The sequence below is a fragment of the Colwellia sp. BRX10-1 genome (assembly GCF_014077545.1).
Lineage (GTDB): Bacteria > Pseudomonadota > Gammaproteobacteria > Enterobacterales > Alteromonadaceae > Colwellia_A.
In genome coordinates, this window is sequence record NZ_JACGWC010000011.1 from 57,672 (window position 1) to 115,342 (window position 57,671).

General features: G+C 37.9%; 48 protein-coding genes. 20 read left to right on the plus strand and 28 right to left on the minus strand.

The annotated features are described in order from the left end of the window. Nucleotides 1–10: 10 nt before the first annotated feature. The 5 genes from H4J75_RS10945 to H4J75_RS10965 all read right to left on the minus strand — a co-directional run bounded on the left by H4J75_RS10945 (nt 11) and on the right by H4J75_RS10965 (nt 6,898). Complete coding sequence (locus tag H4J75_RS10945) at nt 11–1,342, minus strand: HAMP domain-containing sensor histidine kinase (RefSeq protein ID WP_182222140.1); 1,332 nt, start codon at nt 1,340–1,342, stop codon at nt 11–13. A 47-nt stretch (nt 1,343–1,389) separates the two neighbouring features. After that, the gene (locus H4J75_RS10950; RefSeq protein WP_182222141.1) at nt 1,390–2,058 is read right to left on the minus strand and encodes a response regulator transcription factor; all 669 of its coding nucleotides are present in this window, start codon (nt 2,056–2,058) and stop codon (nt 1,390–1,392) included. After that, a complete protein-coding gene (locus H4J75_RS10955; RefSeq protein WP_182222142.1) occupies nt 2,052–5,111 on the minus strand; it encodes an efflux RND transporter permease subunit in 3,060 nt (1,019 codons plus the stop codon). Before H4J75_RS10955 ends, H4J75_RS10950 begins: the two co-directional genes overlap by 7 nt. A 36-nt stretch (nt 5,112–5,147) precedes the next feature. After that, the gene (locus H4J75_RS10960) at nt 5,148–6,251 is read right to left on the minus strand and encodes an efflux RND transporter periplasmic adaptor subunit (protein ID WP_157471051.1); all 1,104 of its coding nucleotides are present in this window, start codon (nt 6,249–6,251) and stop codon (nt 5,148–5,150) included. Between the two features lie 65 nt (nt 6,252–6,316). Continuing rightward, entirely contained in the window at nt 6,317–6,898 is a 582-nt protein-coding gene (locus tag H4J75_RS10965) for a TetR/AcrR family transcriptional regulator (protein WP_070376693.1), read from the minus strand. Nucleotides 6,899–7,042: 144 nt separating this feature from the next. Between H4J75_RS10965 and H4J75_RS10970 the strand changes: the two genes are divergently transcribed. After that, nucleotides 7,043–8,101 (plus strand): alkene reductase, encoded by a 1,059-nt coding sequence (locus H4J75_RS10970; protein ID WP_182222143.1) that lies wholly within the window; start codon nt 7,043–7,045, stop codon nt 8,099–8,101. A gap of 56 nt (nt 8,102–8,157) precedes the next feature. Here the strand turns inward: H4J75_RS10970 and H4J75_RS10975 are convergent, their stop codons facing one another. Beyond that, nucleotides 8,158–8,451 (minus strand): hypothetical protein, encoded by a 294-nt coding sequence (locus H4J75_RS10975; RefSeq protein WP_182222144.1) that lies wholly within the window; start codon nt 8,449–8,451, stop codon nt 8,158–8,160. 109 nt (nt 8,452–8,560) lie between these two features. On the opposite strand from H4J75_RS10975, the gene H4J75_RS10980 reads away from it, so the two are divergent. Continuing rightward, nucleotides 8,561–9,316 (plus strand): ElyC/SanA/YdcF family protein, encoded by a 756-nt coding sequence (locus tag H4J75_RS10980; RefSeq protein WP_182222145.1) that lies wholly within the window; start codon nt 8,561–8,563, stop codon nt 9,314–9,316. A gap of 502 nt (nt 9,317–9,818) precedes the next feature. On the opposite strand, the gene H4J75_RS10985 is transcribed toward H4J75_RS10980, so the two are convergent. Then, nucleotides 9,819–10,580, minus strand: coding sequence for a Nif3-like dinuclear metal center hexameric protein (locus H4J75_RS10985; protein WP_220465294.1), 762 nt, complete (start codon nt 10,578–10,580; stop codon nt 9,819–9,821). A 31-nt stretch (nt 10,581–10,611) separates the two neighbouring features. Further along, the gene (locus H4J75_RS10990; protein WP_182222146.1) at nt 10,612–11,358 is read right to left on the minus strand and encodes a class I SAM-dependent methyltransferase; all 747 of its coding nucleotides are present in this window, start codon (nt 11,356–11,358) and stop codon (nt 10,612–10,614) included. Between the two features lie 71 nt (nt 11,359–11,429). On the opposite strand from H4J75_RS10990, the gene gloB reads away from it, so the two are divergent. The 4 genes from gloB (at nt 11,430) to H4J75_RS11010 (ending at nt 16,915) form a co-directional block, all read left to right on the plus strand. Next, a complete protein-coding gene (gene gloB, locus H4J75_RS10995) occupies nt 11,430–12,260 on the plus strand; it encodes a hydroxyacylglutathione hydrolase (RefSeq protein WP_310733526.1) in 831 nt (276 codons plus the stop codon). A 92-nt stretch (nt 12,261–12,352) separates the two neighbouring features. Beyond that, entirely contained in the window at nt 12,353–14,071 is a 1,719-nt protein-coding gene (locus H4J75_RS11000; RefSeq protein ID WP_182222147.1) for a LysM peptidoglycan-binding domain-containing protein, read from the plus strand. A 211-nt stretch (nt 14,072–14,282) separates the two neighbouring features. After that, a complete protein-coding gene (gene asnB / locus H4J75_RS11005; protein WP_182222148.1) occupies nt 14,283–15,947 on the plus strand; it encodes an asparagine synthase B in 1,665 nt (554 codons plus the stop codon). A gap of 167 nt (nt 15,948–16,114) precedes the next feature. After that, nucleotides 16,115–16,915 carry a hypothetical protein gene (locus H4J75_RS11010; protein ID WP_182222149.1) on the plus strand — a complete coding sequence of 267 codons (801 nt, stop codon included), beginning with the start codon at nt 16,115–16,117 and terminating at the stop codon, nt 16,913–16,915. Nucleotides 16,916–16,983: 68 nt separating this feature from the next. Here H4J75_RS11010 and H4J75_RS20400 read toward each other — a convergent pair whose 3' ends face one another. The 4 genes from H4J75_RS20400 to H4J75_RS11030 all read right to left on the minus strand — a co-directional run bounded on the left by H4J75_RS20400 (nt 16,984) and on the right by H4J75_RS11030 (nt 26,065). Next, nucleotides 16,984–20,766 carry an AAA family ATPase gene (locus H4J75_RS20400; RefSeq protein WP_182222150.1) on the minus strand — a complete coding sequence of 1,261 codons (3,783 nt, stop codon included), beginning with the start codon at nt 20,764–20,766 and terminating at the stop codon, nt 16,984–16,986. Then, nucleotides 20,763–22,073, minus strand: a complete 1,311-nt coding sequence (gene sbcD / locus H4J75_RS11020; RefSeq protein WP_182214321.1) for an exonuclease subunit SbcD — start codon at nt 22,071–22,073, stop codon at nt 20,763–20,765. The genes H4J75_RS20400 and sbcD overlap by 4 nt, the downstream gene beginning before the upstream one ends. Before the next feature lie 34 nt (nt 22,074–22,107). Then, nucleotides 22,108–22,629, minus strand: a complete 522-nt coding sequence (locus H4J75_RS11025; RefSeq protein WP_182214319.1) for a shikimate kinase — start codon at nt 22,627–22,629, stop codon at nt 22,108–22,110. A gap of 274 nt (nt 22,630–22,903) precedes the next feature. Next, nucleotides 22,904–26,065 (minus strand): TonB-dependent siderophore receptor, encoded by a 3,162-nt coding sequence (locus H4J75_RS11030; RefSeq protein ID WP_182222151.1) that lies wholly within the window; start codon nt 26,063–26,065, stop codon nt 22,904–22,906. Nucleotides 26,066–26,530: 465 nt separating this feature from the next. Here H4J75_RS11030 and H4J75_RS11035 point away from each other — a divergent pair, with 465 nt between their 5' ends. After that, nucleotides 26,531–28,021: a M28 family peptidase gene (locus tag H4J75_RS11035; RefSeq protein WP_182222152.1), complete on the plus strand. Its 1,491-nt coding sequence runs from the start codon at nt 26,531–26,533 to the stop codon at nt 28,019–28,021. A gap of 312 nt (nt 28,022–28,333) precedes the next feature. Beyond that, nucleotides 28,334–28,519 carry a hypothetical protein gene (locus H4J75_RS11040; RefSeq protein ID WP_182222153.1) on the plus strand — a complete coding sequence of 62 codons (186 nt, stop codon included), beginning with the start codon at nt 28,334–28,336 and terminating at the stop codon, nt 28,517–28,519. 68 nt (nt 28,520–28,587) lie between these two features. On the opposite strand, the gene H4J75_RS11045 is transcribed toward H4J75_RS11040, so the two are convergent. The 4 genes from H4J75_RS11045 to H4J75_RS11060 are packed head-to-tail and all read right to left on the minus strand — an operon-like array spanning nt 28,588 to nt 31,587. Further along, nucleotides 28,588–29,061 carry a glycine zipper 2TM domain-containing protein gene (locus H4J75_RS11045; RefSeq protein ID WP_182222154.1) on the minus strand — a complete coding sequence of 158 codons (474 nt, stop codon included), beginning with the start codon at nt 29,059–29,061 and terminating at the stop codon, nt 28,588–28,590. 30 nt (nt 29,062–29,091) lie between these two features. Next, nucleotides 29,092–29,694, minus strand: coding sequence for a penicillin-binding protein activator LpoB (gene lpoB / locus H4J75_RS11050; protein WP_070376678.1), 603 nt, complete (start codon nt 29,692–29,694; stop codon nt 29,092–29,094). 53 nt (nt 29,695–29,747) lie between these two features. Further along, the gene (locus H4J75_RS11055; RefSeq protein ID WP_182203657.1) at nt 29,748–30,185 is read right to left on the minus strand and encodes a YcfL family protein; all 438 of its coding nucleotides are present in this window, start codon (nt 30,183–30,185) and stop codon (nt 29,748–29,750) included. A gap of 10 nt (nt 30,186–30,195) precedes the next feature. Beyond that, nucleotides 30,196–31,587: a COG3014 family protein gene (locus tag H4J75_RS11060; RefSeq protein ID WP_220465295.1), complete on the minus strand. Its 1,392-nt coding sequence runs from the start codon at nt 31,585–31,587 to the stop codon at nt 30,196–30,198. A 319-nt stretch (nt 31,588–31,906) separates the two neighbouring features. Here H4J75_RS11060 and H4J75_RS11065 point away from each other — a divergent pair, with 319 nt between their 5' ends. From H4J75_RS11065 to H4J75_RS11080, 4 genes are all read left to right on the plus strand, one after another. Then, nucleotides 31,907–34,114, plus strand: a complete 2,208-nt coding sequence (locus H4J75_RS11065; protein ID WP_182222155.1) for a marine proteobacterial sortase target protein — start codon at nt 31,907–31,909, stop codon at nt 34,112–34,114. Then, on the plus strand, nt 34,111–34,668 hold the full coding sequence (locus tag H4J75_RS11070; protein ID WP_182222156.1) for a class GN sortase: 558 nt from the start codon (nt 34,111–34,113) through the stop codon (nt 34,666–34,668). Before H4J75_RS11065 ends, H4J75_RS11070 begins: the two co-directional genes overlap by 4 nt. Before the next feature lie 163 nt (nt 34,669–34,831). After that, a complete protein-coding gene (locus H4J75_RS11075) occupies nt 34,832–35,632 on the plus strand; it encodes an ABC transporter substrate-binding protein (protein ID WP_182222157.1) in 801 nt (266 codons plus the stop codon). Between the two features lie 108 nt (nt 35,633–35,740). Then, nucleotides 35,741–36,490, plus strand: coding sequence for an ABC transporter substrate-binding protein (locus tag H4J75_RS11080; protein ID WP_182222158.1), 750 nt, complete (start codon nt 35,741–35,743; stop codon nt 36,488–36,490). A gap of 81 nt (nt 36,491–36,571) precedes the next feature. On the opposite strand, the gene H4J75_RS11085 is transcribed toward H4J75_RS11080, so the two are convergent. Further along, nucleotides 36,572–37,174 carry a DUF938 domain-containing protein gene (locus tag H4J75_RS11085; RefSeq protein WP_182222159.1) on the minus strand — a complete coding sequence of 201 codons (603 nt, stop codon included), beginning with the start codon at nt 37,172–37,174 and terminating at the stop codon, nt 36,572–36,574. An 8-nt stretch (nt 37,175–37,182) separates the two neighbouring features. After that, the gene (locus H4J75_RS11090) at nt 37,183–38,325 is read right to left on the minus strand and encodes a GNAT family N-acetyltransferase (RefSeq protein ID WP_182214300.1); all 1,143 of its coding nucleotides are present in this window, start codon (nt 38,323–38,325) and stop codon (nt 37,183–37,185) included. Nucleotides 38,326–38,629: 304 nt separating this feature from the next. Here H4J75_RS11090 and H4J75_RS11095 point away from each other — a divergent pair, with 304 nt between their 5' ends. The 3 genes from H4J75_RS11095 (at nt 38,630) to yghU (ending at nt 41,095) form a co-directional block, all read left to right on the plus strand. Next, nucleotides 38,630–38,800: a hypothetical protein gene (locus H4J75_RS11095; RefSeq protein ID WP_182214298.1), complete on the plus strand. Its 171-nt coding sequence runs from the start codon at nt 38,630–38,632 to the stop codon at nt 38,798–38,800. A 474-nt stretch (nt 38,801–39,274) separates the two neighbouring features. After that, complete coding sequence (locus H4J75_RS11100) at nt 39,275–40,069, plus strand: ABC transporter substrate-binding protein (protein ID WP_182222160.1); 795 nt, start codon at nt 39,275–39,277, stop codon at nt 40,067–40,069. 153 nt (nt 40,070–40,222) lie between these two features. Further along, nucleotides 40,223–41,095, plus strand: coding sequence for a glutathione-dependent disulfide-bond oxidoreductase (yghU, locus tag H4J75_RS11105; RefSeq protein ID WP_182170274.1), 873 nt, complete (start codon nt 40,223–40,225; stop codon nt 41,093–41,095). Here yghU and H4J75_RS20170 read toward each other — a convergent pair whose 3' ends face one another. The 6 genes from H4J75_RS20170 to purE form a co-directional block, all read right to left on the minus strand. Further along, nucleotides 41,096–41,221, minus strand: coding sequence for a hypothetical protein (locus H4J75_RS20170; RefSeq protein ID WP_259366412.1), 126 nt, complete (start codon nt 41,219–41,221; stop codon nt 41,096–41,098). A gap of 255 nt (nt 41,222–41,476) precedes the next feature. Continuing rightward, nucleotides 41,477–41,947: a phosphate-starvation-inducible PsiE family protein gene (locus H4J75_RS11110; protein ID WP_182170271.1), complete on the minus strand. Its 471-nt coding sequence runs from the start codon at nt 41,945–41,947 to the stop codon at nt 41,477–41,479. A 107-nt stretch (nt 41,948–42,054) separates the two neighbouring features. Next, a complete protein-coding gene (locus tag H4J75_RS11115) occupies nt 42,055–42,498 on the minus strand; it encodes a SirB2 family protein (protein ID WP_182214292.1) in 444 nt (147 codons plus the stop codon). A 174-nt stretch (nt 42,499–42,672) separates the two neighbouring features. After that, nucleotides 42,673–44,295 (minus strand): SulP family inorganic anion transporter, encoded by a 1,623-nt coding sequence (locus H4J75_RS11120; protein WP_220465297.1) that lies wholly within the window; start codon nt 44,293–44,295, stop codon nt 42,673–42,675. 118 nt (nt 44,296–44,413) lie between these two features. Next, a complete protein-coding gene (locus tag H4J75_RS11125; RefSeq protein ID WP_182222162.1) occupies nt 44,414–45,526 on the minus strand; it encodes a 5-(carboxyamino)imidazole ribonucleotide synthase in 1,113 nt (370 codons plus the stop codon). Continuing rightward, complete coding sequence (gene purE, locus H4J75_RS11130; protein WP_182170260.1) at nt 45,526–46,005, minus strand: 5-(carboxyamino)imidazole ribonucleotide mutase; 480 nt, start codon at nt 46,003–46,005, stop codon at nt 45,526–45,528. The genes H4J75_RS11125 and purE overlap by 1 nt, the downstream gene beginning before the upstream one ends. 163 nt (nt 46,006–46,168) lie before the next feature. Between purE and H4J75_RS11135 the strand changes: the two genes are divergently transcribed. The 3 genes from H4J75_RS11135 (at nt 46,169) to H4J75_RS11145 (ending at nt 48,815) form a co-directional block, all read left to right on the plus strand. Continuing rightward, nucleotides 46,169–47,119 carry a LysR family transcriptional regulator gene (locus H4J75_RS11135; protein WP_182214287.1) on the plus strand — a complete coding sequence of 317 codons (951 nt, stop codon included), beginning with the start codon at nt 46,169–46,171 and terminating at the stop codon, nt 47,117–47,119. Between the two features lie 495 nt (nt 47,120–47,614). Next, nucleotides 47,615–48,001 carry a hypothetical protein gene (locus tag H4J75_RS11140; RefSeq protein ID WP_182203676.1) on the plus strand — a complete coding sequence of 129 codons (387 nt, stop codon included), beginning with the start codon at nt 47,615–47,617 and terminating at the stop codon, nt 47,999–48,001. Nucleotides 48,002–48,179: 178 nt separating this feature from the next. Next, nucleotides 48,180–48,815: an HPP family protein gene (locus H4J75_RS11145; RefSeq protein WP_182222163.1), complete on the plus strand. Its 636-nt coding sequence runs from the start codon at nt 48,180–48,182 to the stop codon at nt 48,813–48,815. A gap of 84 nt (nt 48,816–48,899) precedes the next feature. Here H4J75_RS11145 and H4J75_RS11150 read toward each other — a convergent pair whose 3' ends face one another. Both H4J75_RS11150 and H4J75_RS11155 read right to left on the minus strand, forming a co-directional pair. Beyond that, nucleotides 48,900–49,979 (minus strand): site-2 protease family protein, encoded by a 1,080-nt coding sequence (locus tag H4J75_RS11150; protein ID WP_182222164.1) that lies wholly within the window; start codon nt 49,977–49,979, stop codon nt 48,900–48,902. Nucleotides 49,980–50,190: 211 nt separating this feature from the next. Then, nucleotides 50,191–50,688, minus strand: a complete 498-nt coding sequence (locus H4J75_RS11155) for a fasciclin domain-containing protein (protein WP_182214281.1) — start codon at nt 50,686–50,688, stop codon at nt 50,191–50,193. A gap of 368 nt (nt 50,689–51,056) precedes the next feature. Here H4J75_RS11155 and H4J75_RS11160 point away from each other — a divergent pair, with 368 nt between their 5' ends. Next, a complete protein-coding gene (locus H4J75_RS11160) occupies nt 51,057–51,947 on the plus strand; it encodes a dienelactone hydrolase family protein (protein WP_182222165.1) in 891 nt (296 codons plus the stop codon). Nucleotides 51,948–52,027: 80 nt separating this feature from the next. Here H4J75_RS11160 and H4J75_RS11165 read toward each other — a convergent pair whose 3' ends face one another. Then, a complete protein-coding gene (locus H4J75_RS11165; protein WP_182214278.1) occupies nt 52,028–53,662 on the minus strand; it encodes a M28 family metallopeptidase in 1,635 nt (544 codons plus the stop codon). An 820-nt stretch (nt 53,663–54,482) separates the two neighbouring features. Next, complete coding sequence (locus H4J75_RS11170) at nt 54,483–55,943, minus strand: alpha/beta fold hydrolase (protein WP_182222166.1); 1,461 nt, start codon at nt 55,941–55,943, stop codon at nt 54,483–54,485. 166 nt (nt 55,944–56,109) lie between these two features. On the opposite strand from H4J75_RS11170, the gene H4J75_RS11175 reads away from it, so the two are divergent. Next, a complete protein-coding gene (locus tag H4J75_RS11175) occupies nt 56,110–57,645 on the plus strand; it encodes a LytTR family DNA-binding domain-containing protein (protein WP_182222167.1) in 1,536 nt (511 codons plus the stop codon). Nucleotides 57,646–57,671: the final 26 nt, after the last annotated feature.

Genomic DNA, 57,671 nt, shown 5'->3' on the forward strand with positions numbered 1-57,671 from the left:
TGTTAGTTAGTTAAATAGAGGTTCGAAAATCAACAGTCGCTTTACGGCCACCACTTGCATCATTATTTTGATATGACCAATGCATTTTATTGACGATTTTATCAACTAACCTTAAACCTAAACCATAGCCGTAATCAGCACCACTGTGATCAAAGTCACCTTCACTTATATTAATATTTTCAACGATAACTAGGCCTTGGCTACATTGAATAATAACTTCGCCTTCCGCTGTATATTGAAATGCATTGCGAATTAAGTTGTTGAGGATCAAGCGACAAGGTGTTTCAAGTACCTTAATATGAGTAGGCGTCAATTTAAGTGTTATTTTAACTTTTTTACTTTGTAACAAGTACGCGTTATCTTCAACCAAGTTGTTAATCATCAAGTTTAAGTCTATTTCGACTAAAGCCAATGTTTGTTGATTGCTTTGTTCTATAGAGTGTTCCTGGCTGAGCCATAATAGTGTTTCTGTGGTGTGTTGCATATTGAGTGCTGCCCTACTGATTCGGGCTAAAGACTGTTCACCTTTGTCTTTATTATTTTCGCTAGAGAATATTCGGGTTAATAATTCACTGTTACTTTTAACAACCGCTATTGGGGTTCGTAATTCATGACTTGCATGGCGTAAAAAATCTTGTTCTTTACCAAGCATAGCACTGAGCCTTAATAGCGCTTTTTGTTGTTGAACTGCAATCGCTGTTAATTCATAGAATTCAAAGTTTGGTGTGTCTTGCTCAACATTTTCAAGGGTTAAACTTTCAACCCAATCACCAATACGGTAAAAGGGTGTTAACGTTCGTTTAAGCAATAACTGGACAGAAAAATGCATCACTAATAAAAAAATCAATGCGATTGGCCACGTTAGCTGGAACATTTTACTGATACCCATTTGGCTTAAGGCATCATATTGTTTAATATTTATTTTTCGTACTAAATAAAAAATTTTACCATCAAATAAGGGCTGTGCAATAACAAATATAGCCTGCTCTGGCCATGAAATAAAAGTGTCTTCACTGAAAAGTCTAATGTTATCCATCGCCATTTTTTTTACATTTTCAAAGGCAGCAAAATGCTCTCGTATTTCGACGGGAAGACTTTTCCAATCTAAGAAACCTTGGAAGTGAATGTTATTAGGCAATGGATGATCGATGTTTTTTTGATATTGACGTGCAAAATCATTACTTTCTAAATGAAGATCCTGAAAGTTAGCTTCATCAAGCCCATGAATAAAATAAAAGTTAATCACTAAGGTGTAACTAAGCACGATAATTAAGGCAATCATGCTTTGTACTTTTAAGACGTATCGACGAAGGGTTTGTGGTTTTTTCTTAGTTTTACTCATATCAATTATTAACTATAAAGTCGCTATTATAATGTTCATTAATCTCATCATGCACGAAAAACAAAACCTTGTCCCGCCACCGTATGAATAAGCTTACTTTCATTGATGGTATCGACTTGTTGTCTCAATTTAAACAAATGGACTTTCAAACTATCACTGTCTGGTTGTTCATTACCCCAAACAGCTTGTAACAGTTGTCTTTTTGAAACAACCTCAGGTGATTTTCGCATCAATACTTCAAGGATTTTCCAACCTGTTGGTGACAATTGTAACGTACGTTGTTGCCGTTTTAATGTTTTAGCGCCAAAATCAGCGTCAAGACCGAACAGTGATAATCGGTTTGTTTGACCACTGCGGCGATTTGCTAACACCTGAATACGGGCAATCAGCTCTTGCATTTCAAACGGTTTAACCAAGTAATCATCTGATCCTGCCGCAAAGCCAGCCAGTTTATCATCTAAGGTATCTCGAGCGGTCAACATCAAAATCGCTGTACTATTTCCTTGCTCGCGCATTTTTTTGCAGACGGTTAAACCGTCCATGCGCGGCATATTCACATCGAGGATCATCACATCAAAGTGGTGATTACTGAGTAATGCTAAGCCAGCAATACCGTTAGCTGCGTGATCACAGGTTATGCCTTCTAATTCAAGATAATCAATAATTGTTGTCGCTAAATCAAGATCATCTTCAACTAACAGTACATGAACTAGCATCGACTGATCTTAAAGAAACTGGCATATAAAACAGGTACAACCGCTAAGGTTAAAATTGTGCCAACGCCTAAGCCGAATGCTAATACGGTTGCCATACCATAAAACATTGACATTGGGTCTATCAATAACGGTAATAACCCCATAATAGTGGTAACGGTTGTCATCGTTATTGGGCGTAACCGTGTTAAACACGAATTAACAATGGCTTGATAGTCACTTTGCCCTGTGGCTCGTTCAATTTCAATTCGGTCAATTAAGACAATCGCATTATTAATAATAATACCTGCCAAACTATAAATACCTAAGGTGACCATAAATCCAAAAGGCGCATTCATGACTAATAAACCAACAACCGTCCCTATCAGTGATAAGGGAATAGTCAGCACAATAATTGACGCTCGGCGGAATGAATTAAATTGCATAACCAATAAAATTAGCACCAAACCAATAACCATCGGCATACTAGCCCCAAGAGCTTGTTGCGCTTCTTTAGACTGGACAATAACACCGTCGTATTCAATTAAATGGTTAACGGGTAAATCTTTTTTTAATGCTTGAATATCGCCGTCAATAACCCCCTTTAGATCTTCCGCTGTCATTTGGGTATTACTGGCTTCAATCGTGATAGTGGTAAACATGTTCTCACGTTGAATTTTTGCATACTGATTAACTGGAATAAAGTCTGCCACTTGAAATAAGGGCACTGATGATCCAGTTTGATTAGAAAATATTGAAACGGTACGCAGCCTATCTAGATTAAAACGCTCTTCTTCTTCTGCGCGAAACACCACGGGAATAATATCATCGCCATCACGATATTCAGTAACATTAGCGCCGCTAAAGTAGCCTTGTAAGGCGGTAGCTACGTCAGAAGAGGTAACACCGGCTCGACGGGCACGATGTTGATCAATTTTAACTTGCATCTTAACAATACGATTTTCCCAATCGGTACGCACATTTTTAGTATGAGGGACCGCTTGTAAAACGCTCATGATTTCTTTAGCTTTTTCATATAAAATGTCTTTATCAGGACCTTTTACTTGAATACTTATTGTGCTTGAATCTGAAGGGCCCGCAAACATCCGCTTAACGCGTCCAGACACATTGGGGAAGTTTTCAATAATACCGTTATGTAATTTATTAACAAAAGTATTAATTTTTGTCTCATCTTTAACATTAATGACGACAAACCCTTTATTATTAGCGGGATCTTCTGGATTAAGTGTTAATACAAAACGCGGTCCGTTAAAACCAGAATACCCCGAATAGTTACTGATCTCAGGAAAACTCGTCTTATCATCTAACCAAGTAAACACCTCTTGCATTTGACGATTAGTTTCTCTTGCCGAAGTCCCATTAGGTAGGTCAATGTACATCATCACCTGAGTTCGGTCAGAGTCAGGAAAGAATTGTTTTTTTAGTAAGCCAAAGCCACTTAAAGATACGATTAAGGTGACGACCATCAAGGTCATAAAAATGGCTTTATGTGCTAAAACCCAATGAAGAAATTTTTCATATATTTGATAGAATTTCGTTGAATTTTCAGTGGGTTTATCTGTTGTTGCCGACCCCTTATTTTCAGCTTTGATAAAGAAATAACAAAGCGTTGGAGTAACACATAAAGCTAAAACCCAACTGGTCATCAACGTTATCAGTATAACCAGGGAAACTGAGCGGGTGAATTCACCCGCCACATGCTCGGCAAGCATTAAGGGTAAGAAAAATAAAATCGTGGTTACCGATGAACTGAGTAATGGCATGGCAAGTTCTTTACCGCCCTGGCACATGGCATCAAAGCGGTCTATACCTTGTTCAATTCTTCGTTTAAAGTCTTCAGCGATAACAATGCCATTATCAACCAATAAACCCAAGGCAATGATAAGTGTTGCTAAGCTCATTTTCTCTAACGTCATACCAGAGAACTTCATAATAGCTAATGTGGTTAGCATCACAAAAGGTACAATTGAGCCAACAATTAAACCGGTACGTAAACCTAAAAAGTAAATAACAACCAATAATACAATCACCAGTGTTTGTATTACATTGATTGAGACCCCTTCAATAGATTTCTGTACTTGATCCGCTTGATAAGTTGCAATATTGATTTTGTAACCAATCGGTAAAGTATTTTCAATATTGGTGACCATATTTTTAACTCTTGGCGCATATTCCAATAAGTTATATTTTTGCAGCATGGAAACCCCAAACATAATAGCGGGCTCGCCATTAAAGTAGGCAGGTTTATCTGGCGGATCAATAAAGCCTCGGCGCAGGCTAACAATATCTTTTAACGCGATGGTATCGTCAGTCCCGGTGATCCTAATATGAGTATTACCTATTTCTTCCAGTGAAGAAAAATTACCCGTTGGCTCAACCACGATGGAACGTAAACCCGTATCGATTTGTCCACCTGGACTAATAATATTTTGATTTTGTAGTTCACTAATAATGCTACGCGGTGAAATACCCAATTGAGCGAGTTTAGCTGTTTTTACTTCAAGGTATATTCGCTCAGCTTGAACGCCGATAATATCAACCTTTTTAGTACCGGCAACACTGTATAAATTGTCACGAATATGTTTAGAAATATCATACATTTCACCTAAGTCAAAACCGTCAGCGGTTAAGGCTAAAGTGACAACAGATACGTCACCAAATGAGTCATTAACAAAAGGAGGACTAGTCCCTTCTGGCAAATTCAATTGCGCTTGTTTAACTTTATTACGTAAGTCTTGCCAAATATTATCTAAATTAAAATAGCGATCGTAAATTTCAACATGAATGACCGATTGTCCCGTCATTGAGGTCGATGTAAGTTTTTCAACTTCAGGAATTTTTCTAATTTCTTTTTCAATGGCACGCGTGATTAATTGTTCAACACGTTCGGGGGCCATGCCTGGGTATGAAGTGGTAACAATGGCTTTACGTATAGTTATTGTTGGGTTTTCTTGTGCTGGTAAGGTTAAATAAGCAAAAACACCGTTGATCAATAATAAGGCAAGTACCATTAAAATGGACTTTCGGTAGGTAAAAGCAATTTTAGTTAAATTCATAAAAGTCTCTAAATTTCAAGTTATACGGGAACGTGATTAATTAAAACGCTTTACATGCTTATCAAGCAACCGAACCGACTGGCCATCACGTAAAAACGAGACACCGGCAATCGCAATAATTTCTCCTGACGATAAGCCAGCAGAAACCAAGACTTCATTGTTTAAAATACTTTCTGTTTGCACCATACGTTTTTGTAAAATTTGTTGTTCAACGTTATAAACAAATACATACGACTTTTGTCCTTCATCTGCTGCCAGTGCTGCAATAGGGAGACGAAAAGCTTTACCTTGATAACCCGTTCGTCCAATACCTTGAAAGGTAAAGTCAACTTCGGCTGTCATGCCTGCTCGCAAATTTTTTGTTTCAGAATTAATAAGAATAGTCACCGGAAATGCATTAGCTGTAGCGGCGCGCGAACTAATTTCTGCGATTGTGCCTTTACTGTTTAAGCCGGGAAACGCGGGATAATGAATATCAATTTCGCTTCCTTTAGATAAATCTCTGATCATCGTTTCGGGGACCATGACTTGCACCTCTAAACCATCGTCACCTTCAATTTGAAAAATGGCTTGGCCCGGAGAAATTTGCATAGAAGGTTCGCTAAGACGTTTCGTTATTTTACCATTGTAAGGGGCCGTTAATATTGAATCACTTAAATCTTTATTGGCGATATCAAGTTGAGTTTTAGCAATGTTTACGGCACTGCTTGCTGACTCAAAAGCTGCTTTGGCATTATCAAAGCCAGACTTTGACACTAAACCTTTGGCTGATAACTCGGCGTAACGTTTATATTCATTTTCAGTTTCAGATAGTGCGGCATAGCTTTTTTGTAGGTTTGCTTGTGCTGATTGACGACTCAAATTAAAGTTTCGTTGGTCTAAACGCGCTAGGGCATCGCCTCGCTTAACTTCATCACCGAGTTTTACTTTTATCCATTGTATTTTTCCACCAACCTCAAAACTTAAATTAGCTTCTTCAACCGGGTAAATAGTGCCAGACAAACGACGCACTTGGTCAAATGAGGTTTGCTGAACTTCTTGCCATGCAATAGGACGAATAACTTCTTCAAAAGGCTGCTCTTCTTTACCACACCCTGAGAGTACCGTGATAATAGAAAAAGCTAATAAAAATAAACGCATACAAAACTCCATGAAAAAAACTGCAATAATAAGGCTATTATAGCGGCTTTACAGTTAACGACCGGTTAATTATCAATACTGTTAAATAATTGCTCTGCTAACGCTTTTAATGTCTCTGGATCTGGATTTGATTGAGCAAAAGTGCGTAAACCATAAATCCCCATGATTAAAAATTGCGCTAAGTGTTCACTCTTTTTATTTAATGATAATTCTTTCGCTGCTTGTGCTTGCAAAAACTTATCAGCTAGCGCTTGTTGCCATTGTAAAACATTGTCGGCAATAACGGCTTGTACTTCTTGATCTTCTTCTGTTGACTCGTAAAGGGTTTTAATAAATAAGCAGCCTTTCGCGGGATCACCGCTGACACATTCATTGACCATATGGTCTAAATATTTTTTTAATTGTGCAAGAATGGTTTCGTCACTTAAAAAAAACTGTGAAAATTCGGCATTACGGTCAGCTTTATACTGGGCGATAGCGGCTAACAGTAAACCGCGTTTATTCTCAAATGCACAATAAATTGAACCTGGATGTAAACCTGTCACTTTTTTTAAATCAGGCATACTTGTCTTGCTATAGCCTTTTTCCATAAATAAGCTCATCGCTGCTCTTAGCACTTTTTCTCGGTCGAACTCAGCATTTCTCATGATCACCACTTTTCATTTATCTACTAGATAACGACATGATACTTAATTTTGAACAATCATTCAAAAATAATACTTGAATGATTGTTCAAATAACGTTATCTTGAACGAATATTCAAGAAAGAAATCAATTAATAGAGATAATTAATGACTGATAATTTATTCCAACCTTATGCACTAAATGACACCATCACTTTAAATAACCGTATATTAATGGCGCCATTAACCCGCTGTATGGCCGATGATAACTTAGTGCCTACGGTAGCAATGGCCGAATATTATGGCCGCAGAGCAGAAGCCGGTTTAATCATTTCTGAAGCAACGATAATCCGTCCTGATGGTCAAGGTAATCCAAATACACCGGGCTTATTTACCCAAGAACAAGTCAATGCTTGGAAATTTGTCACCAAGACAGTTCACGATAAGGGCGGTAAAATATTTGCTCAACTTTGGCACACCGGCCGAGTTGCTCATCCTCACTTCTTTGAGCACAATAATAATGGCTCTAGTGACGTTTTAGCGCCATCGGCAGTAGGTGTTGAAGGCACAGTACCGAGAATGCGTGATTTAAACTATCAAGTGCCAAGAGCTGTTACTCATCAAGAGATTGAGCAGTTAATAGCAGACTTTGCTCAAGCGGCAAAAAATGCTATCGAAGCAGGTTTTGACGGTGTCGAGATTCATGGTGCTAACGGCTATTTAATTGACCAGTTCCTTCATTACGACAGCAACCGTCGCACCGATGAATACGGCGAAACACCAGAAAACATGACACGTTTTCCGTTAGCGGTTGTTGATGCGGTTATTGCCAGCATTGGTAAAGATAGAACGGCATTAAGAATAAGCCCAGGTGCCTATTTCTTCATGTCTGGGGATGCAAGAGACCGCCAAGTATTTGATCACTTACTGACTGAACTTGAACAGCGTGATCTGGCATTTTTACACTTAGGTATTTTTGATGATTCTATGGTCTTTGATTATTTAGATGGCCAAGCATCAAGTTATATCCGCGCCAACTACACTAAAACATTAGTGGGTGTAGGCAGTTATACTCCAGATACTGCCAGTAATGCCATTGCCGATAATAAGTTTGACTTAGTCGCAATCGGACGACCTTTTATTGCTAATGCTGATTACGTCGCTAAAGTGCGAGTGGGTGAAGATTTGGTTGAATATAATGCCGAAATGTTAACAAGCTTAATTTAAAGAATAGCTAAGCGAAGCATAACTTGCTTCGCTTTTTTTAGTCGCTTACCCTAAATTTAAATCGCTAAAAAATGTCCGTAATAAAGCCGTGCTCCAACCAGTGACTCTAGCTCTGCACTGCTAGGAAAAGTAGCCCACTTTTTAGCATTTTCTTCAACCGCTGCTTCATCTAACCAAACTAATTGCCAACAAATTTCTTCATCATTATCGGTCTTACTTAATATACGATGTGATATTAAGACGGCTCTTTCCTTGTTCATTTCTTCAAACAATAACTGACTTAATTCAATCACTCTTTGTTGATTTTCTTTACTAACAGAAAATACGGCAACCTCATAACAATATGACATGTAAACTCTCACTAGGTGATCAATCAATGACTTCACTTGGTATATCCATCAATGATGATTATAATCTCGAATAATTTTTCAAATATACAACGAGCTAAGATTAATTACTATGGATCTATTTTTACTTAAAAAAATTATTAGCGCGCTGATCATGCCGTTAAGTATCGTCATACTATTATTGGTATTAGCTATTATTTTTTATCAATATAAAAAGAGATTCAGTTATAGCTGCTTAATCTTGGCGACCTTATTATTAACGCTAGGTTCATTAGGTCCGGTTGCTAATCTAGTTATGGCGCCGCTAGAAAGCCAATACTCCGCGTTCACACGTTCAAGTAAACCTGTTGATTATATTATCATTTTAGGCTGCAAGCACACCACAGATGCTCAATTACCAGCGACTAGCGAATTAGGTGTTTGTTCGTTGCAACGACTCGTTGAAGCGATGCGTATCCTGCGTATTCACCCTGAAGCGCACTTAATTACCTCAGGTTATGCCGGCAATGACGAAACAAGTAATGCCGAGAAGGTTAAGCAAGCCGCGATGCTGTTGGGTGTTGCTGAGAGAAAAATAATTGTTGAGGGATTTGCGCAAGATACCGAAGAAGAAGCACAATTAATGGCGCCAAGGGTCAGTGGAAAAAACGTTGTCTTAGTAACTAATTCTGACCACATGCCGCGTGCAATTAAGTACTTCCAACTAGAAGGTATTAACCCCATCGCCGCCCCCGCAGGTAAATGGACCAAAGGAATGAATGACGAAAAATATTGGCAAGATTATATCCCTAAGCCAAAAAATTTAGAACAAACAACTCATGCCTGGTATGAGAGCATAGGCCGCGTGGTTCAGTGGTTAAAGAGCTAGTAGCGGCTTATATTACGCATGACGGTTTCAGTATTTGGGCTTTGTATTCTCGCCGTCATACTGAACTCGTTTCAGTATCTGGTCTTTGTGCTATCAAATACGAGATCCTGAAATAAATTCAGCATGACGGTTTCTGTATCTGCTCTTTGTGCCATGAAATACGAGATCCTGAAATAAATTCAGCATGACGGTTTCTGTATCTGCTCTTTGTGCTATGAAATACGAGATCCTGAAATAAATTCAGGATGACGGATGGGGGCTCATATGACGCTTGAGGTGCATTCAGTATCTGGGCTTTATGTTCTTCGCCCGTCATGCTGAACTCGTTTCAGTATCTGGTCTTTGTATTCTCCGCCGCCATACTGATACTGAAATAAATTCAGGATGACGGAAGGGGGGTCATATGACGGATGGAGAGTCATATGACGTTCGGGGGTTCATATGTCGAATGGGGTGCATTCTGGATGACGTAGGGTTTAATCATTACGGCTGGGTATATTCTCTACGCAGGGTTATCAATATCAATAAAAACTGTCGGTATTGATAATTCTTTTTCAAGATGTTTTGCCAACGCTTTAGCGCCATAACGCTCGGTTGCATGATGGCCAGCAGCAAAAAAATGAATATCCATTTCTGTTGCAACATGGGTCGTTTGCTCTGAAATTTCGCCACTAATAAATGCGTCAATGCCCTGCTCTGCAGCAAGCTCGATATAATTTTGTCCGCCACCACTGCACCAAGCAACTGTTTTTATTTTTTTATTAGACGGTGGTGTAATATGCAAGCAATTTCTCGATAGTTGCTGGGAGATACGTGTACTCAGTTCATCACCTGAAATATGATGTGAGAACTCACCACGTACAGCGACACTTAAAGGATTGCCAACTTCTAGAGGTTGGACATTATTTATTTCAAATAATTGAGCAAGCTGAGCGTTATTTCCTAATACCGGATGAATATCAAGCGGCAAATGGTAGGCAAATAAACTTATATTGTGATCAAGCAGCGCCTTAATTCGTTGATATTTCATGCCACGAATAACATAAGATTCATTTTTCCAAAAAAAACCATGGTGTACCACTAAAGCATCTGCTTTTTCATCAATAGCTCTGGCAATTAACGCTTGTGTTGCGGTTACGCCCGTGACAATTTTATGGATTTGATCACTACCCTGAACTTGTAAACCATTAGGACAAAAGTCTTTAATTTGTTCAGGCTTTAGCAAGGCATTTAGGTGCTGCTCTAAATCATTACGATGGATCATTACTGTATTCTCTTTGTTAGGAACTTAAAAGTTAGTTAATTTTATGTGATGAATTCATACTAGGCACTTCTACCTGTTTAAACTTCGGCCTTATCGCCCATTTAGGCTTAATAGGTGTTAACGGGTGGACACGTTTTTTGGCCACTAAGACATAGATAGACCCTAAGTTAGGTAAGAAGTCACTGGCAATTTTTTGCCAAAGTTGAACAATTTTACCTTGGCTTAAACGTCCCGATAAAGAAGAATAAATAACTTTTTCATCAACTAATATTTCATAGCCCATTAAATGCAGCCAATCTTTCACTCGCATTGCCGAAAAAAAACGTTCGTTCCACGGAGTGTTATGTTTACGATAAGGAATAAATTTATTAAGTCCCGCTAAACTAAAAGGGTTAAAACCAGTAATAACTAAGTAACCATTAGGGATCAATACTCGGTTTGCTTCTCGCACTACATGGTGAGGGTCAAGTGAAAATTCTAAGGCGTGACTAAGTAAACAAACATCAATGCTATGTTCTAAAAAGGGTAAATCATCTACATCAGCAATAATATCGCCGGTTTGTTTTCGCTCGACTAAATTTATTTGATGTTTAATTGTACAGCCTGAGCTGTCAATATGACCACTGAGTGCACCAATTTTTAATAGATGATAACCAAAAAATTTTGGCCACCACGGCGCTAACACTTGTTCAATTTCTTTAACAATGACCTCGCCGTTTGGTAAAGCTTGCCAAGATTTTGGGTAATGGGGTTGTCGATAGCCCAAAGCAGGTTTCATCAGTTAGATACGCCTTTTTAGTTCGTTTACGGGTATACTACTTACTTTACCTTCATTGAGGACGATTTAACGTGCAAAGTCAAACACTAAAGCCAATTTTGATTACGGCAATCCCCGCTTTTACCGACAATTATTTTTGGGCAATAACCTCTCATGAAGTAAACGTGACCGATAATAAAACGCTAAAACCCGTTGCTCTGGTCGATCCCGGAGATGCTAAACCTTGCATTACTTATTTAGAGGAAAATAATTTACAGCTATGCGCTATTTTAATCACCCATCATCATGCTGATCATACCGGTGGTGTTGCTGAGTTAAAGAGCTACTGTAAAAATAAGAACTGGCCACTTACTGTTTACGCGCCTGAAAATGAAAAGATAACCAATGTTGATGTACGGGTAGTCGCTAAGCAAATAATCGAAATTCCTGCGCTTGAAACTTCTTTTGAAGTCATTGATCTCGCTGGGCACACCTTAGATCATATCGGTTATTACACTGGTGATGCTGTTTTTTGTGGTGATACTTTATTCTCAGGCGGCTGTGGGCGGATATTTGAAGGGTCACCAAAACAGATGTTGAGCGCTTTAACCCGTTTAACCGACTTACCCGATCGAACACATGTTTACTGCGCGCACGAATACACTTTAGCCAATTTAAAGTTTGCTTTAGCGGTTGAGCCAAATAACGCTGAACTCGTTCACTATTACAATCAAGTAGTAGAACGACGAGCAAAAAATATTCCCACCATCCCTAGTTCTATTTTACTTGAGAAAAAAATCAATCCGTTTTTACGTTGCCAACAACAAGAAATCATCGAAAGCGCTGTTGATTATAGTGGTAAAAACTCAATAAATACCTTAGCAACTTTCACCGTTATTAGGCAGTGGAAGAATGAATTCTAAGCCGAGAACACTTTGACTAATGTATTAGCCACGCTTGAATAAGCAGGCTAAATAAGTGAAACTAACCTTAAGTAAAATAATATAGTGCCTACATGAAATTTATCTTAAAAACATCAAACAAATCACCTGCTAAAAAATATACTTTTGCAAAAGCTCTACCGCTATCATTTTCTGTTGCTTTCTCTGTCATGCTAATGGGTTGTCAAGCGACGTCAGTGCAAAATAGTGATGGCGCTCAAGCAACAGATATTGACCAACGGATGATCGCTAGCACTGCTGAAATTAATCAGGCGATATTAGCCGATGAAAACATTGACATTATTCATCCGGTTGCGGATGTAGAATTTACCTTAACTGACCCAGAAATTGTTGATGATATTTATGTATCCGATGATATCTGGCAACGTATTCGCACTAAATTTACCTTTGAAATTCCAGAAGATAAACGCCTTACGCAGCAACGCAATTGGTTTGTAAAACATCCTGAATATCTTGACCGCGTAGCAAAACGTGCTGAGCCCTTTATTTTTTATATTGTGCAAGAACTTGAAAAAAATGATATGCCGCTAGAAATAGCGCTTTTACCTATAGTTGAAAGTGCTTTTGATCCCTTTGCATACTCTCATGGTCGTGCTTCAGGTATGTGGCAATTTGTTCCAGGAACCGGCAAGCGATTCAATATGAAGCAGAACTGGTGGTATGACGGACGCCGTGATGTCATTGCATCAACACAAGGTGCGATTCAATATTTAAAATATTTAAACAAATTTTTTGATGGCGACTGGTTATTAGCACTCGCTGCGTATAATTCTGGTGAAGGTCGCGTAAAACGCGCAATGAAGAAAAATGCTCGTAAGAATTTACCAACAGATTTTTGGTCTTTAGATTTACCCAGAGAAACTAGAGCTTACGTACCAAAATTACTTGCGTTGGCCGATGTAATAAAACGTCCTGAAGATTTCAATATTAAACTTTACGAAATTGAAAACAAGAGTCAGATCACCAATATTGATATAGGATCGCAGTTAGATTTAGCAAAAGCGGCTAAGTTAGCTGATTTATCTTTGGCTGAACTACAGCGCTTAAATCCTGGATTTAATCGTTGGGCAACTGACCCTGATGGCCCTCACAGTTTATTGATACCAAACCATAAAGTCGCTAATTTTGTGAAGAAGCTTGCTGAACTTCCCCAAGAAGATCGTTTAGCATGGCAACGTTATAAAATTAAAGAAGGTGATAACTTAGGTGAAATTGCCCATAAATTTAATACTGATATCAAGTTAATTAAACAGGTTAATAATATTAGAGGCACACAAATTCGTGCGGGCAAACATTTATTAATTCCTGTAGCGACGCAGTCGCTCGACAGTTATGTTTTTTCTCAAAAGCAACGGACGGCGACAACTAAAAACCGTCAACGAAGTGGAGAGAAAACAACACACCTTGTCGTAGCAGGCGATACTTTATGGGATATAGGACAAACCTATAAGGTCAGTAGCCGAAGTATTGCAAAATGGAACGGTATGGCGCCACGCGATGTTTTAAAACTTGGCCAGAAACTGGTTATTTGGCAGAAAAGCGCTGTGGTTAAAGACAATTTAGCCAGCACAACGTCTTACCAGCCGCCAGAGCAGGCAATCATGCGAAATATCACCTACAAGGTAAGACGTGGTGATTCTTTCGCACGTATTGCCAATAAATTTAGGGTCTCAATTAGTGATATTGAACGCTGGAACAGTTTAAATCGCAAAAAATATTTACAACCTGGTCAAATGATAAAATTGTCGGTTGATGTGACTAACAATATTTAATCAATAACATTTGATGGTTAATAAAACGCTATTGACTGCAGTCTTTAGCGTTTTTTTACATTAAAAATGGCTATTTATAACCATATATAAGTTATTCAGCAAAATAGCACTTGATAATATTTTTATAGCTGTCACAGTGGCCCTATCGTATAAACGATTAATTTTATACGTACCTCAAAATTTGTTAATAATTTAAAGGAGTAGCGCTTCAATGTGTTCGATCTTTGGTATATTAGATATAAAAACAGGTGCAGACGCTCTTCGTCCGAAAGCCCTAGAATATTCTCGTTTATTACGTCACCGTGGTCCTGATTGGTCCGGTATTTACAGCAGCGAACATGCTATTTTAGTGCATGAACGTTTATCAATTGTTGATACTGAGCATGGTGCTCAACCATTATATAACGAAGACAAAACAAACATTCTCGCTGTAAATGGTGAAATTTATAACCATAAAGCCCTAGCAGGAAACTTAACGGTAGATTACCAATTTCAAACTGGCTCAGATTGTGAAATTATTCTGCCACTATATAAAGAATTTGGCGTCGAATTTATTGATAAACTTCAAGGCATGTTTGCTTTTTGTTTATACAACGAAACTGATAACTCTTACCTTATAGCACGCGATCATATCGGTATTATCCCACTTTACACTGGCTATGATGAAGACGGTAACTTTTATGTTGCCTCTGAAATGAAAGCATTGATGCCTATTTGTAAAACAGTGAGTGAGTTTCCTCCTGGCCATATTCTTGACAGTCGTGTTGGCAAATTACAAAAGTATTATAAACGTAACTGGCAACAATATTCTGCGATTAAAGATAATACCACCAGTAAAACAAAAATTCGTGAAGCGCTAGAAGAGTCGGTTAAAAGTCATTTAATGACTGATGTACCTTATGGTGTTTTATTATCGGGTGGTTTAGATTCATCGCTAATATCGGCTATAACGCAAAAATTTGCCGCTCGCCGTATTGAAGATAATGACTTAGCTGAAGCTTGGTGGCCAAAGGTTCACTCCTTTGCTTGTGGTCTTGAAGGCTCACCAGATTTAATTGCCGCGAAAACAGTAGCAGACAGCATAGGCACTATTCATCACAGCGTGGTGTTTACTGAGCAAGAAGGTATAGATGCCTTACAAGAAGTTATCTATCACTTAGAGACTTATGACGTCACCACTATTCGAGCTTCTACCCCTATGTACTTAATGGCGCGTAAAATTAAAGCCATGGGTATAAAAATGGTACTTTCAGGTGAAGGCGCTGATGAAATTTTTGGTGGTTACTTATATTTCCATAAGGCGCCTAACGCACAAGAGTTTCATGAAGAACTTAACCGCAAGTTAGACAGATTACATAAGTTTGATTGCTTACGTGCCAATAAATCTATGTCAGCTTGGGGTATTGAAGCCCGAGTGCCATTTTTAGATAAAAACTTTATGGATGTTGCCATGCGCATCAACCCAGAAGATAAAATGTGTGGCAATGGAAAAATGGAAAAAGCGATTTTACGTGAGTCGTTTGAAGGTTATTTGCCTAAAGAGATCTTGTGGCGTCAAAAAGAGCAGTTTTCTGATGGCGTTGGTTATTCTTGGATTGACGGCTTAAAAGCGCATGTTGAGTCTCAAGTGACCGATCAGCAACTTGCAACGGCTAACTTTAAATTTCCAGTGAATACACCAGACAGTAAAGAAGCCTACTTTTATCGTACTGTTTTTGAAGATAAGTTTCCACTTTCCTCAGCAGCCGACTGTGTTATTGGTGGTAAATCTGTTGCCTGTAGTACTGAAGAAGCATTAGCATGGGATGAAAGTTTTCAAAATAATGCTGACCCTTCAGGTCGAGCGGTAATGAGTGTTCATAACGATAGTTACTAGCATTTATCCTTAAAATATTATAAAACCGATAAGTCTGACTTATTGGTTTTTTTTTCAATTTTTTATCTCATCAAAATAATAATATTAATTTGAATACATAGAATTATAATTGTGTAGAATAACCAATAAGATAAAAATGATATAAATAGTACTAACAGGAAAATATTTTGACCAAGCAAATCGACCATAACATGCCGAGTATCACGCCTGATAAAGATCAGGTCGAGGCATTCAAAAATACTCGAACTTATTCTCCCGCTTCAGCTAATTCGGTTGATAATACATCACCTCAGCCTAAAATAGTAAAGCCACATAAAACACCTAGTTCACCACCAATAAAAATAGCTAAAGCGGCTATTATTTTTATCTATTTATTTATTGCGGGTGCTGGCTATTGGCTTTATCAAGAAAATATTAAAACAAATGCCATTATAGCTTCAGCAGAGCAACGTATTGCCGACTTAGAGCACCAACTTTCCGCTACAGGCGAAGAAATGGGTGAATCTGCAGTAGAGATGAAAGTACGCATAGAAACACTCGGCAAGACCAGTGATAAACTGTGGGAAGAAATGGACAAGCTCTGGGCTTCTGCTTGGCGAAGAAACCAATCTGAAATTAAGACTTTACAAAAAGACAATAAATTATTGACTGACTTATCGGTAACTCAAGGTAAAACACTTGTGGCAACAAACGCCACAGTAAACGAGGTCAATAATAAGCAAGTAGCTACTGAGTTCTCAATAGACGCGCTAAAAGAAAAGTTGACTGAAAATATTAAAAATTTATCGCTGGAGTTATCCGCTATAGAGTCAAACTCTCAACGTCGTGATAAACAGCAAATAGCCCTGGCGAGCCGTGTTACTCAACTCAGTGAGCAGAATAAAAAATTATTATTAAAAGTTGAAAGTTTAGAAGCACTAAGCAACATACCTGCGAGAACAGCACCTCCTTTCGTTGAAGGTTCTTAGCACCGTAAAAATAAGCAAGAGTAGGTTAATGACTATTTAATAACCTACTCTTACCTACCCCTTGTCGACTAAAATCTAAACTGACTCTCTAGCTCGCTTACACCTAAGCCACTGCATTTTTTAACTTTTATTTGCACAGGAATACGTTCTTTAAGCGTATCTACATGACTTATGACACCAATCATTTTGCCACTAGCATTTAAACTGTCTAACGCATCAAGTGCCACTTCGAGTGTATCGTTATCAAGTGTGCCAAAACCTTCATCAAGAAAAAGAGAGTCGATACTGGTTTTGGCGCTGACCAAATCAGACAAAGCTAACGCCAACGCCAAACTCACTAAAAAACTCTCACCGCCAGAAAGTGTTTTGGTGTCCCGTACGCTATCTGCTTGCCATGTATCAAGGACTTCAAGGGTTAATGCCTCCGATTGTTGGCACTTAAGTTGATAACGAGCATGTAAGCGCTCGAGCTGTTGATTCGCTAAATAAACGAGATGAGCGAGCGTTAATCCTTGAGCAAACTTTCTAAATTTCGCGCCATCTGCCGAACCAATTAAGCCATTTAAATGGGCTAAATCATCGACATCTTTTTGTAAAGCCGTTATTTTTTCAAGTAAACCTTGTTGTTGTTGGCGTTGAATGTCGTCTTGTTTTAATGTTTGCCCTAATTGTCCTAGTTGTATCTGCGCTTGTTTCAATTGCTCTTTACATGCTGCCAATTTTTCCGTGATCGCCAAGGTGCTAAAATCAGTAACACCTGCTTGTTGAATCGCAGCTTGCTCAAAAGTCAATTGTTGAAGTTGTTGCTGATATTGTTCAAGTAGTGTTTGTGAACGCTGTTTTTCAAGGGTAATACTGTCTGACACTTGCTGAAACACATCTTGTTTATCAGGGGGTAATAACGCATTGATAAAATCAACTTCTTGCGAAAAATCACTTTTAGATAAGGCGTTTTGCCACGCTGAAGTCAATAATTCAACTTCTTCATTAAGCTGTGTTAATTGCTGTTCAGCGCTTTTTAAAAGACCTTGTTGGTGTTGGTGCGTTTGCATGCATTGCTGAAAAGTTTGTTGTAATTTATCAAGCTCATCAGCTACCGCATTACGCTTAGTGGTGATATCCGCTCTGACTTGGCTAATGGTTTTTTCTTCAAAAAGAGTAAAGCGTTGCTGTTGAGCTTGTTTAAGTTCACTAATCACTTGCCCGTGAGTTTGACTAACTTGCGCGTGGTCGTCATTGAGGCCATTGTGGTGTATTTGTGCAACAGCCAACTGTTGCTTTAACCCTGTAATGACCTGCAAGAACTGTTCTTGTTGTTGCAACGTCAGTTGATAGTGTTTTACTTGTTCGCTTATTTCAGTAAACCAAGTAGAAAAAATTTCATTACTGGTTAGCGTTTCAGTGTTTTCGTTAAACAACGCTGCAAATGATACGCTACTTTGCTCGGTATTTACCTGCTTGGCGATGGCGGTAATATCGGCTTTAAAAGCAGTAAGCCCTTCGGCCTTAATTTTTTGCTTTTGTGTGAGAAGAACCGTTAATTGTTGCAAACTTATTTGGACATTTTCTTGATTATTTATCAGCAGTAAAGCTTGGTTTTCAAGCGTTGATTTATCTTTTTCAGCAGCGACTAATTGCTGCTGGCACTGCTGTAAATGTTGTTCAGCCTTTTGAAGCCTAACGTTTGTGTTAACAAAATTTTCTAGCTTATTTTCTCGCTCGCCAATAAAAGACTCAATAAAGGCCAAATCTGCTATTGGACAATCTAGATCGAGTGGCTGTGCTTTTGAGTGCCATTGACTGAATAAAACTTGTTGCTCTGTTAATTTTTCTTCTTGTTGTTTATCGGCAACGCCAAGTTCCGCCTTAAGCTGAGCTTGTATTTCTGCTTGAGCCTTGCCTTGCTGCTCTAATTGTTTTAATTGTTGCGTTAACTGATCAAACCTTTGCTGGTACTCAGACGATTCCCCCTCGGCTAATGATGAATATTCGTCAATAGCCGGATGCTCATTTGAACCACATAATGGACACGCTTGCTCGGGCTGAAGATTTTTACGATGTTCATTTAACGATAAAATAGTTTTTTGTTGATCGACAATAAGCATGACATCATCACGCCTTATCTGCACTTGTCGATATTGGTTTCTTAATTCAAGTACTTGTTCAGAAACGCGTTGATATTGCTGTTTTTTTTCTGCGTTATCGGCACTAGCATTAGCGACTTCGTTTGATAAAAAGTTAAAGCGACGAGCGCTTTCAAGGGCAGTTATTTGCTCAGCAATTTGCCCCTGTCGTTGTTGTATCTTGTTTTGTAAAGCTGATCGGTCATTCATCGACACTTGCGCTAGGACGTCGGTTATTTCTTGTTGATATTGTTCAAATCGCTCAATAAGACCATCTTGCACACTTTGCTGTTTATTGATCAAATTTTGCTGGGTTTCTTGTTGAACATTTAATTGTTGACGTTGTAAATGTAAGCTTTTTTGGTCACTCAGGATTTGCTGCACTTCATCTTCAGTGAGCGATAAATATTGATACTGACTTTGCCATAATGGCAGCTTCTCGGGCAAAAGTTTCAATATCTGATTATTGCTAATAAAGCCTTCATTTTTAATAAACTGTACTTGATGTTGTTCTTGCTCGTTAGCTAACTTGTCACAATTATTTTTTGATAATTGTTGAGCACTAGCTAACTCAACTAATTTATTGGCTGATTCTTCTTTTTGTTTAACCCAATGAAAGATTTTGTTATCCAGGGGGATCACTTCTTCAATGATCAGATTTTCAATGCGTTGATCGGCTAAATATTGAATGCCCTGCTCTTTCGTTAAGGCTTCATAGGCTTGCTGAGCGATAGTTGTTTGCTGTTCGATATTTTTACAACTAATTAAAAGTTCATTGTTACTGACCACTAATGATTTTTGTAATTGTATTTTTTGCTGATATTGCTCGAAAACAGGTCGCAATTTCTCAGCCGGCTTAGCTAAAGCCAATAAGCGTAAGTCATCTTCGGCGTCGCGCTCTTTTTGTGCTACACACTCAAGTTGGTTGTTAACCACATTAATACTGTTATGGTTTTCAAGCGACTTTTGTTGCCAAAGATGTGCTTTTTGCCACAAATCATGTTCAGTGGCCACTCGTTGTTCATCATCACCAAGCGTTGCAAGTTGTTGAGTCAACGAGGTTAATTCTTCTGCCGATAATATAACGGTACCTTGACTCTGTGCTTGTAATATTTTTAAGTCGTTACTGGCATTTTTATGGTTCAGATAGACTTGCTGTGAAACCTGCCCATAAATTTCAGTACCGGTTAACTCTTCTAAAAGTTCAGCTCGTTCGTTGCTGGGGGCATTTAAAAAAGCGGCAAACTGTCCCTGTGAAAGCATCATAGATTTGGTAAAACGAGAAAAATCTAAACCGGTTAAACTGGCTATTTCATTGCGCACTTGCGAGACTTTTGTTGCTATTATTTGATCATTCTGTGCTGTCGACATTGAAATCTCGGCAAGTTCCGCAATCGGTTTCTGTAAATTCCCTTCAACACTATTTTTAGCGCGTCGTTGACTCCAAAAAGCTCGATAAGCTTTACCTTTTACTTCAAATTCAACTTCAGCTAAACAACTCGCCGTATGGCGGGTCATTAATTGGTTTTGCTTATCTGAAATATTTAGACGGGGTGTTTGATGGTAAAGCGCCAAGCAAATAGCATCTAATATGGTGGTTTTTCCAGCGCCTGTTGGTCCTGTAATGGCGAACAAGCCACTATTGTCAAAAGGTACTTGGCTAAAATCAATTTTCCACGCACCTTTAAGTGAGTTGATATTTTCAAATCGTAAACTTAATATTCTCACTTAATTTCACCTGCAACTTGAGATTTTTCACTGTGTTTTTCGCCTGTGGTATTTTGCTGTTGCACTTGCTCTAGCGTTTGCGCAAACATTTTTTCAAGTCGATCTTTTTGGCTTATCTCTGTATCTGTTTGCCAATTTTCTTGCTGTAATCGCGTTGAGAACACCTCGGCTAAAGATAATTCATTTAAGGTAATTTTCTTTTGGCTTTCTGGCATCGACTGCCTAGATGTTTTACTGCGTCGCACCAACAAGACCTCTACCGGTAGTTCTTTGACAAGCGCTTCAATGCGAGGGGTTAAATCTTGTAAATATTCAGCACTGTTAATCTCAATATCAAGCCAAATTTTTTGTTCTTTCTCTAATGAGGTCTTCGAACTATTGAGCTCGCTAACCAGCTTATTGATATCATCACTGAGCTGTTCTAATTTACTTTTTACCATCAATAAAGGTTGAAAACAGGGAATATCTTGTTCAATAACCTGACTCAGTTTTGCTTGTTCAAATTCTGCGATTAAGACTTTTTTAGTTTGACTTGCTTCATCAAAGCTTAAGGCTATTGGCGATCCGCAATAACGAATATGCTCAGATTTAGCAACCCGTTGACTGCGATGGATATGGCCAAGCGCTATGTAATCGGCTTGCGGAAAAGCATTGGCAGGGAAAGCTTCCAAGGTGCCAATATAAATATCGCGCACCGACTCACTACTGGTCACACCAACGGTGGTTAGATGCCCAGTGGCAATAACCGGTAATTTTTTTTCATCATTTACTGAAGAAATAACTTCTGCTTGGGTAAATAGTGTTTGATAGTGTTCACTAATCGCTTGCTGCAATGACTGTTGTTTATCTTTAACAGATTGCCCCGCACTGCTGCTAATAATATCGCGCGGGCGGATAAAAGGAATAGCACACAATATCGCCCCTGGTTGACCTTGTTTATTGTTAAGCGTAATGACTTGCTGATTTATCTTATCGCTAACACTGGTGATCACCTGACATGATAGATGTGACAATAACTGCTTCGACTCACCAAGCATGGCAACAGAGTCATGGTTACCGGCCAGAATGATTAATTGGCAGTTTTTTTCATGCATATTAACAATAAAATCAAAATACATTTCTCGGGCATAGCTAGGTGGCGTGCCGGTATCAAAAATATCACCCGCAACAATCACTGCATCAATGTCATGTTCACTAACTTGTGTGAGTAACCAATTTAAAAAATTTTGATGCTCTGCAGCACGACTTTTACCGTAAAAATTTTGGCCTAGATGCCAGTCAGAAGTATGGAGAATACGAAATTTCATAAAGTTATCTTAAGGTTTTAAACCTAGGTGTGAGTTATTTTTCATGGGTTTTTATGGTTTTTTTCTTACCGACAAAGCGAGTATAAAGTTGCTGGTGAGCTAGCTTTGAAAAAGTATCGGTGCGTGTATCATAAGCCTTTATCCAATCGATTAGCATGGCTAAATTATCATCCTGAGCTTGCTTTGATGGATATTTATGCGCTTCCCACGGACGATTTTCAGCATGGGTAATGCATGTATTAATCGTTATATCTAAGTAGATAATTTCGTTAGCAAACGCTTTCTTGTTAACGTTGTCATGGTCTACTGCATTATTATTAATCAGTAGCTCTAGTAAGTCACTGTAGCATCCTTCTATTACCCAATTTTCATGTTGTTGAGTAAATGTGTCAATTGCAATGGCTGAATCTGACAGGCATTTTCTTTGCGGTGGAGATGTTGCCAGCCAGGCGAGCGTATCAAGATCTAAATGTGCTAAGCCTTGTTTTGCCGCTATTTTTTTAGCTAAAGTCGACTTACCTGCTGCAGCATTGCCAAAAATAAGGATTTTTTGCAAGTAGCTCACCTTTTGTCATATTATTATCAAAGGTAGTGTACCTGAACCGATGATAAAAAATTAGCGTTTTAATGCAAAAAAACAAGTTGATAGCGTTTATCCTTACTAACAACTAGCCATGATTTAAATGCGAATAAAGCTTAAGATTATAGGCTTAGGCAATAACAAAGGTTATCTGCTTAACTTGATTCGTAGCAAACAAGTGCCTGAATAAAAAGAGCGGTACTCTCGTATCGCCCTTTATCGACTTGCTTAAATATGACTACTTAAATGACTAAAAGCGATACGAAGCATTTAAGAAAAAGCTACGTCCATATAAATCATATCCCGATGAAGTCACCATGTTGCCACGGTTCGAGCCAGCAGTTAAATCCACTAACTCTGGCGCTTTATCAAAGACATTTTTCATACCTGCTGTCACTAAAAAGTCATCACCGGTATAAGTGACTGATGTATTAACATAAACCGCACTATCGGCAGAACAAACAGGTACCGTTTGCGGCTTACCAACTAAGTCTTCATTTTTAATAAAGACATCACATTTAGCCGTATCTCTGACATCATCAGCTGATTGAGTACCCGACATATAATTTGCCATGATCATCCAGTTCCATTCATCCATTGAAAAATTCAAGGTTGACACTAAACGATGCTCTGGCGTACCAAAATCTTCTAACAAGTCCTCAGATGATTCGCCTTTGAATATAGTGACTTCTCGTTCAGTTTGTAAGGTATATTGGTTGTCCCATGTCATTCTTACATTATCAAAGTTAGTCACGAACCGTGTATTAACATCAACACCTTTCGAGGTCTCTTCACCAATATTAATAAACGAGGTATCAATTAAATTTGGAAAATTAATCACGGGTGCATTACCACTGTTTCTTGAAATACGAGGGCAAAATGAGCTTTCCATATTAGGAGAATCAAAACAACGCTTTAAAATAGTCGCCGCACTAATTGTTCGAATAGTATCTTCAACCACTAAGCTGAAGTAAGTAACCCCAAAGTTAAACTCGTAATCCCCTTCAAACACCGGTGTCCACTTAAATGTTGCCGTAAAATTTTCTGATGTTTCAGGTTTTAGGTCTTTAGCATTACCGCTTGAAGAGGTTGGGATACTGGGTACGCCACTCAAACCAATTTGAGTAAAGTCAGCACCTTGAGCACTACAGTTATCTAAAATTGTTTGTGAGCGATTTTCTTTAGAGGGATCATATTGGCTATTTGTCGTTAAAGATTCAGAGACCATACAAGGATCAGCACTACCACTTACACCTCCAAATTGGTTAGCAAGAAATTGCTCTCGTAAATTTGGTGCTCGAAAAGAGGTACCATACGAGGTGCTAAATAGTAAAGTTTCAGAAGGCTTGTAGGTAACACGTGCACGATTGGTTAATTCACTGCCAAAGTTAGACTCATCGGTATAACGAAGTGCCGCTTCAACTTCAAATAAATTTGCCCAGTTTTGATCGACCGCAATCGGTAATGATATCTCCGCAAAAACATCACTCACATCACGAGAGCCAACGGTTGCTCCTTCTGTTAAAGGATTCTCTGCCGCGACTAACCCTGTTGAACCTAGCATATCACCCGCAGAATCTATGCGATCTTTTCTGTACTCAAGTCCCATGGCAACGGTTGCAGCCGCACCTTTTTCAAAGTCAAAGACGTCACCGGTAACAAAACCTGAGAGCATTGATTGCTGAACAGTTGTTGTATTAATACGCGTACCGATTAAAAAGTCTTTTTCTGCTTGTGTAGCGAATGTACCGCCACCGTAGCTGCCGCCATTAAAGATAGATTCTGCAAAAAAGTCGACAGGAACACATTCATTGGCAGTAATAAAACCAATACCAGCTGGGGCATTAATTCCACAAATAGGGTTACCGGCATTGTCTAGACGCAATGTCCCTAAACTTAATGCTAGGTTAGTTTCATTCATTACGGGTTGAGTTTGATCACCAACACCGCGGTCGTATGAAACAAACACCTCATAACTCCAGCCCTTATTAGATAGCCAGTCACTGGTAAAGTCACCACGTAAACCAGTAACAAAGCGGAAGTGATTTAATTCAACCTCTCGTTTTTGTGGTAAGTCTTCTAAAGTCATGATGTGAGAAACATCATAATCTGGAAATGGGTTTAGTGGGTTATCAACTAAATTTAATGAGCCATCGGGGTTAGTGACTAAATTACCATTAGCATCTTCATGGGGGATATTAGCAGCTATTGTTGGATAAATTTGTTCAGTAGAAGCTAAGCTGGTTAGGTTACGATGGAAATAATAACCTTCGTAAAATATTTCTTCATCACCACCAAAAAAATCAGGTGAGTAGCTACCATTTACCGCCAGAGTAAAACGAGTTACTGGTTGAATTAAATCGGCTTCCATACGGTCAACAGCATCAGAATGTGCCGGTGAGTATATACGGCGGTTAAATTGATCTGAACTGGTAATATCAATGTTAGGATCATTTGGAATGGGTAAACCAAAAGCCGAACTAAAACCCGGAATACCAACATCAGATGAGCCAGGGGTGGTAAAAAAACCAATACCTGATGGATGCGGATAGGTCATCACTGGCGCGTTTGGATCATCAGCATTGTAACCGGTAATATCTAAGATAGAATTATCCCAAAAGCGGCTTGAGCACACCGAGGTTCTTTTGCCGTTGTCGTCTTCAAATATTTTACGAATACAATCGGTACGGTCTTTTACGGCGATGCGATCGCGCTCATAATAAGATGCAGAGAGGGTGAATTTTGATTTTTTACCTTCAAAACCAGTAATAAATGAGAAATCTTTTGTAGCGCCCCCACCGTGTTGCGTATCAGAAATATTTGCTGAAACTTCAAAACCATCAAAACTTTCTTTGAGAATAATATTAATAACACCCGCAACAGCATCGGCGCCGTAGATAGATGAAGCTCCTTCGGTGATCACTTCAATACGCTGCACCATATTAACCGGGATCAAACTTAAATCAGGTTGTGATGGAGCACCTCGCACACCTGATGAGCCCAATCGTCGACCATTAATAAGAATAAGAGTTCGCTCTGGGCCTAAACCACGTAAACCAACATTAGATGAACCGACACCACCACTTGGCGGTGCCTCTGATGCATTAGAGCCACCAGAGTTAGAGTTATATGAACCATCAAATTGTTGACCATTTGCCATTGATGTATTTTGTAATAAATCAGCGACTGTTCTAACGCCAGCTTTCATTGCATCTTCAGCCGTGATGACATGGATAGGTGAAGCATTTGAAAATTCTGCTTTTTTTAAGCGTGAACCCGTAACGGAAATTCGTTCAACTTCTTTTTCTGCGCCAACTTCTTCAGCAAAAACAGGCATTGATAACATTGAAGTAGATACACCAGCAAGCAGTGCGTATTTGATAGCTTTCGCTATTGGGGATGCTTTTGTCATAATATTATCCTTTAGTTAATTATATTTATTTTTATAATTATTCAGCTAATTCCTTAACACTGATCACTCAAGTACAACTTCGTAATATCCTTAACTAAACGTAACTTAAGTTAAACTGAACAAACTAACATTAGCCTAAACGTATAGAATTCATACCAAAAATAGTAAACAAATTTAAAAGGTTTACTTTTTCTGTAAACTTTTAGCAACACATTGATAAATAAAGTCACTCTAAAAATGAGTTGTAATTTAATTGATAGCTTCACCACTGATTTATATTAAAAATTCACGGGTAAAGTTTTAATAAATCATTAAAGAAATTCTTATATCTAACTGATCTCTATCTAGTTACTTTAAGATGTTAACTTTTTATTTTTTCTCTTAATAATATTTTATTGAAAACAAACTTGACTGATTATTCCCCAAGCGTTATGTATAGTTAAAACAATAAAAGAAAATAATATAATGAAAATTATTCCTTTGCTGCTTATGCCAGCTTTTTTAATCAATTGTGCTTACGCGACCTCTATTTTTAATAGCGACATTGAGAACTTAATTGCCACATTAAAGGCGCCCACCCCAGTTATTTCAGACTTGAAGCAACTAACGGATGAAATAGGCGCTCGCTTAACAGGTACTCAGGCAAATAAAAAATCGGTTAACTGGGCGCTGAAAAAATTTCATGAAGCGGGTGTTACCGCTAAAAAAGAAAGTTTTACTATGCCAAGAGCTTGGTCTGAGAAAACGATTAGCGCTAAAGTCTTTAATAGCCAAATAAATTTTTCACCTCGTATTGTTGCTATGCCTTTTACTAAAAAAACCCATTATCGAGGCCTGAGCGCTAAAATCGTCAATCTGAATAAAGGTAGCGTGGCAGATTTTGAAAAAATGAATATTGACAATTACTTAGCAGATAAGTGGCTACTTATTGAAACCGATATTTTGGATGATGAACGCGGCATCTCAGGCCTTTTTCAAGAGTATAACAATGCGGTCATCATCGAAGAACAAGCGTTAGCGGTCAAAGCCACAGGTATTATTTATATGTCTTCTCGGCCAAAAAACCTCTTGTACCGCCACTTACCTAGCTCAGGGGTTGATAATAAATTAGCCATTGTTGTTATGGAAAGGGAAAGTGCCCTTCGCACTCAACGCCTACTGAACTCAGGTGAATCACTAAAATTAACAGCGAAAATAAATATATTAGGTGAAAAGCCTTATCAAGCTAATAATGTTGTTGCTGAAATAAAAGGTGACACCTATCCCGATGAGATTGTCTTAATTGGTGCTCATATTGATTCTTTTGATTTGGGTACTGGCGCTCTTGATAATGGCGCTAATGTTAGTCTAGTGATAGATCTTGCTCGTCAAATCACTAAGCTTGCTATAACACCTAAGCGTACTATTCGCTTTGTACTCTTTAACGGCGAAGAACAAGGTATGTACGGTTCTTGGGGGTACACTCAAACACATAGAGACGAGTTAGATAATCATGTCTTAGCCGCAACCATAGACATTGGCACCGGTGCTATTACTGGTTTTTTTATTAATGGTCGTGAAGAAATTAGAGCAACCATCGACAGTGTTTTGCATCCCGACACTGAATTGGGTTCATTTAGCCAAATAATCGATCCGGTTGTTGGCACTGACAATTATGACTTTATGATGCAAGGTATCGCAAACCTTGTGGCTAACCAAGCAGACGCTAACTATGCATCTAATTATCATGCTCAATCAGATACCTTTGAAAAAGTAGACCAACAACAATTAAAATTGAACGCCGCTATTATGGGGGCAACTATTTTAGGTATTGCTAACCTTGACCAGATCCCTTGGCAACGTCAAACCTCAGAGCAAGTGGTAAAAATGGTTGAGAAATATAACCTTGAACAAGCGATGAAAACCTTTGGTTTACAACAAAGCTGGCAAGAAAACAAACGTGGTATTCAACACTAAAAGCTCGTCAACTTGTTTTAAATACTTTTCGCCGCTCGATAGCAATATCTAGCGGTTTTTTGTTGATAGAGGAAAAAAACTCATTCTACGACAGTAGAAAGCGGCTATATCGATGATATTGTCTCTTATCAAGGAAGGGGATAAATACTCATCTATTTAGTTATTAACTTGATAAGTGGCCAAGTACTTTACTACAAGCTAAAACTTCTTTATCTACTCTAGCGTGCTTTAAGCGCCTTTTTCTAAAATAAAGGTCGTTTTTTTATTAATATTATCTATACTCCATCAAAATGTTATTAATGGAGTAATAATATGAAAAGAATGCCAACTGCTCTGGTAAAAACTTGGTTATTTCTGCTTAAAAGTAAAGACCCCAAACTCGCAAGACAAAAATTCATTGCTTATCAAAAAATCAAAAAATCATTCGGCAGTGCTGACCTAGCACAGTTATATATTGAACAAGATAGGGATAATGACATCGAAGTCGTTATTATTTAAACAAAAAAAATGAGCAGGTGCTAACACCAACTCACTTTTTATCAAGCCTGATATATTTATTTGAATATTTACATTTGTTTATCAAGCCGAACAGAGCCATTTTCCAAATAAATGAGGCGGATAGCGTCATTACGTTGAAAAATCATTCTTGAGTCTAAGTATTGTATGACCATAAACTCCTTACCCTGGTCAGTTTTTATCATTAATTCAACTAAATGAAGCGTCTTACGGTGGTATTGTGGGTTTTTATTATTGGCCATAGAACCGCCTAATAAAGCACCAAGGACAGTAGCAACATCTCGGCCACTACCACTACCAAATTGATTGCCAACCGCACCACCAATAAGCGCACCACCAAAAACTTTCCAGCCTTTGTCTTTATCTTCGATAAGTTCTACTTCAGTAATATTTCTAACCGATTGTACTTTTCCAAAGAGAACTTTTTCGACAGGTACGGCTTTATTTCTGTCATATTGCGCATTCACTACTGGACTTAATAAAATCGTTAATAGGCACAAACAAGAAAATAGCTTTGTTTTCATGATCTCCCCCTAAATATTGAATATCAGCTCTTACCAACCCACTGATGCTTTAACTTTAGTTTTGCGAATTTCAGTTTCGTCAGCCCATTCAACTAAGCCACTTTCTAAATCCATTAAACGTAGTGTAAATTTATAATAGACATCAGACTTGTCTTTGTTAGATTTTACAATACTTGATAAGTTCCCATAAAGCATATACTCAGCGCCAACTTGCTTACCAAATTGCACAGCTTTATTGGTGTCAACCATACCACTGTCTTGTTGAAATTTTATTTGTTCACGAGCCGCTTCTACTCGCGCCATATCAACAAAGCGAAACTTGCCTGAACGTAGTAACTTTGTGGAAATTGAATCAGTAATTGATTCAGTATCAATATGTTCGCTGGTTTTATTTTTTAGGCGCTCAACGAACATGATCGGACGTTTATTTTGCGTTAACGTACCTACAACTGGCGACAATAATAGCGAGTCAGTCATTTCTCCAGCAACTTTTTGTAAGTCAGTAGAGCCAAAGTTAATATCGGTCGTCTCAACCGCTGTCGCATCACCGTAGCGAACAACTGACTTTTGTGCACAACCCGCCACAAGGGTAATAGCTAAACCAACAGTAGTAGCAATCATTAATTTTTTCATAAGTACTTCCTTAATATATAACGTAATAAATTTTAATATTTAATATTTAATATTTAATATCTATAAGCTTTTTCTGGGATTTCTCTCACATAAACAGTGAACGAAGCAACCTGTTCATTCGGTGCGAGTCCACTTAAGCTTGTTGACTGAAAACCATGTAATTCAAGTGGCTTCCAGGGTGTTTTTCGTGATTCAATCACAAATCCTTGCGCATCAAACCAGTTAAAGTGGTATTGCAATTTCAATGACTTTTTATAGGTACTGTTAAGCTGTAGGTTTATTTCTAGTAAACCATTGGTTTTTCTTGATTTTACATCAATAATTTTTAGCTGTTGTGCTAATTTAGGGTTATGGACCTCTAAATGCTTCGAAAACTCATCACCTTGTGTCATCGCACTGGTGCCGATACCCGAGGTTATTGGCGCAGCGCAACCCAGAAAAAATATTGAGCTGAACACGGTAATAGCTGAAATTCTTATAAAATAATGCATATTTTTATCCTTACAAATTTATAGTTTGATAACCGGTAAAGTTACCCAGAGCGGTAAAATTAATGAGCGTTGTTCTATTTTCTGCTACGTCAATGTCAACGATCTGCTGTTTACCAGCATATGAAATCATCAATTTTTTCTGACCTACCACAACATTATCCAACCTCATTATTTGCACATTATCGGGCAAACTTGACCAACTGCGAGTATCGGCTTTTTCTGAAGCAATATTATAAAGGCTGGCTAAAATATTACCGACATCGCCACCCGACTTGCTCAAATTCTGACGTATCTGCTCTTTGGCGACTAAACGTATCGCTTGTCTTGTTACCAAACCCGGCAATTTTTCTTTTAAGTCTTTGCTTGCTAAAGACTGAAGCCTGACAATTTCTTGCGAAAGGTAACTTTTTTCATCAATACTGATACTCAAAGGTATTAATGCCGGTAAGCGCCCTCGATAAACAGGTAAAGCAAAAGTGAAAAATTTAAAATCTGAGCGAGTATTAAAGATAGGTAAATTTAAACTTGCCTCTTCTTTTGCACTAACAATTCCTTGTTCAAAAATAACAACTATTTGACCTGTGTTTATTTTATTTTGCCCTTGATATCGACCAAACCTTTGCTCAAAGCGGGCAAGTTCTTCATTCATATTTAGCTTATTAGCTAATCGCAAGACATCTTGTTGCACAAACGTATTATTGGGATATATTTCTAGTGCTCGCTTATAGTCAATATAGGCATCATCAAACTTTTTAGCTGTTTCATACAATAAACCCGAAAGATAAAAAGTATAAGCATTTTGAAAACTGTTTTTTAGATCGCCAATCAGGTTATCCATTGATGGGAAGTTCTCATATAATTTATTACTGTTGATGCCTTTTTCGGCCATTTCTTCTTCAGCTTTGTAGAGTTCAGCTTGATTAGTTTTTAATGCACGTTCTTGCACTAAATTAGCTCTGCGCACTTCAACCAAAGCGCCCTCTAAACTGCCTTGATATAAATAATTTAGCGCTTGATAAGAATGCAACATACCTTGCTCGTATGAAGGTATTTCATAGCCAATAGCATTGTCATTAGTCACCACCGCACTGACTTTTTTCAAGCCACTGCTTATTTGTATTTTCGCTGCTTGCTCTTCAGCCTGAACTTGTTGGTAGGCTAATTCAAAACTTTTTTGACTCGCCAGCCAATCATGAGAAAGAAACTGTAAACGGGCTTTTTCTAGTTGGCTCAAGGCATAATTATTATGCTGGCGATTAACCGAGATAACTGATGTTGTCGCAACAACGAAATCACCTCTTAACTGAGCTGAACGAGATTCTTGCATCTGTTGACTGTAACCAAAAAACAAATCACTCATGCCTATAGATGTACAGCCAACAAGCGTCGCTACTGAAAACATAAGACAAAATTTTATTAATAACTGTTTACACATAAAATTTTCAAGTAACCCTTAATGATGAAGACATTATAACACTTTACTAGCTAAGCCTGCGCTTGATTCGCTAGATGTAAAATTAATACGAAACAGCCTAATAGGCAATACAATAATTGTGAGTAAATTGTAAGAATTTTGTAATGTTCTGAGAGTGTTAACCGTTAGCAAAGCTTGATTGCCCTATTATTGACATATTTGGTCAGTACTTTGCCCTAATACCGCCCCCGCTAACGCTCAATGCTTTGCTTTAATATCATCTACTACTTACACAAAAGAGCAAGTGATGTTTACTTCTAGAAAAAACCGACAATTTATAGATTACCAAGACTCATACTATTACCGACAACAGAATAAAAAACGTCGAAATAAATGGTTAAAGTTATCACTGCTAGTGTTTCTTATCCTATTGTCTTCTTTGGCTTTAGTGCGTTATGCACAAAGTAGTGAAATGGCTTTGACTGAAAATACTACCAATAACAATACGCTTATTTATGGTCCACAATTATTATTTGATCACCCAAATCCAGCAAAGCAAGCCAATTTACCCCTTGATATTCAGACCAATGTTGAGATTAATGGTTTAATTGCTTATGTAGAAATAAAACAAACCTTCGTTAATCCTCATGCGATTGCTTTAGAAGGAACCTATCAATTTCCCTTACCTGAAGATGCTGCAATAAAACGGTTAATGATAAAGGTTGGCGATAATGAGATAGTTGGCGAGATAATGGCAAAAAACACCGCTAAGGTTGTATATCAACAAGCGAAAAGCCAAGGAAGAAAAGCGAGCTTACTCGAGCAACAACAAGCTAATTTGTTTATCAATAAAATTGCTAATATTCCACCACAAGCAAGCGTTATTGTTACGCTAACTTTTATGATGCCAGTCTCTTTTTCACAGGGTAATTTTGATCTACGATTACCACTAGCAATGACTCAAAGGTACCAACCCAAATTATCCCAGCCATTATCTGAAAATCCACAAGTAGCAAAAGCTTCTGAGCTTACAGAGCAACGAATAGCGTACTCTGCGGATAAATTACCTGCACAGCTGCAAGCATCAACTACAAAATCGCCTAGCCACTTACCTTCAATTGCCAGCAGTCAATCATCTATTAATATTTCCTTAAATTCGGGTATTGCGATTACTGCAATTTCCAGTGCTAGTCATAAAATAGTGATGCGCGCGTTAAACTCCCATCAAAATGCTTACTTTATTACCTTAAATCAGGCCAAAGTGGTCGCTCATAAAAGTTTCGTTCTAAGCTGGCGATTATTAGCCAGTGAGCAAGCTAAAATCAGCAGTTTTACTGAACAAGTAGCAGATGAATATTATACGCTGCTGACCTTTTTCCCGCCAAAGACAGACCTTGCACAAGTGATCGCACGAGATATCATTTTTATCATTGATACCTCAGGTTCTATGCAAGGTTCGGCTATGGAACAAGCAAAAGCGAGTCTCTCGTTAGCTATATTACAACTTAACGATAAAGACAGTTTTAATATTATCGCTTTCAATGACACTATCGAATTACTCTTTTCCGGCACCAAAATGGCTGCAGGTCATCATATTAAAAAAGCGCAACAATTTATTAGTCACTTAATGGCCGATGGTGGCACTGAAATGTACCGTCCCTTGAGTAACGCTTTGATGATGAAAAAAAGTGCTGTGCAAGCAGCGCAGGCTATTCGCCAAATAGTTTTTATTACCGACGGAGCTGTCGCTAACGAATTTGAACTTATGCAACTGCTTGAAAATGCCCAAGGTGATTTTCGTTTATACACCGTTGGCATAGGCGCTGCGCCCAATGGTTACTTTATGAAGAAAGCCGCTCAATTTGGTAGGGGTCGCTATGTTTTTATTCAAAGCCAAAGTGATGTTCAACAAAAGATGAGCGACTTTATGACTAAAATAAGTCAACCCGCAATCACTAATATCGACTTAATCATCGACAGCCGAGTTCATCAACACCTCGAGGTTTATCCTAAAAGCATCCCTGATTTATATTTCGACGAGCCCTTGCAAATAGCGATAAAATCTCAGTTTCCTATCACGAGTTTGCAATTAACAGGTGATACCGTCAGTGCGCCCTGGCACCAAGAATTAATTATTGATAGCGAGCAATCTTCAACCGGTATTTCATCCCTTTGGGCGCGTAGAAAAATAGAAAGCTTACTCGATAGCTTAGTCAGCGGAGCAGATAAAGCTAAGGTGAAGTTTCAGGTTATTACTACCTCACTCAAGCATCAAATCATATCGCCCTATACAAGTTTTATAGCCTTAGAGAAACAGCAAAAAGACGGATTATTACTCGCTAAGAATACCGTTTTTCAAGCCCATGAAAGTTTAATGGTCGCTATGCCTAAAACAGCATTAGGGTGGAAATTACAATTTCTGCTTGGCATGGCACTCTTGTTATTGGTAACTATGAGCGAGGCTATTATATTGCGGGGTTATCAGTGTATTAAATTAAGGGGTGGTCAACCTTGAAAAAATTAATTAAAACATCCTTATTGATCATCGGTAGCTTGCTGTGTTTAGAAGCCAGTTGGTTGCCTACTAAAGCTTGGTTATCTCAGCAATTAATTAATTATAGCTGGCATCAGACACTGGCTTTACAGCAAAGAATAAAACCTTGGCCATGGGCTGATACCTACCCTATTGCCGAGCTTTCATTTAAACGCTTAGCAAAGTCTCTGGTGATACTTAATGGCGGCGACCCAACCACACTCGCTTTTTCAGCCGGGGCTATTGCTCCTTTCAACCAGGTCAGCCGTGCTCAACCTTTTGTGGTTGCTGGCCATAGAGATAGCCACTTTTCATTTTTAGACGAGGTAGATATGAAGGATATTATTTCATTAACTGACCGATATGGTCAAAGCCAGCTTTATCAAGTTGAAGCGATTAACATTGTTGACGCTTCAACAGGTCAAATGCCCCTGCTAGCTGATGACTCATCATTAATATTAATCACTTGCTACCCTTTTAATAACTCGAGCAGTAATAGCAATGAAAGGTATGTGATAACCGCAAAGTTACTTTAAGGGGATAAGTGGTTACGGGTCATTAAGCCAATAACCCTATTATTACGGTATTTAACCTTATAAAATCTATCAAGAAGTACCGACGGCTATTTAAAGTTTATCCCGTTAACATTAATTGCCTGAGGGGGTTGGTAAAATGATTATCTAAGCTATAGTTTAAAATATGATGAATGAAATTATAAAATTTATGAAAGGACTAAAGAAAAATTTAGCTTTTGGCTTAGTATTGTTATTGGTATTTTACTGCGGCCAAGTATCTGCAACTAAGATCAGCATTCTTACTGAACATTTGGCTCCTTTTCAAATTGTCACGACCAATGCAATAGAAGGCTTGTCAACAGAAATAGTCGAAGCGACGTTAGCACAAGCTCAGTATGAATACGCCATCAGTGCTCACCCATGGGCGTTGTCTTATAGAAGAGCACAGCATGGAAAAAACACCTGTATATATTCACTTGCTCGTATCCCAGAGCGTGAGCCTTTGTTTAAGTGGGTTGGACATATTGCTTCAAGTACCATCTCTCTTTATTCCCTTAATAATAGTCAGATAACTATCTCTGCTATAGAAGAAGCTAAAAAATATAACATTGCGGTGATACGTGATGATGTTACCCACCATTTTTTATTATCAAAAAAATTTATTGAAAACCAAAACCTTTATGTGGTTGACAATTATGATGCCTTATTAAAATTATTAGACCTATCTAGTCGCCATATTGATTTAGTTGTTCTCAATGATGATTTACTTAGAAATAGAGTAAAAAACTTGGGAGAAACAACTAAATATAAAAATGTATTTCAGTTCAAGGCGTTAACACTCAACTTTCATTTTGCTTGCAGTTTAAACACAGAGCAAGTCATTGTAGATAACCTTATTAATGCAATGATGCTACTTGAGCAACGTGGTGCATTGTTAACTATCAGGAAGAAGTGGCAAAAAAACATGGTGAGTTTAATTAATTAAATACACATTCCAGTAAAATTGGTGGTTAGCTGTGTGCTATTAACACTATTCTCGTAAAGCGTTTAATCGCAAGTTGAACAGTTATCTTTTCATAATAAGAGAGCCGTAATGAAACAACGTAATAAAAATATGCTAGTAAAATTTATTACCTTGATGACGTTAATAGGCAATGTTTTTCCACTTTCCGGGCAAACACTCCAGATTGAAACAATCAATGTCGCTCCCTTTGGCTTTATTGGGGACAATAGTAAGCCAACTGGAATGATGTTCGAAATAAGTAATAGAATTGCCGAAGTAGCAGGGCTTAACTATACCAATAAGATAATTCCTTATGCTCGTACTATTATTCACCTGAAACAAGGCAAATCAGATTTTGTGCTACGTTTCAATAATGATCAGTTGCCCGCGATCTCCATCCCATTAGTCTCAGTGATCACTATGCCAATTATTATCCTGTCTAGGGCGGGAACTCACTATCGAAGCCTAAAGGATCTCCATGGAAAAACAGTGGGAGTGGTGCGAGGCGGTGAATTTGATGTCAATTTTGATAATGACACCGCCATTAATAAAGTTGAAGTCAATAATTACACACAAATGCTAAAACTGTTAATCAGTGGTCGAATTGACGGCTGTATTGGTACCAATGTTGGATTATATTACAACGCTAAGCAACTTGGCATAAAACCTGATGTATTGAATTCACCATTACAACTAAGTTTCAAAGATTTTGTACTTCATTTTTCTAAAAAGAAGATAAATACCCAGACAATGAAAATATTAAAAAAATCAGTAGAAAAGCTTAAAAGTAATGGGGAGATCCAGACAATCGTCAACAAATACATCGGCGATTTCAAATAGCGGCTTTCATCAAGCCATTAATCAATTTTTGTTAATCGCTTGAAATCGAGAGCGGCGTTAAATATTGACGATATTGAATTTTTATATTTTAGAAAAAACTAATAGCCGATTATTGGCGGGCATTGGATGATCGTCAATTAACTCAAGTCCTGCTCCCGTTGCCAATAATAAGACTGCCTCAATATCTCTAATACCGCTATTCTTATCTCTTTCTTTAAGCCACACATCGAAGTCTGCGTTACTCTCACTAGAGAACTGCCCTTGATAGTTAAAAGGTCCGTATATACAAATACTTGCTGAAGATGATAAGTTTTGCGCAAGCCCCTCAAAAAACTTAACCACTAATGGCCAGCTAATGATATGCAGTGTATTAGCGGTATATACGCCATCAAGGGGGGCATTTTGATTAAGCTTAGGCCAAGTTCTATTTAAATCAACGACGACCGGCCTTTTTACATTCAACCACTTGCTTTCATCAAGCCAGGCATTAATACCCTGGTGGTTTATTAGTAAATCACTGGTTTGCCAGGTTAGATGGGGTAAATTTGGACCAAAAAAGGCCGCGTGTTGCCCCGTTCCTGAGCCAATTTCAAGGACATGCTTAGCACTTGAAAACACTTTCGTTAAAACATTCAAAATAGGTGACTTATTGTTTTCACATGCTTGGGAAAAAGGTTTATTCATTATTTTTCTTAAGTTGATTCATTGGTAGCTAACGTTTTAAAAGGTAACGCCTGCTGGCATTGCTGCTGGTACGTTAGCATATGCTGTTGCTCTTGATGACAAAAATTTTTAATTGCTGCCTTAAAAGCTGGGTGTTTTATCCAGTGGTAAGAGTAGGTTAATGTTGGTTCAAAGCCTCGTTGAATTTTGTGTTCACCTTGAGTACCCGGGTTAAAAACTTGCAAGTTGTGTTCAATACAAAACTCGATACCTCGATAATAACAAAGCTCAAAATGTAAATTATTATAATGTTTAGTACAGCCCCAATATCGCCCATATAAGTGAGTATCATCATAAAAAAAGAGTGCACAGGCGATATCTTCTTGCTGATGACTGGCGATGATCAATAAAATATTATCAGTCATACTAAGCACTATTTGCTTAAAAAAATCATAGCTCAAGTGTGGTTGATGACCCCGTTTTAAATAAGTTAATTGATAAGTTAGATAGAAAAAATCAAGTTCTTGTCGGCTAATTTCGCTATTTTTCAGTTGACGAATTTTAATCTCTTGTTGAGTAATAGACAGCCTTTCTTTGCGAGTGTTTTTTCTTTTGCGCGAAGTAAACGTACCTAGAAAGTCGTCAAAGGTTTTATAATCACGATTAAACCAGTGAAATTGCACCGTATTACGTTGATAAATATCCGCTGGTAAAACTGTTTTTATTTCATCACAGTATAATATATGCCAACTATTAATATTTTCTTGCTGGCAATGTTCAATGAGCGGTGCAAACAACTCATTTATTTGGAATTTTTCTGAAAGTAATTTATTACTGGTTACGGGGGTAAAGGGAATAGTTGCGACTAATTTAGGGTAATAATTTATCTCATTGCGTTGATAAGCCTCGGCCCAATCCCAATCAAAAACATACTCCCCCCAAGAGTGGCTTTTCAAGTACATCGGCATCACACCTGTGACATCACCGTTTGTTGATGTCACTAAATGATGAGCTTGCCAACCTTGTTTAACACTAACTGAGTCACTTTTTTCAAGCGCGCTAAAAAACTCATAAGCAAGAAAAGGGCTAGGTGAATTATTTAACGCCTGCCAATCAATAGCACTTATTTTGTCAATATGATTAAGAAAATTAATATTTATATCAGCATTCAATCGCGTTTTACTCAACAGCCAATGGCTGTTTATCTAGCAATAGTGACTTAATTTTACTGTCAAAATAGCATTATTAAAGGATGTTGCGTCAATGATAGCGCTATTTTTTCTCGAAATGTATCACTAAGCCATATTTTTAAGTTATCAGGGGTGGCAAAATAAAAAATAGCCAACAATAAAAAGAGTCTTAATACTAAGTAACGCAGCCTGATATTTCGCTGAAATATAGAGAGTATCTAGTACTAGAATTTATTTAACAGCACTTATACAATACATCTTTATAGTAAATAAAGGTGAATTTCCGGTGTCTGAGAAAGTGATTAACTTCGAGTTTGAAAAGCACAATAAAAACAGTATTCGATATAAAGAAGTACCTGAGAATGGAATGCCCCCCGTTTTAGGGTCTATCTATGTGCAAAAATGGTTTGCCGGTGACAATAAAAACATTGAAATAACCATTAAAACAAAAGATTAAACAACTAAAGTCCGCTCCCTACTCTATCGCGCATATAGGCGGTGCTGTATTAAGGCAACGTGCAGTTGAGGTTGAGGTTGAGGTTTAAAATATTTAAGATGAGAAGTACCAGCAACGGCCATGATCAATCCTGAAGTATTGACCTTATCAGCTTAAAGAAAAAAAGGTTGAGAAGACTGTTTAAGTGTACCTAAGATGCGCAGTTTTGTGCCATGGTACAGTGACATCAGATTCCGATATTATCACTGACAAGGTATTGAACAACAAAAAGAATTAGCCAGTTTTTCAGCATGAATTTGAACGGTTTAACTTTTATTGACAAAGTAAAGTCGACAACAGACTTTGTCAGTGAAAATAAATGGTATAAACAGATAATTGGTGAAAACGTTAACAACTAATCATGTTCTTTACTGGCTTTAAGTTGACTATCAATAGTTGCTAGATAAATAAAAATAAAGCTTTATACTGCCTATAATGATGAAATTTATAAAAATAATACCTTTACTTTTCCTTTACTCATTAAGTGCATTAGCACAATCGAGCGCAAAGCCAGATTTGGCGTTATTGGAAAAGGGCAAAACAATTCTAACCGTAGCTACCGAAAATATTGGTTACTACCCATTTTACTATCCAGAAAATGGTGAAATAAAAGGTTTTTCGGTTGAGGTTCTTAATTATATTGAAGCGCATTCAAACTATGATTTTGAGTTTATTATTCTTCCTTGGCCAAGGGCCGTTCACTTGGTTGCAGAAGGCAGGATCGATTTAATACTGACCTTATTTAAAACACCGAAGCGCGAAAAAATGTATCATTTTATTGAGCCTTCTTATGCTAATGAAATTAATCAATTATTCACTTTAAAAGATAATAATTTTGAGTTTGATGGAAAATTAAAACAGCTAATACCCTACTCTGTCGGCACTATTAGAGAATATTCCTATGGCGAATATTTTGATGGTGCCAGCTACCTAAATAAATTGCCCGCATTAACAGAAGAAGTACTTTTAAAACTGTTGCTCGGCAAACAAATAGATATGTTAATCAGTAACCCATTAGTGTTTAATCAATTAATTTTAAAAGAAAAGGTTGGCGCTCAAGTTAAGGCGATAGAGCCATATATATCAATGACTCCTGTATATATGGCGCTAACTAAGAAGAGAAAAGACTCGCTAGCAATAAATACCACACTTGGGCAACTCACTGAGCAGTTAAAAGCGTCTCCTTACTATCAAGAGTTACTCAATAAATATCAGTTGAATTTTAAATAATAGAGTTAAATTAAAGACACTGCGGGTTTAGCTTACTAACACCATTATTTTCAGCAGATTAAGCTGATATTATCGGTTTATAATTTGCTACTACTTAGTTAAAAACGCCAGGATCATTCAATGATGGTCTCAATCATAATTACGGAGTCTACAATGTCTACAGATACCTATGTACCACCAAAGATATGGGAATGGAATAAAGAGTCTGGTGGTAAATTTGCCAGTATTAACCGCCCTATTGCAGGAGAAACGCATCAAGGCGACTTGCCCGTAGGTAAGCACCCTTTCCAGCTATACTCGCTGGCTACCCCTAACGGTGTCAAAATCACCATTTTATTAGAAGAGCTATTAGCGTTAAATATAGCAGAAGCCGAATACGATGCGCACTTGATTGATATAATGGCCGGTGATCAATTTAGCTCAGGCTTTGTTGATATCAATCCCAACTCTAAAATACCGGCTTTAGTTGATAATAGTGGCGATAATAAACTGCCCATTTTTGAATCTGGCGCGATACTTCTGCATTTGGCTGAAAAGTTTGCTGCCTTCATACCCAAAGAGCCGTTACTTAAAGCACAATGCTTATCATGGCTATTTTGGCAAGTGGGTAGTGGCCCTTATTTAGGCGGTGGGTTTGGTCATTTTTTTGCTTACGCACCCGAAAAATTTGAATATCCAATAGAACGTTTCACTATGGAAGTTAAACGACAACTCGATGTACTCGACCGTCATTTAGCCAATAATAAATATATGTGTGGCGAGCAATACACTATTGCAGATATCGCTATATGGCCATGGTATGGAGCATTAGTACAAAATAAAGTCTATGAAGCTGCAGAGTTTTTACAAACGCAATCCTATAAAAACTTATTGCGATGGACCGAAGAAGTTGGCAATCGAGCAGCTGTTAAGCGTGGTTTAATGGTCAATCGTACTTGGGGAGAGTTAGAAGAACAATTACATGAACGCCATGATGCCAGTGATTTTGAACTTAAAACTCAAGACAAGCTAGTCGATTCTCAATAATCAACTCGGGTCTTTAGCCTGATAGTTGTGCCACCAAAATTTTTTACCCGCAGGCTCATTGACTAATGAGCCATGACCAACTTTGGCGGTAACAGGGGCAAAAAATTTAAAAGACAAAAATATCATGACTCACTGCTTATTCCTTAGCAGGAGTCTTGATTTATTATCGGATTTATTTAATGTAGATTCGAATATACTAGGTGTTTAATTCGTATTTATCGAAGTATTAAGGCTAACTTATACGCTGAATTTAGCCTTAATAACTTATACTAACAAGCAGATAAACCGCATAAGAAAACGTTAAATTTAACATTAACATTAATGTTTTCATTGGGGTAAACGGACACTGCAACTCAAAATTATATGTAAGAAGTCAATAAATTATGATTCTGGCTTAATTATCTCGTTAGCTTGCGTACTTTTCTTTTTTATTAACCAGTACGTTACTCCAAGAGAAATAGTCACCAAAGCAAGACCAACAATTTGATCTGCAGAAACAAGTTTAAGATCTAACACAATAACTTTGCGGGCAACTGCCATCAATGCTGTGGCAACAACCAATTCTACCGGGATAACGTTTGAGCCAAGGTACAAACGAATATTGATAAAGATTTCAACCGCGATTAACACCACCATAAAAGCGCCAAAAGTTTGTAAAATATCATCAATATCTAAAAGAAAATAAGGCGGCATCGATAGTTTCAAATAGAGTACATAAACCACATCAGCGATACTCCAATAGATCACTAATACCATTAACAAGGCCAGTATTCTTATCGCAAATCGAATCGAGCGATGCAGTACCTTTAACAATGGATCTGAATGATTTTCAGGTAATTCTTCGTGTCTCATGGATCTTCCTATATGAAAAGCAGGGTAAATATATCGATATATCTATGTTCATAAAGCCATAACGTTATGATCATAGAAAATATCAATATTGAAAATACGGCTCAAAACTAGCAAATATTCGCTATCATAGCCCGCCCAAGGTCAATATAAGCGTTAACATCTTCATTCATTCCCTTGGTTTTAATATGATCAGCAAAACCAAGTCGCGCCGTCATAGCTAGCCAAAATATGGCACTAATTAAGCCAGCAATACGCCACAAATTAGTCTTAGCCCACTTAAGCGCCAACGTAATAGAGAGGACATAGATAACAAAACCCGCAAGTTTAGATGATGCCCAACCATTAACGAAAGGATACAAATTAAGCGGGTTAACGATCACCAAATAAATAAAAGTAACAGCAAATAACGTATATAAAATATGTGGTCCAATTTTTAACAGTTTGTTGTTAGCTTTTTCAGACCCTTTCATCATTAACACAAAGTTAATGAGAAAAAGAACAAAAGTAAGTGTAATTATGGTTATGTGTAGATGCTTAATTATCATGTACATGTGGTTGTTCCCTAGAAATTCATTATTTATTTTATACTTAGGCTGTCAGTATATCGTTTATTTACCTAAGCAACTGCTATCTTTTATATTATTTTAACAAGTTCAGCCAAGATAAGCTGAGCATATTCATTGCACAAGTTTCTCTGTTGATAAGTTTTTGTGTCATGCAAGCATTTAGTCAAGCTTACTGTGCTTTTTTTCTAGATAAGTTAGCGAGGCTTCTAAAGCTTCATAGCGCAATGAATAGATATTATCATTGGCGACTAAATCCAATACATTACACTTTTCGAGCTGTTGATGTGTTTGCTTATTTGGGCACAATAAAAAAACTTCACATTGACCATCTTGAGCATCTTTTACTGCGTTTTCTAGCGCAAGTCCTACCGTTTCATCAATCATAGGGACATCCGTTAAATCGAGGATCATGACCTCAAAATCTGCAACACTGGTATGCTGACGAGAAATAGCTTTTGATACACTAAAAATCATCGGCCCTGATAAGTAAAAAAATAACACTTTACCATTCGCTTTATCGAGTAAGCCTCGTTCAAGCACAGTTAATGGCACATCATTGCCATCAGCATCACTAATTGCTTTAACCTTTCTGGCCTGCTCTCGACTTAAACGCTCAATAACAATGATATTAGAAATGAAGACACCAAGACCTACAGCGACAATTAAATCAACAAAAATAGTTAATAACATAACACCATACATAATGGCCATGCCCTGAACACTGACTTTATGAGCACGTTGAATAAAGCTCCAGTCAAGGATATTAAAACCTACATAAACGGCAATCCCCGCTAACACAGCCATGGGGATAGGCTCAGTTAGACCTGCAGCCACTAACACCACTAATGCAAGTACCAAGGCGCGAATGATACCTGACACAGGTGAGCGTGCACCCACTTGAATATTAGTCACGGTACCCATAGTTGCGCCAGCGCCTGGTAAAGCACCGAACAAGCCAGAGATCATATTAGCGATACCTTGTCCGCGTAACTCCCGGTCGGGATCATGTTCTTTTCGTGTTAATGAATCACCAATCACAGCAGTCAATAAGGTATCAATGCAGCCAAGTGTGCCCAGGACCAAAGCATCTATCACCATAGTAGTAAAGATGTCGACGTTGAAATGAGGAATAACTAAAGAAGGTAAACCTGCCGGTATCTCACCAATTCTGCGGATGTCATCGCTGTTGAAAAAAATTAAAGAAAGTACAGTAACAACAACTAATGCGACCAGTTGAGCCGGAACATATTTGCGGTAATGTTTAGGTAAGTAAAATAAAATACCTAAAGTAAGTGCCCCTAAAAATAATTCACTGAACTTAATATTTGCGAGTATATTAGGCAGTGCTGATAAGCTTCCCGTAACGCCACCAGAAGGTGTCTGATGTCCTAACAACGGAGCTAACTGCAAGATAATTAAAATAACACCTATGCCTGACATAAAGCCAGAAATCACACTATAAGGCATTAACGTAATATATTTTCCGAGCTTTAGTGTGCCAAGTAACATCTGAAATGCACCGGCCATCATCACAATAGTAAATGAAATTGCCATGCCTGTTTCTGGATATTTTGCCATCATGCTGGTTAATATGGCTGTCATAATAACGGTCATTGGACCGGTAGGCTCTGATATCAAACTAGATGAACCACCAAACAATGCGGCAAAAAATCCAACCATTATCGCGCCCCAAAGCCCAGCTTCAGCGCCAGCTCCTGACGCAACACCAAAAGCAAGTGCTAAAGGCAAAGAAATAATTGCGGTAGTTACACCACCAAACATATCTCCTTTGAGATTGAACTCTTTAAAACGATTTCCAAACACCGCGCAAATCCTTACTAAAAAAGATGATCAGGTCAGATAACATTTTATCTGACCCGTAAACAGAAAAACATAGAACCTAACGAATATGATTCAACTTAAGATCGCACTCAAAATTATCCATTTGTTGAACAAGATTTACTCGGTCTTTATCGAAAAAATTAACATGACCCAATTTTCGTTGCGGTTTTACTGATTTGTTGTACCAATGCAATGTTGATAAAGCTGAAAGCGAAGTCATTGGTGGTTTTTCATTACCGATTAAATTAATCATACCCGCTGTGCCAAGCGACTCTGTGCTACCTAGCACTAAGCCAGCAACCGCTCTTATATGATTTTCAAATTGGCAGGTTATACTCCCTGCTTGTGTCCAATGTCCACTATTGTGAACACGAGGTGCTAATTCATTGATCATTAATTCACCATCAACGACAAAGCACTCCATCGCCAGAACACCAACATAGTCGAGGGCATTTAATACGCTTTCCATATACGTTTGAGCTTTAAGCGCTAGCGTATTATTTTGATCTACAGCGGGTGCAATAGATTGCAGCAAAATACCGTTTTTATGGGTATTCTCTGTTAAAGCATAGTGTTCGATATTGCCATTTTTTGAACGAACCGAGACGAGAGATATTTCTCGTTCGAACTTTATCCAAGCTTCAATAATATAATCTTCGATGTTTAAATGGTCAAAGTCTTCAATATCTGCCAAGGTTTTTAGAACCCATTGGTTTTTACCATCGTAGCCATCACTACAAGATTTAACCACCATAGGTAGCTGTAAGACTTTCAATGCTTCACTAGCTGGCAACGAATAAGCAAAGGGTGAAGTTGGTATTGATAATTTTTCTAATAATTGCTTTTCTCGATAACGATGCTGACAGGCAGAAATTGCTTCAATGTTTGGCAAAACATCACAATATGCTTGCAGAGCTTTAAGCAATTCTATATCTACTTGTTCTTTTTCTACGGTAATTACATCAGGCTTTCCAAGGAGGTTATAGAGCTTATGAATATTTTGCTCTTCCCGCCAATTTTTAGTCAGTGTAACCACTCGACCTAAACCGTCAACACAATCAGTTACTTGCTGGAGATTATCATTAATAAAGCTGAATTTTATCCCTAGTGGCAGTCCTGCAAGTGCCAACATACGAGAAAGTTGTCCACAACCTACAATGGCTATGCGCATTATTCTACCTCCCATGAGACACTTTCACTTTGCTGTGAACGCCATATTTGTAGCTTGCCTTGCAGTACCGTATCATTAATGGCAAGGATTTGTGAGGCCATTAACCCCGCATTAAATGCGCCTGCTTCGCCAATACCTTGGGTGGCAACTGCAACGCCTTTAGGCATTTGTACGATAGATAATAGACTGTCCATTCCTTTGAGTGCTTTGCTCATTACCGGCACACCAATAACAGGTAACCAAGTTAATGCTGCAGCCATACCGGGTAAATGTGCGGCGCCACCAGCACCCGCAATAATCACGCTGTACTCTTTATCGGCATTCTCGGCAAAGTCATATAAACGTTTAGGGGTACGATGGGCTGAAACAACCATAGCTTTATACTCTATGCCCAGTGCTTCAAGAACTGTAACCGCATTTTTCATCACTGGCCAATCTGACTGTGATCCCATGATAATCGCGACTTTAATTTTTTTCATTGTAAATGGCCTTATTTTTAATGGTTAAGCGCTGGCTTGAGTTAAACATCAATCCGCTAATTAAATATTCTGATAGTGATATTATGACAAAAAAGATAAATAGATAAAAATTGATATTACCTATAGTATAAATAGATAAAAATCTATTTGATGAGGTGTAATTATGAAATCAAGGCTTCATGCTCATGTTGGCACAATCAGACAGCTGGAAATATTATTGTCAGTTCATGATAAAGGTAGTATTAAAGAAGCGTCAAAAGCACTTTTTCTAACGCAACCAACGGTATCAATACAAATGAAAAAGCTTGCAGAGGCAATGGGAGCTCCTCTATATAACTATACCAATAGACAAATATTATTTACGGATATAGGCCTAGAGTTAGTAAAAACCGCGGTAGAGGTACTTGATAGTTTTTCACGACTTGATATGGCGATAGGCAATATTAAAGGTTTTAAGTCTGGCACCTTAAGGTTGGCTGTTGTCACCACTTCTAAATATTTTATTCCCCATTTGTTGGGACCTTTTTTAGAAAAATATCCAGATATAGATATACAGTTAAATATTGGTAATCGACAACAAACCATTGATCGCCTAAAGCAAGGTATTGACGACTTCTATGTGTTTAGTCATCCGCCATCTGATATTGAAACTGAGTCGATTGAATTTTTAACCAATCCGCTGGTAGCCATAGCACATCAAGACCACCCCATTGCTAAAAAGAAAAACCTCACTTTAAAAGATTTAAGCAAGGAACCTTTCATTATGCGTGAAAAAGGTTCAGGTACAAGGTATGCCATTGAGGAATTTTTAAAGCATCATAACACTAAGCTAAATGTAAAAATGACCATTGAAAGTAATGAAGCAATTAAACATCTGGTGATGTCAAAGCTTGGCATCTCAATATTATCAGCGCATACCTTAATGTATGGTGGACAAAGTGGACTAGTGCGTTTACCAATAAGTGAACTGCCAATAAATGCTCATTGGTTTTTTGTTTGGTCTAAATCAAAACGTCAAACCTTATTAGCGGCTGAATTTCTTGCTCATATTGAAACTAATGGCCGTTCATTATTACAAAAAGAAATGATATCAAACGATATTTTATCTCGCTAAATCACTGTTAAGTTAACCTGCTGAAAAAGTAGGTTAAATGATGGGCTAATTAAATCAATTTTTTCATAAGATTGATACCGGCTGAACAGCCAAGTATTTAACCTTTTGATAAAATAGCGCATGCATCGCATTATTAGCGAATAGAAGCAATTAAACACCAAGTACTTGTATTACCTACCAATGATAATCGTTCCTTTCACCATACCTTAGCTTACTGTCGTATAAAAGCACCGCTGAAAAGCATGGTTAAACTGAGCCATAATACCCCTTTACTCCCTAACGCCTTATCAGTAATTCACACGACTAAAAAAAACAGTTATCAACTTTTAGTTGATAATAAAACAATTACAATCGACTTTAATTGCAGTAAATAGTTAGTTATAAATAACACAGCTAAGCAGTTAACAACGATGTTGTCTAAGCGATAACATCGCTGTTAACACTTTGGCGCTGAGTCATAGTAAATAATCATTTTTAAAATTAAACGAGGCACTTATGGAATTAACAATTACCGATCTGAAAATTGAACTTTCGTCAGAAAACTTGTCGCACATCCGAGATAAAGCACGTCACATGTTTAATAAATTTTATGATCGTGTTCAAGTAATAAAAGTGACCATTGATGATATTAACGGCCCCAAAGGTGGTAAAGATAAGCACTGTAGAGTGGTTATTTACAGTAAAGGTATGCCTGATATTGTTGTTACTGATAATCAAAGCTCTGTAATGTCAGCGGTGAATATTGCCCTATCAAGAGCAAGAGCAAGTTTTTTAAAAAAGGTAAAGCGCCAGCAAAAAAATTATCCGACTTGGTCTCCTAAAAGTGATATCGAACTCTCTAAAAGAGTCGAACTAGAGCGTATTGAATTAATGGTGAACTAACAATGCTAACACCTGTGTTCACCCATTACCGATAAAATAACGAGTAAATAACGCAACTTATTTACTCATTTATTTAATGGCTGGGTTAGTGAACACCATAACGCTAGAAACTTAAATAATAATAGTTATATTGGCGCATGGGGCATTCAATAAACACATTATGTAAAAGGAGATAATCATGTTCGCAATATACACGCCAAATGGAAGAAGCTTTTCAGGCCCACTGGAAGAGCTCTATCATGTTCAAAAAACACAATTGACGGAGCAATCACGAAGTTTTCAGGAACTCGATGAGCTTTCACCTTTGCTAAAAAAAGGTTATTCGCCGCCCCCAAAAGCCATTGATGCTTATAAAGATGCTATCAGTAAAACTGAGACAAAAGAGTTGATATGTCACGCTTATCAAATTATGACTTACCCCGTTGCCGTAATATCAGCCAGTGATACTTTAACGACGGTTATTAAGATATTTACCGAGCGGGCATATCAAGAATTTCCAATTGTAAATAGCCAGCAACAACTTATGGGGAGCTTATCTAGACAACAACTTTACGAATATCTTTTAAAGCATGGCACTGATGTTGATAAAAGTGCAAAATCAAAAAGCGTCGCTGATTTATTTCTCAATGAGCATTCTAAAATTTATACCGCAGAACCAGTTACAGACATCCGACGTATTGCGGTCCTGCAAGTAAAAAATCGTTTGCACATAATTCCTATTTTAGAAAACAATGGCAAAGTAGTGGGCATTATTTCACGTACCGATATTATAAAAGCAGTAGCTATCGACCCTCCGTTATCATTGTGGTGTTAACGAAGAGAGGATAAAAGAATGCTTTAAAAAGATGGCCGTTTGCCGTTAACGTAATAATAGCCGGGTAATTGTCGAGCTGTTAAATTAACTTCCCAGTATTTTCAGCGGTAATGACAACGCACTGTTGCCTGTTTGACCAACAAACCAAATAATGCCACTTAGCCCGCCTAATGTAATGACGTACCATAATACTGAGACAACTTGAGCATAACGGTTTAAGGGTAATAGGTCACTCAAATGTCGACGTTTATATTCAAAGAAAATTTCTATACTACCAATAGCAAGTAAAAAGCCTAATAGCGCTAAACCAAAGTGATAACTAATATAAACACCTAATGCAGCACCTAATACACAAGCAACTAAACCAACACGGGTATTAATTGAAAAGGCAATACTCTTGAGTATGTGTCCACCATCTAAGGGTAATACCGGCAACAAATTAAATAGATTAAGTAAGGCATTAAAAACCGCTAAACCGGCCAGTATTTCTAAATCGGTTAGCCAGTAACCTACCAAGCAAGCAATAGAGAGTATTAGGCCAAAGAAAGGGCCCATTATCGAAATAACAACATCTTGCCAGCGGGTATTAATTTTATCGTCGCTCAATGCTAAGCCTCCGACAAAGGGAATAAGGTAAATACCTTTGGTTTTCAAACCAAAGTATTTCATCGCCTTAATATGTCCATATTCATGAAAGACGAGACAAAGAATAAGTGCTATGGCAAATTCAATAGAAAATAACCAGCTATATGCGGCTAAACTACCCGCAGCAAATAGCACTTTGATGACTTTGGCACTTTTTAACAATTTCAAGCCAAGTCCAGCCATGCCAATGAAACTAAATTTCATCGGCTGCTTGCTAGCTTGGCTAACTTGGCGTTGTTCTATATCTTTTTCAATGAGGGTATCTTCTTGTTGAAGTTTATTATCAACAAAAAGCTGGTATTTAAGCGCAAAAGGCTGCCAATGCAGTGTGCCCTTAAGTTCTATATGTAAATCACCTTGTTCACTTTGTAGAGAGAATTGATGGGTAAAGGTATCGTTGCCATCGACTGCGTCAATTTGTGAGACACACTGGTCGTCCCAAAAAAGTTGTTGCCATCCCGCCATTGAACCTTCTAATCGTAGTGTTTTATTCAAACACGTTACTGCTAATAGTTGCACTTTATAAACTCAGTAAATAGAACCTTGCCCGATTATCACTATATTTGGAGGGGCAGCAAGGTTTATTGCCACTATTATTGATTTATCGGCAAACAGATAAGCGGGTAAAAAGTTTTTTATTCGCATCGCGATAGAAAAAGCCAGCTAAAGCTGGCTTAATAGTAAACAATTGATTAAGTATCAGTAGTTAAAGCAATACTTTACAATAACTTTACTTAGGCATTAACACTGTATCAATGACATGTATGACACCGTTACTTGCTTTAACGTCAGCCATTATCACTTTCGCATTGTTTATCATTACATTACCGCCATCTACTTTCACCATCAACATTTGGCCTTGCACTGTAGTAGCACTGTCTACTTTAACAACATCTGTAGACATCACTTTTCCAGCAACGACGTGATAAGTTAAAATCGATACTAATTTATCTTTGTTTTCTGGTTTTAATAGCATTTCAACCGTGCCTGCAGGTAACTTTGCAAAAGCTTCATCCGTTGGTGCAAATACAGTAAAAGGCCCTTTGCCTTTGAGTGTATCGACAAGTCCACCGGCTTTAACTGCAGCAACAAGAGTATTGAAAGAACCATTTGCAGCAGCTACATCAACAATGTCTTTTTTCATACCATGGTGTTCTGCATGAGAAGTCGGCATAAAAGCTAAGCTGGCAACTACGAGTAAACCTGTTGTAATAAATTTATTGAACATGTTAATTCCTATTTAATGGATAATATTTAGTTTCAGCCAATATTTACGTACTGTTAAACAATTAAGATCAGTTTACTTAACATCTTTATAATAAAAGCGAATGAAATATAACCACATCTACCCTGTCTACTAAAAAACCCATCACTAAGGCTACAAGCATATCGACACCTTATTCTTGAGTAATAGCCTCGTTTCAGCAATGAACTATGGCAAAAAACTATAAAATTTTATTATCGAAGTTCAAGGATAACGTCTAAGTAATCAAGACTAAATTACCTTAATAAATTTGCGAAAATACTTAAATAAATATATTTTATAAGGTGTTTATGAAGGGTTAGATTATTTAAATTAATAAGTGAGATAAATAAATGTCAAAAAAATCAGCTAGTGATATCCCTCAAGAAGCATTTGACTGGTACGACGAATACGCTCATGGCGGTATGGATCGCAGAAGCTTTATGGCAAAATTAGCGACTTTAGTTGCAGTGGGATACTCAATGACAGTGCTCACATCAGCATTGCTTCCAAATTATGCCCTAGCCGAACAAGTTTCTTTTAATGATGATGAAATAAAAGCTACCTATGAAACTTTCGATTCACCCGAAGGTTACGGTAAAGGTGCCGGCTACTTAGTAACACCAACCAACAAAACAGGAACCTTGCCTGTTGTTTTAGTTATTCATGAAAACAGAGGCCTAAACCCCTACGTAAAAGATGTTGCTCGACGTTTAGCTAAAGCCGGGTATCTTGCCTTTGCTCCAGATGCTTTGTTCCCCTTAGGTGGATATCCTGGTAATGATGATGAAGGCAGATCTATGCAAAAGTCGATGGATGCTGAAAAAATACAGCATGACTTTGTTGCAGCAGCAAAATTCATCAAAAAACATCACAGAAGTAATGGAAAGCTTGGTGCTGTTGGCTTTTGTTTTGGTGGTTACATAGTCAATTACTTAGCCGCAGTGGAGTCTGATTTGATTATTGCTGGCGTACCTTTTTATGGCACACCAGCCAAAAAAGAATTACGTAAAAATATTAAGGCTTCGTTACTGATTCAATTGGCTGAACTCGATGAAAGGGTTAATAACTCTTGGCCTGACTATGAAAGTGACTTAAAAATTGTTCAAGCCCCCTATCAAATGCAGATCTATAAAAATGCCAAACATGGCTTTCATAATGACTCAACCAGCCGTTATGATAAAGAAAATGCCGAGCTTGCCTGGCATCGCACCCTAGCCTTTTTTACTGAGAAGCTGGTATAAAAATCATCTAAAAACACTTTATTAACGAGTTAAGCGAGCAAAGTCATCAATAAAGTAGACTTGTACTCGCTTAGCTATATTTAGCGTTTAAACTCTGATGTTTTACTCCATTGTGGCCACACATTTTCTTTGGAAAGCTGATAACCAATGTCAAAAAATGCTTGCATATCTTCTTCGGCGCCAGAAAGATCCCATGTATCATTATATTCATCACAAAGGTTGTGATAACACTTACCAAGACTTTCCTTTAATTGAGTTCGCAACACTTTAGTCGCTTCATCAACGGCAGTTTCTCCCGTTTTAGCATATAACGCCGGAATGCCGATATTTGCAAAGGCAAAGTGATCAGAGCGGTAATAGATACCCGCAGCAGGACGAGGATCCCCGGCTATAGTGCGGTTTTGCTTCTTCGCTGCATCACTAAGAAAGTTATCAAGTTCTGACTGCCCTAATCCATAGACAGAGACATCGCTACTGCGACCATTCACCCCTAAAGCATCCATATTAATATTTGCAACTGTCTTAGCCGCTGGAATAATAGGATTAGCCGCATAAAACTTAGAACCTAACAACCCTTGTTCTTCTGCAGTTACTGCCATGATGGTAATGGAACGCGCTGGTGCAACAGGCAATTTAGCAAAGGCTTCAGCGACTTCAATAAGTGCCCCAGTACCCGATGCATTATCGACAGCGCCATTATAAATTTGGTCGCCAATTAAGCTGGTATCTTTGCCTAAATGATCCCAATGTGCGGTATATAAAATATGCTCATCAGGCTTAACGCTTCCAGGTAAGGTGGCGATAAAGTTATAAGACACTGATTCTTTCACGGTGTTATTTACGGTAACAGAAGCTGTTAAGTCGCCCATATCAAGATGATAACTTCCCTTGGCAGCCGCAACTTTAGCCTGTTCGAAGTTGACACCGGCTTTAGTAAATAACTCTTTGGCAACCTCGCTATTTATCCATCCTTCAACCGCAACACGGTCTTTATTTTTGTCTTCACGCACAAAGCCAAATTGAGGACCAGACCACGAGTGTTCTACTACCGACCAATCGTATGATGCCGGAGCGGTTTCATGAATGATGATCGCACCTTCAGCACCTTGTCGGCTAGCTTCTTCATATTTATAGGTCCAGCGCCCGTAATAGGTCATCGCATTACCGTTGAAAAGTTTAGCGTCTTGAGTTGCAAAACCCGGATCATTAACTAAAATCACAACGGTTTTACCTTTAACATCCAAATCTTGGTAATCATTCCAGTTGTATTCTGGCGCATTAATACCGTAACCAACAAAGACTAATTCTGAGTCTTTAAGTTGTTCAAGGTTACTTATGCGAGCAGAGCCCATTACCATATCCGTTCCGTATTGATAGTCTTTATCACCAATTGACAATGTCATGTCTGGTGATGCCTCAATTGACACCATAGGTACAGCTTGCAGGAAACTATTACCATTGCCTGGCTTAAAACCTATTGCCGTTAATTGTTTAGTTAAGTAATCAAGCGTAAGCGCTTCACCTTTACTTGACGGTGCGCGCCCTTCAAACTCATCTGAAGCAAGTACTTTGATATGCTCAATAAGTTGTTCTTTGTTAATGCTTTGATAACTCGCCGCAACATCTACTTCGGTATTTTTTGAAACATTACTTTCTTTGCCACAGCCACTTACCAGCGCTAAAGTAAATAAGGTTAAAGCTATTTTATTTTTCATTTTTTATACTTTTATTAAGAATGACACTTGGATTATAAACGAGTATTGGCGGCGTTTGATAGACTTAGTTGAAAAGTTATAGTCAGCAAAGAGTTAACTAGTTAATAAAGTATTAAGTCCGTAAATAAACTCATAATATAAGCAAGGTCATCATATGAATAATCTTAAAATGATGACCTTGTGTGAAAACGTATAAAGTTTGAGACGACCAATCACTAAATGAGATTGGCTTCTAATGATCATTTTTGCCACTTTTGAGACATTAGCACTAATGCGATAAAACTGAATTCGGATTAGTATTAATAACACTCCATTAATAGCCAATTGCTATTTGTCATGCTTAGATGTCTTTTTATTTTTTTATCAGAAAATAATAATGAGAAGTCGCCGTAATAGCCCAAATTTAAAATCAATTTAACTATTATTTAAACAAAACCTAACGCATAAATTAACCGGTAGTTGTGTTTCACTGAAGAGTATCCGTAACATGATAGAAACAATGCATTAAAAAGTATATGAAGGCTAATGTCAGGAAGGTACAAAGCCGAACTAATATTGAAACTAAAAAGCAGTCTATAGAAGACTGCTTATAGCCCAAACTCTCAGCTTACAATTTTTATGCAACGCTATGTAAATTCAAAGGTAGTTTGACACTAAACTTATTACAGATTTAAATCTACAGAGCCTTTTTTCGTTGATATTTCCAAATTACGCAAGTTAAAAATAGTTTTCACACAGCCTGAGCCAAAAGCTGACATTAACTTTTGAGTTACTAACGGCTGTTCACAGACTATTGCAGCCGTTAGCTAAATGCGATTTATTACCTCACAAATGGCGGTAATGTAAACTCGATTTCTTTGTCTTCTACTGGCTTGTCACTCAAGAATATTTTAATCGTTTCAGTTACTTTGGGTGATACCATAAACAAGTTATGACCTGCATTATTTACCGTTACTTTTGTTAAGTTACTCAAACCTGCTGTAGCTTCATATTGCGACTGTACATATGTTCTTCCGTCTAGTGTGCCTGTTAATAATAACGTCGGTACGTCACTTTTTGGCTTAGTGCGGAAATCATCACCTAAGTCTAAATTTGGAATAACTTTGTTTAAATGCGGCATTGGGAAATTCAGCATTTTACCTACTAATGAAGCGGGAGCTTGTTGCTCAATTAAGTTTAATCGTTCGTCTGTGACGCCTGATGCGACATCCATACCAAACGACATGATGTCGAAGCTGATTTTAGAGTCCATAAAACCAGCACGTTCGATAACGCTAGGTAACATTGCAGTTATTCCACTATCAATACCTGAGTATATTTGTAACAGCATAGACACATAGCGGTGCGGATCTGAAATCATTGCAGACGCTATTCCTTGCATGTGACTTTTTTGAAATAAGAACTCAATTGGCTCACCGTCTTTTTGCGGCATTGTTACTGTAATAGGGTTAGCTTCTAATTTTCTGTTTACACGTTTTACTAAGCCAATAACATCAGGATATTCTGCTTTGGCTTTAGGCTGTTGATTAATAGCTTGCTGCAAACGCTTAAAATACGCTTCAGTTCTGGCTGGTAGTTTTACGGTTTGGTTTAGTCCTTCCGCACTGGCAAGTACCATTTTGTCTATGTGATTTTCCATCACCTTTAGACTGGCAAGTGCTAGATGAGTACCATAAGAAATGCCCCATAAAGTAAGTTTGTCAGCCTGTAGGTGTTTCCTTAAATCATTTAAGTCGTGGGCACTTTGCACTGTAGTATAACCAAGTACATCAGCGCCTTTTTTGTTCCAAAACTCAACACACTCTGTTGCCGCAGCACGATAAATCTTGGTCACTTGTGATTCAGATAAACGTTCATTCAATGGTAAAGATTTTTTCGATTCACACTTAGGGACAATCTGCGACTTGCCTGTTCCACGCTGATCTAAAGCGATTACATCGCCAAACTCTCTTAACGCCATAAATAGTGGGAATCGAAAATTTGGGTACTGCGCAGTAGAAATACCTGAGCCTCCAGGTCCTCCCGACAAATAAACTATAGGTGACCCTTTTTTATTGCCAGTGGCAGGAAAACGTACATAGGTCAGTGGAATGCTACGGCTATTTTTATCGTTACGGTTTTCCAATACCTGAATAGAACCTTCGTAAGCCATCACTGACTGCTCACCACTTTTGAATTGAATTTCTTTCTCATTGCCAAACGTCTTGGCCGCAAAACTGTAAAATGACATTAATGTGACTGTTAATAACAACAAACCAACGGTTAAATTTTTAATATTCATAATTTCTTCCTTCGAGTTCTAATGTCGTCACTATTGCTTAAGTAACAAATAGATGCATCCATAACTCGTTGAAAGGCATGTTTTATTCCGTTTATTCCGTTAAGTGGTATAAACTAATCGGTAAATGGTCGAGCAAAACGACTGAATTTTTAATATAATATTTAACATGACAATACGTATTTTTCTACTTCAACTCTGTACCATCCTGTGCTTGTATTCTGGGTTTGGTTTTTCACAATCATTAGTGACTATTAATCTAGACTCAGTCATTATCTGCCCGATTACCTCTTCCTCTAATGTGATACCCAGTTTTAGTGAACGAGAATGTAAAACAACAAACGCTTGGAAAATAGATCCTCAAAACACAGCTTTATGGGTAAAAACAACCGTCAATGTTCCTGAATATATGCTGAAAGACAAAAATCCTCACAGTGTTTATATTTCAGGTAAGGCGGCGAGTAAGGTCTATTTTAATGGTCAATATTTAGGAAGTAACGGCTCACCTAATGTTATTCCTAACTTAGAACAGGTAGGTAAAATAGATGCAATGTTTTATGTACCCGCTAATTTAATAAAACCTAAAATCAACGAAATTATTATAAAAATGTCATCACATCACGGATTTTTAACCTTAAGCAACCCGCTGAATTTTATCGGTTTTGGCATCTATTCCGACCCTACTTACTTTATTCACCGGAATTTAGGTGTATCAATAGTGCCGCTAGGTGCACTCCTGTTAGGCGCTATTTACTTTTTGGTGGCTAGTTTCAGCCCCAGAAATCGCCCAAACAATTTGTTATTTTTATTGATGACCTCGTTTGCGTCATTACAGCTATTTGCCGAAATATCCCGTTCATTATTTTCTTATCCGTATCCATTTCAGGATGTCAGACTGTTGCTCATTGTTTCGCTCTCGCTTCTATTTGGCTTGTGTTTTTTGACTTTTATTATTTTAAAATTAGAAAAGAACAAGCCGTATTTGTGGGTTTTTGCAGGTGGAAGTTTTAGTTTATTAACTGTGTTGTTAACCCCTGGTTTTGACCCTAAAACCGCTTTGGCGATATTTGTCCCAAGTGCGATTAGTGCCACACTTTTAACGACTCAAGCTGTAAAGACCAAATCAAAAGAGTGGGCAATTTATGCTGCTGTGTTTGTTTTGTTTTCAGTCACAATTGTATTAACGTTAACTACCTTTCACGATGTGCTGTTTTATTACATCATTACAGGGGTGCTAATATTACTATTTGTTCTTCAAGCGCAAAAGCTCAACCAAGAACAAAAAGACAAGGAATCAGAACAAGCCTTAGTCGCGAAACTGCAATTCAAACTAGAACAAAACCAACAACAAACTGAGCCAAGTACAATCAAAATTAACAGCGCGGGTAAAATAGAGATCATCGCCAGCAACCAAGTGGTGTTTTGCAAAGCTGCGGGTGATTACGTAGAAATAAATCTAAAAGACCACCAACAGCGCTTGTTTACAGGCAGTTTAAAAGAGTTAGAGTCTAGCCTTCCTAAAACATTTTTAAGGGTGCATCGTTCATATTTAGTGAATGTGGAATTTATTAACAGTTTGAATACCAAAAGCTCACAACAGTCTGAAACATCGGGTGCAGGCTTCCTGCGACTGCACGACGCAGTGGAAGTCCCCGTAAGTCGAAGAATTATGCCTACGGTGCGAAACTACATAAAACAAAGTTGAGTTTAGAATACTTGCAACCTATATGC

Bases quoted from the DNA above. Each gene is read 5' to 3' on its own strand.
- H4J75_RS11000 (WP_182222147.1), top strand. From the start codon at position 12,353: ATGAAATTTATCTTAAAAACATCAAACAAATCACCTGCTAAAAAATAT.
- asnB (WP_182222148.1), top strand. From the start codon at position 14,283: ATGTGTTCGATCTTTGGTATATTAGATATAAAAACAGGTGCAGACGCT.
- H4J75_RS10950 (WP_182222141.1), bottom strand. From the start codon at position 2,058: ATGCTAGTTCATGTACTGTTAGTTGAAGATGATCTTGATTTAGCGACA.
- H4J75_RS10985 (WP_220465294.1), bottom strand. From the start codon at position 10,580: ATGATCCATCGTAATGATTTAGAGCAGCACCTAAATGCCTTGCTAAAG.
- lpoB (WP_070376678.1), bottom strand. From the start codon at position 29,694: ATGAAAAAATTAATGATTGCTACTACTGTTGGTTTAGCTATTACCCTT.
- H4J75_RS10955 (WP_182222142.1), bottom strand. From the start codon at position 5,111: ATGAATTTAACTAAAATTGCTTTTACCTACCGAAAGTCCATTTTAATG.
- H4J75_RS20170 (WP_259366412.1), bottom strand. From the start codon at position 41,221: ATGATATTTTTGTCTTTTAAATTTTTTGCCCCTGTTACCGCCAAAGTT.
- H4J75_RS11085 (WP_182222159.1), bottom strand. From the start codon at position 37,174: ATGAATAAACCTTTTTCCCAAGCATGTGAAAACAATAAGTCACCTATT.
- sbcD (WP_182214321.1), bottom strand. From the start codon at position 22,073: ATGAAATTTCGTATTCTCCATACTTCTGACTGGCATCTAGGCCAAAAT.
- H4J75_RS11030 (WP_182222151.1), bottom strand. From the start codon at position 26,065: ATGACAAAAGCATCCCCAATAGCGAAAGCTATCAAATACGCACTGCTT.
- H4J75_RS10980 (WP_182222145.1), top strand. From the start codon at position 8,561: ATGGATCTATTTTTACTTAAAAAAATTATTAGCGCGCTGATCATGCCG.
- H4J75_RS11140 (WP_182203676.1), top strand. From the start codon at position 47,615: ATGGAATTAACAATTACCGATCTGAAAATTGAACTTTCGTCAGAAAAC.
- H4J75_RS11145 (WP_182222163.1), top strand. From the start codon at position 48,180: ATGTTCGCAATATACACGCCAAATGGAAGAAGCTTTTCAGGCCCACTG.
- H4J75_RS11115 (WP_182214292.1), bottom strand. From the start codon at position 42,498: ATGTACATGATAATTAAGCATCTACACATAACCATAATTACACTTACT.
- H4J75_RS10945 (WP_182222140.1), bottom strand. From the start codon at position 1,342: ATGAGTAAAACTAAGAAAAAACCACAAACCCTTCGTCGATACGTCTTA.
- H4J75_RS11165 (WP_182214278.1), bottom strand. From the start codon at position 53,662: ATGAAAAATAAAATAGCTTTAACCTTATTTACTTTAGCGCTGGTAAGT.
- H4J75_RS11170 (WP_182222166.1), bottom strand. From the start codon at position 55,943: ATGAATATTAAAAATTTAACCGTTGGTTTGTTGTTATTAACAGTCACA.
- H4J75_RS11160 (WP_182222165.1), top strand. From the start codon at position 51,057: ATGTCAAAAAAATCAGCTAGTGATATCCCTCAAGAAGCATTTGACTGG.
- H4J75_RS11060 (WP_220465295.1), bottom strand. From the start codon at position 31,587: ATGTTTTCAGTAGCGACGCTTGTTGGCTGTACATCTATAGGCATGAGT.
- H4J75_RS10965 (WP_070376693.1), bottom strand. From the start codon at position 6,898: ATGAGAAATGCTGAGTTCGACCGAGAAAAAGTGCTAAGAGCAGCGATG.
- H4J75_RS11175 (WP_182222167.1), top strand. From the start codon at position 56,110: ATGACAATACGTATTTTTCTACTTCAACTCTGTACCATCCTGTGCTTG.
- H4J75_RS10970 (WP_182222143.1), top strand. From the start codon at position 7,043: ATGACTGATAATTTATTCCAACCTTATGCACTAAATGACACCATCACT.
- H4J75_RS11035 (WP_182222152.1), top strand. From the start codon at position 26,531: ATGAAAATTATTCCTTTGCTGCTTATGCCAGCTTTTTTAATCAATTGT.
- H4J75_RS10975 (WP_182222144.1), bottom strand. From the start codon at position 8,451: ATGTCATATTGTTATGAGGTTGCCGTATTTTCTGTTAGTAAAGAAAAT.
- H4J75_RS10960 (WP_157471051.1), bottom strand. From the start codon at position 6,251: ATGCGTTTATTTTTATTAGCTTTTTCTATTATCACGGTACTCTCAGGG.
- H4J75_RS11110 (WP_182170271.1), bottom strand. From the start codon at position 41,947: ATGAGACACGAAGAATTACCTGAAAATCATTCAGATCCATTGTTAAAG.
- H4J75_RS11040 (WP_182222153.1), top strand. From the start codon at position 28,334: ATGAAAAGAATGCCAACTGCTCTGGTAAAAACTTGGTTATTTCTGCTT.
- H4J75_RS10990 (WP_182222146.1), bottom strand. From the start codon at position 11,358: ATGAAACCTGCTTTGGGCTATCGACAACCCCATTACCCAAAATCTTGG.
- H4J75_RS11120 (WP_220465297.1), bottom strand. From the start codon at position 44,295: ATGTTTGGTGGTGTAACTACCGCAATTATTTCTTTGCCTTTAGCACTT.
- purE (WP_182170260.1), bottom strand. From the start codon at position 46,005: ATGAAAAAAATTAAAGTCGCGATTATCATGGGATCACAGTCAGATTGG.
- H4J75_RS11125 (WP_182222162.1), bottom strand. From the start codon at position 45,526: ATGCGCATAGCCATTGTAGGTTGTGGACAACTTTCTCGTATGTTGGCA.
- H4J75_RS11100 (WP_182222160.1), top strand. From the start codon at position 39,275: ATGATGAAATTTATAAAAATAATACCTTTACTTTTCCTTTACTCATTA.
- H4J75_RS11065 (WP_182222155.1), top strand. From the start codon at position 31,907: ATGTTTACTTCTAGAAAAAACCGACAATTTATAGATTACCAAGACTCA.
- H4J75_RS11075 (WP_182222157.1), top strand. From the start codon at position 34,832: ATGATGAATGAAATTATAAAATTTATGAAAGGACTAAAGAAAAATTTA.
- H4J75_RS11055 (WP_182203657.1), bottom strand. From the start codon at position 30,185: ATGCATTATTTTATAAGAATTTCAGCTATTACCGTGTTCAGCTCAATA.
- H4J75_RS11135 (WP_182214287.1), top strand. From the start codon at position 46,169: ATGAAATCAAGGCTTCATGCTCATGTTGGCACAATCAGACAGCTGGAA.
- H4J75_RS11045 (WP_182222154.1), bottom strand. From the start codon at position 29,061: ATGAAAACAAAGCTATTTTCTTGTTTGTGCCTATTAACGATTTTATTA.
- H4J75_RS11155 (WP_182214281.1), bottom strand. From the start codon at position 50,688: ATGTTCAATAAATTTATTACAACAGGTTTACTCGTAGTTGCCAGCTTA.
- H4J75_RS11080 (WP_182222158.1), top strand. From the start codon at position 35,741: ATGAAACAACGTAATAAAAATATGCTAGTAAAATTTATTACCTTGATG.
- yghU (WP_182170274.1), top strand. From the start codon at position 40,223: ATGTCTACAGATACCTATGTACCACCAAAGATATGGGAATGGAATAAA.